Raw genomic sequence first — 57,671 nt, forward strand, 5'->3', positions numbered from 1 at the left:
ACGACGTGCATGCCTGTACGTTCGTGCGGCTGTTGTTGCCTGTGTGCATCACTCTGACGGAGCGACTTGCTCCGCGACAACTCGTGCAGTCTTGCGTGGGAGAAGAACGTGATGGATGTTCGTTCCTCGATGTCTCGCTGTCTGTTTTGCGTGGCTCTGTGTGTGCTTGCCGCAATGGCAATGGCGCAGCCGGCGCGGCCACTTGAGCGTGTGGATCTGCGCCTTGATCAAGGCCTGCGCGTGTCAGACAGCGCGCTGCAGCGCATACGCGGGCAGCTGACCCAGCGCGCCGCGTTCAGTTGCCCGCAATCGGCCGTGTTCGCCGATGTCGTGGCCATCGACCACCCCATGGTGTTCAACCGCCTGGGCGCGCAGAACGTCAATTGGGCGATGTACGCGTTGCGCCACGATCTGATTCACCGCAGCAACAGCCAGGTGCTCGACTATTCCACGCAGGGCCAGGCCTTGTTTGCACGCGTGGTTGCCAACAATCGAAGCCGCGATATCGCGCTGCGTCCTGACCTGCGTCCGCGTCCGTTGGTAGTGCGAGTGGCCGCCGGTGGCTATCTGCATGTGCGCTTGACCAATCTCCTTGAGACATCTGGAAATCCTTTCAACTCTTATCCCGATCCGCTCCCAGGTGTGGAGCACCCAATGGAACATGCGGTCAAGGACGCGCTTGGAACTGCCGATTCACAAACCCTCTATCGCATCGACGATCAAGTCGACAGCCGCGTCGTCGGCTTCCATCCACAAGGGTTGGAACTGGTCGGCTCGATCGATAGCGACAGTTCCAACACCGGTGCAAATGCAGACAGCCTGGCCGGGCCCGGACAGACCCGCGACTACTGCTTTCATGCGCCGCACGAAGGCGCTTATTTGGTCGGCAACGATGGTGCGGTGTTCGGCGGCGAAGGCAGTGCCGGCAACAGTGGCGTCGGCTTGTTTGCTGCGGTCGCCGTGCAGCCGCTCAATGCGCGTTTCTACCGCGCGCAATTGACCGAAGAAGAACTGCGCCTGGCCACGGTGGGTGCCACGCCCTCCGGGCAACCGATTCTCAACTACGAAGCCACCTACCCCAACGATTGCGCCAGCGCCGGAGTGTGGTGCCGCGAGGGCAAGGCGGGCCTGCCGATCCTCAACATGCTGCAAGGGCAACGCCTGGTGCACGGCGAGGTCAATGCGATTGTGGTGGGACCGGAAAAAGACGGCAGTTTTCCTGCGCGGACCTATCCGCTGGAAGGGCAGGGCAAGCGCAATCCCGCGCTACCGAATCGGCTGGAGCCGTTCCGCGAATTCGTCTCGGTCTTTCATGACGAAAACGCTGCCACCCAGGCATTTCCGTATTTCTTCGAACACCCCGAGCTCTCGCACACGCTGCATGGCGTGCGCGATGGCTTCATGATCAATTACGGCTCCGGCGGCGTGGGTGCGGAGATCATCGCCAACCGGCTCAAGGCGGGCCCGATGCAGGATTGCCTGGATTGCGCCTACGAAGAATTCTTTCTCTCTTCGTTTGCGGTTGGCGATGCCGCCACGCTGGTCGATAACCCGGCCAACCTGGTGATCAGTCAGTGCCAGCCGGAATATCTTACCGACCGGCGCTATGCGGCGCAGCGCGCCAAATATTGTGTGCAGCCCAAGGAGCAACGCGCCACTCAGGCGTACTACCCGCACGATCCAGCCAACGTGCACCACAGCTACATCGGCGACTTCGTCAAGTTTCGCAATCTGCATGCCGGCAAGGAACAGCACATCTTTCACCTGCACAACCATCAGTGGTTGTTCAATCCCAACGACGACAACGCCAACTACATCGATGCCCAGGGATTGGGGCCGGGGTCGGGCTATACCTACGAGATCGCGTACGGCGGCTCGGGCAATCGCAACAAGACCGTGGGCGATGCGATTTTCCACTGCCATTTCTACCCGCATTTCGCGCAAGGCATGTGGTACATGTGGCGCAATCACGATGTATTCGAAGCGGGCACGCGGCTGCAGGTCAGCCAGACCCGTTCTGGCTTCCACGAAACGCCGTTCGGCTTGCAGAACGGGCGCCCCGCCAGCCAGTCGCGTGCCTTGCCCGATGGCGAGATTGTCGCCGGTACGCCGATTCCAGCAGTCGTGCCGTTACCTGGCAAGGGCATGGCGGTGATGCCGGCGGCGGTGCAGGTGGAGCCGCGCATCGTCGATGGCGTGCAATACGGCTCGGTGGCGCGCGTGCAGCAGCGCGATCGCAATCCCGGCTATCCGTTCTGGGTGGCCGGTGCGGAAACCACGATGGGCTCGCGCCCGACCACCCCGCCGCTGGATATGTCCAGCATTCCCGGTGTGGTGGCAGGCCACGACGGCGGCATTCCACGGCATGCCTTGGCCGGCTATTCGGCCGGCGGCGTGACCGACTCCAAGCTCGATCGCATGACCGCAGAAAAGCACATCAAGCTGGCCAAGCCGGTGTATTACCCCGAGGCCGGCACCGATCTGGAACAGGTCGCGATGAAGTTCCATGCGGTGCGCGAGCATCCCACCCATGCGGTGGATATGGCTGGCACGGTCAGCACCTCGCGTTTCATCACCAACGGTGCGCCATCGGTGCCGGGCGCGCCGTACAACGAACCCTGCATCGACGATCAGGGCAGCTTGCTCAAGCGCGGCGGCGATGGGCGTTTTTTCGGTGGCAGCAACGGTGCCTGGATCACTGCCACGGCCGCATTGCCGGGCGGTATCGAATTTGGCGCCGACAGCCCACGCGTGTATCGCGGTGCCAATCTGCAACTGGACGTGGTGTTCAACAAGGTCGGTTATCACTATCCGCAGCAGCGCATCCTCACCCTGTGGGAAGACGTGTCGTCGCTGCTCGACAAGACCCGCCCGCCCGAGCCGCTGGTGCTGCGCATGAACACCTTCGATTGCGCGATGTACGCGCACACCAATCTGGTGCCGAAGGATTTCTATGCCGACGATTACCAGATCACCACGCCAACCGATGTCATCGGCCAGCATATTCACCTGCCCAAGTGGGACCTGACCTCGGCCGATGGCAGCGCCAACGGATGGAATTACGAAGACGGCACCTTTTCGCCCGGTGCGGTGCGCGAGCGCATCCACGCGGTCAACGCCTGGAACGAGGCGCAACGCGCGGCGGGGCGGCCGGACGTGGTCAACCCCTACGACGGCACGCAGGCGCCCCTGGTGCCGAGTTCGCATCCGTATTTCGGCACATTGACCGGGCATCAATATGCCGATTGCGAAGCGCGTTGGCGCGCACTTGGTGGCGATTTCGAAAAATTCGAACACAGCTATGGATTCCCTGGCGCCTGCGATTGGTTGGGCGCACGCACCACGTTGCAGCGTTGGTTCTCCGATCCGCTGGTCAATGCGCAGGGCGTGCATCGCGGCCTGGGCATCACCTTCACCCACGACCATCTCGGCCCGTCCACGCATCAACAGCTGGGGCTCTACGCCACCATGCTCACCGAGCCGCCCGGTGCGCTATGGCGGCACAACGAAACCGGCAAGGTGTTGTACGACGCGGCCACGCGCATGGACGGTGGCCCGACCTCCTGGCAGGCGGTGATCACCGACAAGGGCGGCAAGCCGCTGGACAGCGATGGCGATGGCCGCGACGACGCGCACCGCGAGTTCTTTCTGCAATTCGGCGATTTCCAGCACGCCTATCAAAAGGGCTATTTCTACGGCGTTACCAGCAAGGGCGTGCCGTCCACCATCGATGCATCGGCGCTGCCCACGGCCAACAGCTTCCGCCAGGCGATTCATCCATCGGTGCGCAAACCCGCTTCGCCCGTGTTGCCGGATATCGTCGCCTACGAGCCGCGCTGCCCCGGTGGCGAAACCGGTTTGCCGGGCGCGGTGTATGTGCCCGGCACCGCACCGCCGCGGCCGTGTCCTGAGGCGATCTCCGCCGACGACGTAGGCATGATGGTGGTGAACTATCGCAACGAGCCGCTCGGCTTGCGCGTGTACAACCCCAGCGCCACGGCGGCCGATGGCAAGTCCGGCGCGCAGGCCGACAGCTACCGTGGCGATCTGGCGTTCGCGCTGCAGACCCGCACTGATCGCGCGATCAGCGTGCTCAACGGCATCGGTGGTGAAGATCCGTCGCTGGCCGGCAGCAGCCCGCACTATCCCGCCGACGTCAACGCGCGTCGCCTGGCCGGCGATCCGTATACGCCGATCCTGCGTGCCTATTCCGGCGATCTGGTGCGGGTGAAGATCCAGGCCGGCGCGCACGAGCACGAACACAACGCCTCCATCAACGGCATGGCGTGGATGCAGGGCGGCTCCGGTTTCGGCCAGGCGCCGCATTCGGGCTGGCGCAACAGCCAGAACGCCGGATTGTCCGAGCAGTTCACCTTCTCGGCGCGGATCACCGATTACGAAAGCGCCACCCATCTCAACGACCGCATGTACACCATCGACAGCAGCCAGGACGGCCTGTGGAGCGGGGTGTGGGGCGTGTTGCGCAGCCACAACCGCCGCGATGTGCGTAGCGACCGGCTGGTCGCCTTGCCCAGCCAACCGCGCCCGGCCTTGCTGGCCCCGCAGCAGGGGCGCGGGCTGTTCAACGATTGCCCGGTCAATGCGCCGGTGCGGCGGTATCACGTGGCTGCGGTGCTGGCCAACACCGCGCTCGGCAACGCGTTGGGCGTGACGATTCCGGCAGGTCTCGCCGGCAGCCGGCTCAACCCGCGCGGCGGCACGCTGGTCTACAACCCGCGCGCCACCGAGATTACCTTGCAAACCACCGACGAGAAGGGCGGGGTCACCACGCAACGCTACGGCAGCGGCCCGCTGCACGATCCCTCCGCCATCCTGTTCGTGCGCAACGAGGATCTCGATGCCAAGGGCATGCTGCGGCCGGATCGCCCCGTCGAACCACTGGTGCTGCGCGCATCCGCCGGCGAGTGCCTGCAGGTGGTGCTGCACAACCGCCTGCCGCGCGCGCGTGCCGGCATGCCGGATCTGGAGGGCTATACCTCGATGTCCGGCACGGTGCGGCGCTCGGCCGGCAGCGGTAGCTCGAGCATGCAGTCGTTCAACAACAACCTTGTGCACGCCTCCAACCGCGTCGGCCTGCATCCGCAACTGGTGCATTACGACGTGCAGTCCTACGACGGCAACAACGTCGGCACCAACAAGATCAGCACCATTTCGCCGAACTGGAGCAAGGTCTATCAGTGGTATGCCGGGGTGATCGACACGCTGCCCTCGGCCGGGCTATGCCCGATCTACGCAGGCGACAAGGCGCCGTTTCTGGACCTGCTCAGCCAGTTCGCACGCGAACCGAACCTGCGCCCGTTGACCGAGCTGATGACCGCCGCCGCATTCGAGGACGTGGTGCTCAGCGCGCTCGAACCCGGGTACGCGCTGGAGGGCAGTGCCAACGAGCGCTCGCGTGCCCTTGCCAGCGATCTGCTGCGCCAGGCGCCCGTACAGGCCTGCCTGGAGAGCGTACCGGACGGCAAGCCGCTGGCCGGCGAGGCACTGCGCGCCTATGCCGCGCCACCGGCGTTGCGCGACCCCAAGGAAGGCGCCGATGCGCAGCTCGACGAAGCCGCACTGCTCGACGGCGACGCCTATCTGTATCGCGAACGCCTGGCCGACACGCGTGGCAAATGCGTCGCCGATCCTGCGCTGCGCCAGGTGGTGTTGGAGCGTTTGCTGCAGGAAAAAACCCGCGAAGAAGCCGACGTCTTGACCGCGCGCATCACCGCCAGCTTCCGCTACGAAGTCGAAGGCGTGGACAGCGCCGCCAACGATCCTTCCGGCGCCAAGCGCGCCTACGCCTGGCGCGAGCTGCGCTATCCGGATCTGACCCTGGACAGCACCGAGCTGGTCGCGTTGTCGGCCAAGGCCTGCCGCTATGTCGGCGTGGAGTTCGGCGGCAGCAACCTGACCCCGCCGGACCGGATCAAGCAGGGCCAGAAGGCGGCAGTGGGCGCGCTGGTGATCGAGCCCAAGGGCGCGCGCTGGCGCGAGTACAGCGACGACCGCATGCGCAATCGCCAGGACCCGGCATCGGCCAGCTTTCCGCAGACCCGCAGCCGCGCCACCGCCGATGTCAGCTACCGCATCGTCGATGCGGCGGGGGCCACCCAGAATCGCAGCTTCCGCGATCTGGCCCTGGTCCATCAGAAAGGATTGAACCTGCGCTACGCCGATGGCAAGGCGGTACAGAACATCGCTGCAGAACGCGTGGACGCCAACGAAGATCCACTGCGCACCGCACCGGAGGATGCGCACGACTCCGGGCATATGGCGATCAACTACGGCAGCGAACCGATGTGGTTCCGCTTCGGCATCGCACCGGATGCGCCGTTCGGCGGCGATGGACTGGGCGGTATCTCAGAGGCCTGGCAGGCATTCGACAATCAGTGCTGCAGCAATGGCGGCACTGCGACAACGGCGCAAGCCAACGTCGGCGAACCGTTTGTGCCCGTGCTGCTGGCCTATGCGGGGGAGGAAACCCGCTTGCGCAGTGTGATGCCGACCGGTGTGGGCCGCGCCTCGGTGGTGGAACTGCATGGTCACAGCTGGCCGCGCGACCCGTACCTGGCCGAGCGCGTCACCGCAGCGGGATTCCCGCAAGGCGGCAAACCGGCCGACTGGGGCGTGCCATCGCAGTGCATCGGCGACAACCCGACCCAGATGGCGATGGGCGGGCAGGAGAGCGTCACCCCGCTGTCGCACTTCGACATCGTGCTGCCCAAGGCCGGTGGGCAAGCCGGCGTCACCGGCGATTACCTGTGGCGCGACCACGGCGGCTTCGGCATCACCAACGGCCTGTGGGCGATCGTGCGGGTGCAGGCGGCGGCAGCGACGTATCCGGCCACACCGTTACGCCGCGATTGCCGCTGATGGCACCGCCGCGCCCGCGCCGGAGTCTGCGAACAGGCAGTGCACTCGCCGGGCTGCTGCTGTGCGCGCTGGCGTTGGCCGCGCCGCCGCCCAAACCGCCGCCGCCGGTCTATCTGGATAGGGCTCTGGAAGCGGAAGGCGTGGGCTTGCGTCTGCGCCTGGAAGCGCTGGAGCCGGGCGCATCGGGGCAGCCGGTCGCCGGGCAGCAACTGCGGCTGCGTATCGATGCCAGGCGGTTGGCCGATGGGCAGCCATTGAACAACTGGGCGCCGGGTGCCTGGCTGGATCGGGCCACCGATCCGCTGTCCGGCGCGGTGCCGGTCTGCCACCAGCGCATCGCCGGTTTTCTCAGCGCCAATCTGTTGCAGCGCCCCTTGCTCGATCTGACCGGCTACTACCTGCTCAGTCTGGATGCCGAACCCAGCGTCTCGGTGCTGGACCCGGCGGTCAGTTTCAGCGGACGCACCAGTCTGCTGGCCGCAATGCGGTTGGAAGGGCGCGGCTTCGATTGGGTCAAGACCAGCGACGATGCGCGGCTGTACGTGGCCTTGCCGGAGGCACGCAAACTCGCCGTGCTCGATGTCCAAGGCCTGAAGACACTCGCGCATGTCGCGTTGCAGGGCCGCCCGACCCGGTTGGCGTTGCAGCCGGGCGAACGCCTGTTGTGGATCGGCCGCGTCGGCGAGGCCGGCGATAGCGGCGTTGATGTATTCGACACCGTGGAGGCACGCATCGTGGCGCAGTTGCCACTGCCGGCCGGGCATCACGAAATCGCGTTTTCCGAAGATGGCCGCCTGGCCTATGTCAGCAGTCGCGAAGGGCGCGCGCTGGCGATCGTCGACACCGACAGCCTGGCGATCGTGCGCCGGCTGTCTTTGGACGACGAACCATCCGCGGTGCTGTTCGCCCCCGGCAATGGCTTGCTATGGGTGGTGAGCGCCCGCGCCGGGCGCATCTGGCGCTATAGCCGCGATGGCGAAGCGGTGGACACGCGCGTGGTGGAGCGGGGCAGCGGCCCGGCCCGGCTCACCCCGGATGCCCGCCACGTGCTGCTGGCCAACCCCGCGCAGCATCGCCTGCTCGCCCACGATGCAGGCAGCGGCGCGCTGCGGCATGCCATCACCATTTCCGGGCGGCCATACGACATCGCCTTCTCCGCGCAATACGCCTACGTGCGCGCTGGACAGCGAGCAGGTCGCATTGTTGTCGCTGGCCAGCCTGGACACTGCCGCGCCGTTTTTGAAATTCGTACCCGCCGGTGCCGCCGCGCCCTCGGCCAGTGCGGAGTTGCCGCGCGCCTCCAGCATGGCCGAAAGCTACGAGGGCAACGGCGCCTTCATCGCCACTCCTGCCGAGCGCACGCTGTATCACTACATGGAAGGCATGAACGCGCCGGATGCGGGCGTGCGCACCTACGGGCATACGCCGATGGCGGCACTGCTGGCGCGTCGCGGTCTGCGCCAGACCGGTGTGGGCGAATACACCGCCATCGTGCGCCTGCCCGCCGCCGGGCAGATGGTGATGGCCATCGCCAGCGCCCTGCCCAAGGTGCAGGAATGCATCGGCCTGCAGGTCGCCGCCGCCGCGCCTGCAGCGGGGCCTGCGCAGGTGGCGATGCGCTGGGAAGGCGATTCGACGCGCTCGCTGGCGCCGGGCGAACGTTTCGCATTGCGGGTTGCCGCGCGCGATGCGCAGGCGGCCGCCCGCATCGCCGGCCAGCCATTGCGGCTGCGCATCGTCATGGCCAACGGCAACGTCACCGCCACCTGGCCAATGCATCCGGACACCGCGCAGCCAGGAGTCTGGGTCGCGCACGGCGCGTTGCAGGCCAGCGGCGGTTACTACGCCTATCTGGACGCAGCCACGCCGGTGCAACTGGTTTTTGCCACCTTGTTCGTTCGTGAGCCCACCGTTTTGCAAGGAGCCAACTAAATGCGCATGTTCCTGCTCTCGGCCTGCGGCCTGATGCTGCTGTCTTCCACTGCCGTGGCGGCTGCGGCCCAGCACGGCCCGCACGCCGAGCATCACCGCATGGCACAGGCGCAGACCCTGGCCGCTAGTCCCACCGAGGTGCAGGTGCCGGAAGTGGCGTTGCTGGACGCCCACGGTCAGCCTCACGATCTGCAACCGCTGCTGCAGGAAGGCATCGTGGTGGTCGATTTCATGTACACCCGCTGCACCACCATCTGTCCGGCGCTCACTGCCGTGATGGGCAGCGTGCAGCGCGAGCTAGCGCTGCGGCCGCGCGGCAAGGTCACGCTGATTTCGATCACCCTGGACCCGCGCCACGACACCCCCGCGCAACTGCTCGACTTTAGTCGGCGCGTCCGCGCTGGCGAGCGCTGGTACTGGCTCACCGGCACGCCTTCCGATATCGACCGGGTCCTGCGCGGCTTCGGGCTGCCGGTCGGTGGCCGGCCGGAAGACCACGGCCCGGTGATGCTGGTCGGCGATGCGCGCCAGGGACGCTGGTGGCGATGGGTCGGCATGCCCGAGCCGGCGCGATTGCTGGCCGCCGTCGACGCGCTGGCGGCCGATGCCGGCGCGCGAGGTGCGCCATGAACCGGCGGCGCTTGTGTCTGGCGCTGGTACTGGCGTGGCCGGCATTGGCGGCTGCACGCGGCACCTCCACCGGCGCGCCCGAGACGCGCGCACGCGACTACTTCGGCGACGACACCCTGGTTGACCAAAACGGCGTCGGCCACCGCTTCTATACCGATCTGTTGAGCGAAGGCGTGGTGCTGGTCAACCTGGTGTTTACCAACTGCCCCAACGCCTGCCCGATGCAGACGCAGATGCTGCAGCAGGTGCGCCGGCAGCTGGGCGAGCGTTTCGGCAAGGACGTGCGCTTTCTGTCGCTGTCGATCGATCCCGAGCGCGATACCCCGCAATCGATGAAGGCCTTCGCTACCAAGTACGGTGCTGACGTGGACGGCTGGCGCTTTGTCGTCGCCGCCCCCGAGACGATGCAGCAGGTGCTCGGCAAGCTGGGCCAATGGAGTGGCGAGCCCGAGAGCCACAGCACGCTGCTGATCGCCGGGCGTGCCGGGCGCCAGCATTGGCTCAAGCTGCGTCCGGATGCGCCGGCGGAGCGGATCGCGCTGGATCTGCTGCGGCTTGCCGACGAAGCCTGAGCGCACGCCGATGCATCGCCGCCTGTGCGCCTGGTTGCTCGCCGCGTGCGCGTGCGCCTGTATAGCGGCCACTGCGCTCGCCCAAAGCGTGCCGCCCGCCGAGCTTGGCCGGTCGCTATATGCAACCGGCATCGGGCGCGACGGACGCAACGTCGCCGGCCTCGGCGTGCACGGCTGCGCCGGCTGTCATGGCGACGACGGCCGCGGTAAATCCGAGGGCTTCGTGCATGCGCCGGATATTCGGTGGTCGCAGCTATCGGCGCGGTTCCCCGCACGTCGCGCCGATGCGCCATTGACTCGCTACGACGTGCAAGCACTGACGCATGCGGTGTGCGCCGGCAGCGCGCCGGACGGTCGCCGTCTGGACCCGATCATGCCGCGCGTCGCACTGGCCGATGACGAAGTGCAGGCCTTGCTGGCCTATCTGCAGCAGCTGTCGCATCCGGTTGCGCAGCGCGATGCTTCGTTGCGCATCGCACTGCTGTTGCCGCGCCCGGGCCGTCAGCCGATTGCCGATGCATTGCACGATGCGCTGCGCAGCTGTCGTCCTGCAGAAACCGGGCGCCTGGCCGCCTTCGACGTGGTGTCTTTCGATACGCCCGAAGAGGCCGCCGAGCTATTGCAGTCGCAGCTGCATCCATCGCGCGACACCTTGTTGCTGGCACCGTTTATCGCCGGCTGGGAACAGACGTACGCCGATCTGATGCATGGTCGCAACATCGTCACTGCGCTGCCGTTCTCCATGCTGGACGCACCGCAGGGCGCGCGCTGGGATTACGCATTTCCCGGCGTACAGGCACAGCTGGCACGCCTACTCGACGTGGCGCAGGCGCGTGGCCATCGCAGCCTTGCGATCACCTACGATCCCGACGATCCACTCAGCGCGCAGCTGTATCGCCACGTGGTTGCACTGGCGCCGCGCACAGGTTTGACGCTGCGTCCCTGGCACTCCGATGAATCCGCCAGGCTGTGGCTGCGCCCTGCCCATGCCGATCACGACATCTCCGCACAGCCAACGTCCATGTTGCAGCTGGCACCCGCGATGTACGCACCAGATCCCACGGTCGTCACTGCACCCTCCGGCGCCGCGCGCTGGATCGTGGCCTATCCCTACAATCCGGTCGCTGCCGATGGTCGCTGGATCGGGCCGGCTGCCGCATGGGCGTCGGCGGCCTGCGATCTGCTGGCGCAACTCGATCCGCTGCGTCGTCTGCAACCGCAATTGCAGACGATCCGACTCACGCAAGGCGCAACAGTGCTGACTGCCGAATCGTCCGATGCCGCGCAGATCGCGCACGTCCATTTGCTGCAGCGCTGAGGCGTGTGCGCGTACCTCCATCCGCTGTCGGTGTATCGCAACTGCGCAATCGCGTCGCAGGCATTCAAGCACCCCGGCACGCCGCCGTTACCGACGGAGAAATGGATAAATCTGGTCCAGGATTTACGCGTATGCACCAAGGCTGGTACAACGAGGATTCAATCACGATGGAGCGCGGTCATGCAGTGGAAGCAACGCTTGGGCCTGGGGATTTTGTTGGCAATGGCGAGTATCAACGGCGTGCAGGCACGTCCCAGTGCCGCGCAGGTGCAGGCGCAGATGGAGGCCAGTATGAATGTCGCGGGCGAATTGACGCTGACTCCGGACGGCACTGTCACGGCGGTCAAGCTCACCGACGAAGCAAGCTTGCCGCCAGTGGTCCGCGACCGCGTCAAACAGTCGATCGCCTCCTGGCGCTTCGACCCTGTCAAAGACGATGGAAGCGCATTGCCCGCGCAACTACCGATGAATCTGCTGCTGGTCGCCAAGCCGGGTGACAACAACACGTATGCGGTGTCGATTCGCAGCGCGCATTTCGGCAGCCAGGAGCAAGGTGCCGCCAGCGTCGCTGCCAAGGACATGCCGCCACCGGCCTACCCTGAGCATGCGTTTCGAGAGGGTGCGACAGGGGTGGTGTATCTGCTGCTCAAGATCGGCCGCGATGGCAAGGTCGAGGATCTGGTCGCAGAGCAGGTCAACCTGACCACGCTGGCGCCGGAATCCAAGCGCGCGCGCTGGCGCAAGGCATTTGCCGATGCCGCAATCGCCAAGGCGCAGCGCTGGACATTTGTGCCACCCACGCAAGGCGCCGAGGCCGACGCGCCGTACTGGGTCATGCGGGTTCCGGTCACCTTCGACATCGAAACCTGGCCAGGCAATCTGACCGCTGCAAAGCAAGCCAAAAAGTGGCAATCCTATTTGCCGGGCCCGCGTCAGCCGGCGCCCTGGCACGAACAGCGCGGTGCGTCAGCATCGACCGACAGTCCGGATGCGCTACCTGGAAGTGGATTGTTCTCGGCACGCGGAGTAGGTGTGCGCTTGGTGACACCGCTGCAAGGAAGTTAGGCGCAACGCCAACATCAGAGCGGCTGGCAAACTACTTCATGCCGGTCTATTGCGGAGAAGACGATCTGGGCCTTCGCTGCGGGGCGGATTATCTGATGCTTGGCGGCAGGGCGGCTGATCTGCGATTTGGCTGCAGGGCCCTTGCCCACCCACCATCGCGGGACACGCCGCAAGTACGTCCATGTAGGCTCTTACGCGGCATCCATGCCGCGTAAGGTCCCGCGACGCTGGGCGGGCAAGGACCATCGAAGATGGTCGGTGTGCATAGTTTCAATAAACAGCCAGCAAACTGTCGGGTGCGGTGTCCTTGCCGCGACCTTGATGCTGTGAGTTTGCTGCAGGGTCCTTGCCCGCCCACCATCGCAGGACACGCCGCAAGTACGTCCGTGTAGGCTCTTACGCGGCATCCATGCCGCGTAAGGTCCCGCGACGGTGGGCGGGCAAGGACCAGTTGAGATGGTCGGTGCGCATGGTTTTCAACAAAGTAGTCAGCTAACTTTCTGGTGCGGTGTCCTTACCGATTGCGGGACCGTGTGGCGGCATGGATGCCGCCACCGAGCCTCCATGGACGGATTCACGGCGTGTCCCGCGAGCGGTGAGGGCACCGCGCACTCGGCCAACCAGGCTTGTGACTGCAAGCAATCGCGTACCCAAAAAAAAGCCCCGCAATGCGGGGCTTTTTCTTATCGAGAATGCCGATCGAAATCAGCGCTTCATCGAACTGAAGAACTCGTCGTTGGACTTGGTGGTCTTCATCTTGTCCAGCAGGAATTCCATCGCTGCGATTTCGTCCATCGGGTGCAGCAGCTTGCGCAGAATCCAGATCTTCTGCAGCAGCTCCGGCTCGATCAACAGATCTTCGCGACGCGTACCCGAACGGTTGATGTCGATCGCCGGGTAGACGCGCTTTTCGGTGATGCGACGATTCAAATGCACTTCGCTATTGCCGGTGCCCTTGAATTCTTCGTAGATCACCTCGTCCATCTTGCTGCCGGTCTCGACCAGCGCCGTGGCGATGATGGTCAGCGAGCCGCCTTCTTCCACATTACGGGCCGCACCGAAGAAGCGCTTCGGGCGATGCAATGCGTTGGCGTCCACACCACCGGTGAGCACCTTGCCGGAGCTGGGCACCACGTTGTTGTAGGCGCGCGCCAGACGGGTGATCGAGTCGAGCAGGATCACCACGTCCTTCTTGTGCTCGACCAGGCGCTTGGCGCGCTCGATCACCATCTCGGCAACCTGCACGTGACGCGCAGCCGGCTCATCGAACGTGGAAGAGATGACCTCGCCGCGCACGGTGCGCTGCATTTCGGTGACTTCTTCCGGGCGCTCGTCGATCAGCAACACGATCATGTGCACTTCGGGATGATTGCTGGTGATGGCCGTGGCCACCTGCTGCATCATCATTGTCTTACCGGCCTTGGGCGGGGAGACGATCAGCGCACGCTGACCCTTACCCTGCGGCGCCATCAGATCCAGGATGCGGCCGGTGATGTCCTCGGTGGACCCATCGCCACGCTCCAGACGGAAACGCCGGCGCGGAAACAGCGGGGTCAGGTTCTCGAACAGCACCTTGTTCTTGCTGGCTTCCAGCGGTTCGCCGTTGATGGTGTCGACGATCGACAGCGCGAAATAGCGTTCGCCGTCCTTCGGGAAGCGGATGCGGCCGGACAGATGGTCGCCGGTGCGCAGGTTGAAGCGGCGGATCTGGCTGGGCGAGATATAGGTATCGTCCGGGCCGGCCAGGTAGCTGGCTTCGGCGGCACGCAGGAAACCGAAGCCGTCGGGCAGGATTTCCAGCACGCCGTCGGCGGCAACGCCTTCGCCGTGGCGGGTCAGCACCTTGAGCAGGGCGAAGATCACGTCCTGCTTGCGCGCACGCGCCACGCCTTCCTGGATGTTGAGCTGGTCAGCGATATCCAGCAGCTTCTGCGCCGGCATCCGCTTGAGATCGCTCAGCGAATACACCGGGAAGCCTTCCGGCACGGCCGGGTGCGGACGAGCGATAAACGGCTCGTTGCTGCCATCGGACGACGGCATGCCGCCACCGGTTTCATTACCGAACCGATCGCGCGGCCCACGGTCGCGGCGGTTGCGGAACCGGTCACGGCGATTGCCCTGCTGGTTCTGCCCCTGGCCCTGACCTTGCTGATTCTGGCCGGCGTTCTGACCTTGGTCCTGACCCTGACCTTGCGGCTGGCCCTGGACCTGGGCCTGACCCTGGTTCTGGCCTTGACCCCGGCTTTGCGCCTGATTCTGGTTCTGCTGGTTCTGCGCCTGGTTGAAGCGCTGCTGCTGCGACTGGCCACCCTCGCGGGATTCGCCATGGGTGTCGCCGCCCTGGTTGCCCTGACTGGCGCTGGGGGCGTTACCGGCATATGCGCCATCGCTGGACGTCTGCGCCGGTGCCGAATCGGCAGCGTGCGACGGTGCCTGCGGCGCGCGCGGAACATCGGGCGCGGGGCTGGCGGGCAAGGGCAGGTTGGGCTGTTGTGCGCCACCGTCGTCATTGGCAACGGCGGTCTTGCTCACGCGCGGCTTGCGCACGCGTTTCTCGACAGGAGCGTCGACGCTCCCGGTATCGGAAGAAGGATGATCGGACAAGTGCTTGATTCCTCGCTAAGAGTGCGAGCGCCCGGCTGGGGGGCGAACTATGGTGATGGGAGTCTAGAGAGACGTTCTAGAGGGGTACGGCGGCGCACGAACGTGCTCCGGATCGACTGACACTATCACCGCTGCGCTCAACCGCGCAAGCGTCTGCCCGGGCAGGGTTTAACTGCTGGCGAAACATCGGGGGCGCCCATCGCTGGGACGCCCGCTCGCTCAGGCGGCCGCGCCGCCCAGGGTCTTGTCGATCATCTGGGTGAGTTGGCCCTTGCCAACCGCCCCGATCTGGGTTGCCTGCACCTGCCCGTCCTTGAACAGCAGCAGCATCGGGATCGACCGCACGTGGTACTTGATGGCCAGGGCGCGGTTCTGGTCCACATTGACCTTGGCAACCTTGAGTCTGCCCTGATATGTATCGGCCAGATCGTCCAGCACCGGGGCGATCATCTTGCACGGGCCACACCATTCGGCCCAGAAATCCACCAGGACCGGTTCGCCGGATTGCAGTACAGCTGTATCGAAGTCGGCATCGCCGACATGTTGAACCTTATCGCTCACGTTGGGTCTCCTGGAAACCAAAACGGCCCGCCCGAACGGGCAGGCCGCTACATTGCGTTAAACTGGGGCATTGCGCGACTGAATCAAGTGTCAGTCCTGAAGCCGCGCTGTCCGCCACAACAGCCGCAGTTTGCGACGCTGTCGGCATCGATGCAAGCCGCGCCCGGGCTGCCCAGGGCGCCTCACGAAGACGGAATAATGAGCGACAAACCGCTGACCGATTTGACTTTTTCCACGTTCGACCTGCATCCGGCGCTGATCGCCGGGCTGGAGAGCGCCGGGTTCACCCGCTGTACCCCGATCCAGGCGCTGACGCTGCCGGTCGCGCTGCCAGGCGGCGATGTCGCCGGCCAGGCCCAGACCGGCACCGGCAAGACCCTGGCATTCCTGGTGACGGTGGTGAACCGCCTGCTGAACCGCCCGGCGCTGGCCGACCGCAAGCCGGAAGACCCGCGCGCGCTGATCCTGGCCCCGACCCGCGAGCTGGCGATCCAGATCCACAAGGATGCGGTCAAGTTCGGCGCCGACCTGGGCCTGCGCTTTGCGCTGGTCTACGGCGGGGTGGACTACGACAAGCAGCGCGAGCTGCTGCAGCAGGGCGTGGACGTGATCATCGCGACCCCGGGCCGGCTGATCGACTACGTCAAACAGCACAAGGTGGTCTCGCTGCACGCCTGCGAAATCTGCGTGCTGGACGAAGCCGACCGCATGTTTGATCTGGGCTTCATCAAGGACATCCGCTTCCTGCTGCGGCGCATGCCCGAGCGCGGCACTCGCCAGACCCTGCTGTTCTCGGCCACGCTCAGCCACCGCGTGCTCGAGCTCGCCTACGAGCACATGAACGAGCCGGAAAAGCTGGTAGTCGAGACTGAGACCATCACCGCCGCACGGGTGCGCCAGCGCATCTATTTCCCCTCCGACGAGGAGAAGCAGACGCTGCTGCTCGGCCTGCTGTCGCGTAGCGAAGGCGCGCGCACCATGGTGTTCGTCAACACCAAGGCGTTCGTCGAGCGCGTGGCGCGCACGCTGGAGCGTCATGGTTACCGGGTCGGCGTGTTGTCCGGCGATGTGCCGCAGAAGAAGCGCGAATCGCTGCTCAACCGCTTCCAGAAGGGCCAGCTCGAGATCCTGGTCGCCACCGATGTGGCCGCGCGCGGCCTGCATATCGATGGCGTCAAGTACGTCTACAACTACGACCTGCCGTTCGATGCGGAAGATTACGTGCACCGTATCGGCCGTACTGCGCGTCTGGGCGAAGAAGGCGATGCGATCAGCTTCGCCTGCGAGCGCTATGCGATGAGTCTGCCGGACATCGAGGCCTACATCGCGCAGAAGATCCCGGTCGAGCCGGTGACCTCCGAACTGCTGATCCCGTTGCCGCGTACCGCACGCGTGCCGGTGGAAGGCGAAGAGGTCGACGCCGACGCTGGCGACAGCGTGGGCACGATCTTCCGCGAGGCGCGCGAACAGCGTGCTGCCGAAGAGCAGCGTCGTGGCGGTGGTCGCAGCGGCCCGGGTGGCGCCTCGCGCAGTGGCAGCAGCAGTGGTGGTCGCCGTGATGGAGGCAGTGCCGATGCCAAGCCGCGTCCGCGCCGCAAGCCGCGTGTCGAAGGCGACGTTGCCGCCGAGACCGCAACCGTTGCAGCAGCCTCGGAAGCGCCTGTGGTCCCAGTAGCGACGGCCGAAGCGCCGTCCACCAGCGTGGCCGATGCCGAGCGCGCACCGCGCAAGCGTCGTCGTCGCCGTAACGGCCGTCCGGTCGAAGGTGCCGAGCCAGCGGTGGCGTCCACACCAGTTGCTGCGCCGGCCGCACCGCGCAAGCCGACCCAGGTGGTCGCAAAGCCGGTGCGCAGTGCGACCAAGCCGTCGGGCAGCCCGTCGCTGCTGAGTCGTATCGGCCGCAGATTGCGTTCGCTGGTCTCCGGCAACTGATCTGTTGCCGCTGCAATCGCATCGCCGGGCTTCGGCGATGCGACGCAAGCGCTGGCGCTCCGGCATAATCGCTGGATGACCGTTCTGCGTTTCGACAACGTCAGCAAGCACTACGCCGGTGGCCACCAGGCGCTGACCGATGTCAGCTTCGAAGTGGCCGATGGCGAGATGCTGTTCGTGACCGGCCACTCCGGCGCCGGCAAAAGTACCTTGCTCAAATTGATCCACCTCAGCGAGCGCCCGAGCCAGGGCGCGGTGCTGTTGGGTGAGCGCAACCTGCTCAAGGTGCGCGGCCGGCAGATTCCGCTGCATCGTCGCCAGGTGGGGGCGGTCTACCAGGACCATCGCCTGCTCACCGACCGCAGCATCGCCGAGAACGTGGCATTGCCATTGATCCTGCGTGGCACCCGCCGCGCCGAGATCGGCAAGCGCGTGCGTTCGGCATTGGAGCGGATTGGGTTGGCCCATCGCGAGAAGGCCTTGCCGTCGCAGTTGTCGGCCGGCGAGCAGCAGCGCGTGGGCATCGCCCGTGCCATTGTTGGCGAGCCGCGTTTGCTGGTGGCCGATGAGCCCACCGGCAATCTCGACCCGGCGCTGGCCGCCGAAATCATGCAGTTGTTCGCCGAGCTGCCGGCGCGCGGCACCAGCGTGCTGGTGGTCAGCCACGATCTGGCCCTGCTCAAGCAGATGCGCAAGCGCGTGCTGATCCTGGATCACGGCCGGCTGGTCGACGACATCTCGCCGCAGGATCTGGCCGAATGAGCAAGCCCGCCAATACCGAAGCCGCCGCACCCTCGCGCTTCGGCGTGTGGATCGACCACCATCTGCACAGCATCGCCTTCAGCCTGGGCCGCGCGATGCGCAAGCCGTGGGCCACCTTGCTGACCATCGTGGTGATGGCGCTGGCACTGGCCTTGCCGCTGGGGCTGTCGATCGCGCTGGACAACGTCAAGCTGCTGGCCGGCAGCGTGCAGCAATCGCGCGAGATCAATCTGTTTCTGAAGGTCGATATCGGCGCCGATGCCGCACAGGCGCTGGCCGGCGAATTGCGTGCGCGCCCCGACGTCGCCCAGGTCACGCTGCGCACGCCCGCACAGGGACTGACCGAGCTGCGCGAAAGCGCCAAGCTCAATGAGGCGATCGATGCGCTCGGCGACAACCCGCTCCCCACGCTGTTGATCGTCACCCCGACCGATGCGGCCGACGATGCGCAACTGGCCGGCGCGCTGCAGGCCTTGCCGCAGACCGACCAGGTGCAGCACGACGCACTGTGGCGCAAACGCCTGGATGGCTGGCTGCGCTTCGGCGAGCGTCTGGTGCAGGTGCTCTCGGCGCTGCTGGGCGTCGGCGCGGTACTGGTGGTCGGCAACACCGTGCGGCTGGACATCCAGTCGCGGCGCGAAGAAATCGGCGTGCTGCAGTTGCTGGGCGCCAGCGATGGCTTCATCCGGCGCCCGTTTCTGTATCTGGGTGCGTGGTATGGGCTGGGTGCCGGCGCGGTGGCGCTCGCGCTGATCGCCGCCTCCGGGCTGGCCTTGCAGGCACCGTTGGCGACATTGGCCGACAGCTATGGCAGTTCTTTTACCCTGCACGGGCTCGATCTGCTGCATTCTGCGATGGTGCTGGTCGGCACCCTGGTCCTGGGTTGGCTGGGCGCCTGGCTGGTGACCGGCCATTTCCTTCGCCAGACCCGTCCCACCGAGACCTGAGGCCTGCCATGCATCCACCAGATCTCAAACATCTGATCAGCGACGCGCCGCGCGTGATGGTGGTCGATGGCTCGAAACTGGTGCGCAAGCTGATTGCCGATGTGCTGACCCGCGACCTGCCGAATGTGCAGGTGATCGGCTGCTCCAGCATTGCCGAGGCGCGTCAGGCGCTGGAAGCCGGCACGGTGGATCTGGTCACCACCTCGCTGTCGCTGCCCGACGGCGATGGCCTGACCCTGGCGCGCAGCGTGCGCGAAGCGGCCGGCCAGGCCTACGTGCCGGTGATCGTGGTCTCCGGCGATGCGCAGCAGCATCTGGTGGAGCGCCGCTTCACCGAATACGTCACCGATTATTTCGACAAGGCACTGGGCCACGAAGCCCTGGCGACCTTCATCCGCGGCTACGTGCAGCCCGAGCCGATCGTCGGCGCGACCGTGTTGTACATCGAAGACAGCCGCGTGGTGGCGGAGGCGACCAAGCGCATGCTCGAGCGCCAGAGCCTGAAGGTCATCCATGTGCTCACCGCCGAAGACGCCTTCGCGCTGCTCACCGCCGAATCGCTGGGCCGCACCGAGCGCCGCATCGACGTGGTGCTGACCGATGTGACCCTGAAAGGCGAGCTCAACGGCCGCGACGTGGTCGAGCGCATTCGCATCGACTTCGCCTACGGCAAACGTCGCCTGCCGGTGCTGGTGATGACCGGCGACACCAACCCGCGCAACCAGTCCGAGCTGCTGCGCGCCGGCGCCAACGATCTGGTGCAAAAACCCATCGAAGAGCGTCTGCTGGTGACCAAGGTGTTGTTCCAGCTGCGCCTGGCACGGCTTGAGGATCAGGCTGTCACGCTATGACTGAAATGTTAGATGTGGCCGAAGTAGAAGCACGTATCCAGCTGGAACCGTCGTGGAAGGCGCGCGTGGGCGAGTGGTTGCTGCGCCCGGAAATGCAGGAACTGTCCGCCTTCCTACGTCAGCGCAAGGCGGCTGGCGCGCGGGTATTTCCGCCGGGCCCGCAGATCTTTGCCGCTTTCGATGCCACGCCATTCGAGCAGGTCAAGGTGGTGATCCTGGGCCAGGATCCGTATCACGGCGAAGGCCAGGCGCACGGGCTGTGTTTTTCGGTGCTGCCCGGCGTGCCGGTGCCGCCGTCGCTGCTCAACATCTACAAAGAGATTCAGGACGACCTGGGCATCGCGCGGCCGGACCACGGCTATCTGATGCCGTGGGCGCGCCAGGGCGTGCTGCTGCTCAATGCGGTGCTGACGGTGGAGCAGGGCCGCGCCGGCGCGCACCAGAACAAAGGCTGGGAAGGCTTTACCGATCACGTTGTGGAAACGCTCAACCGCGAGCGCGAAGGCCTGGTGTTCCTGCTGTGGGGCAGTTATGCACAGTCCAAGGGCAAGGTCATCGACCAGGCACGCCATCGCGTGTTCAAGGCCCCGCATCCCTCGCCGTTGTCGGCGCACCGCGGCTTTTTGGGCTGCCAGCACTTCTCCAAGACCAACGACCATCTGCAACGGCGCGGGCTCGGCCCGATCGACTGGTCGCTACCACCGCGTAACGCGCTCGACACCACGCCCGCCCGCGGCTGAACGAGTCGAGCGGCACCGCATTTCGCATTGGTTTTGTCACGGTCTTCGCAGCGTGGCGGTGATAACTTACCTATCGATTCGTGAAGTTGGCCGCTGGAACGCCGGTATGGTCAAAAGCCCGAACGTCCTATAAATGGAACGCTGGGAACTCTTACTGTACCCGGCAGTCCAATAGTTCGACTGCTAAGATGGTGCCTATGAACCAGACTACCTCGACTGCCCTTGTGGCAAACAATCTCCCGATTCCCAGTGCGCTCGGTTCGCTGGACGCCTACATCGGTGCCGTGCACCAGATCCCGGTGCTGTCGGTCGATGAGGAACAGAATCTCGCCCGTCGTTTCCGCGACGAGCTGGATCTGGACGCCGCGCGCGAACTGGTCCATTCCCACCTGCGCTTCGTGGTCCACGTGGCCCGCGGCTACAACGGCTACGGCCTGCCGCTGGGCGACCTGATCCAGGAAGGCAACATCGGCCTGATGAAGGCGGTCAAGCGCTTCGACCCGGAAATGGGTGTGCGCCTGGTCAGCTTCGCGGTGCACTGGATCCGTGCCGAAATGCACGAGTTCATTTTGAAGAACTGGCGCATCGTCAAGGTCGCCACGACCAAGGCGCAGCGCAAGCTGTTCTTCAACCTGCGCAAGTCCAAGACCCGTCTGGGCTGGCTCAATGCCTCCGAAGTGACTGCGGTCGCCAAGGACCTGAACGTCTCCGAGCGCGAAGTGATGGAGATGGAGTCGCGTCTGTCCGGTCGCGATATCGGCTTCGATGCCTCGTCCGATGAGGACGACGATCATGGCCCGCCGTCGCCGGTGAGCTACCTGGTCGCCAACGAGGAAGACCCGTCGCAGGCCTACGAGCGTCACGACAGCGAAGACAACCAGCTGCAGCTGTTGCGCGAAGGGCTGTCCGGTCTGGATACGCGTTCGCGCGACATCGTCAAGCGCCGCTGGCTGGATTCCGATTCCAAGGTGACCTTGCAGGAGCTGGCCGACGAGTACGGTGTGTCGGCCGAGCGGATTCGCCAGATCGAGGCGAACGCGCTGAAAAAGATGAAGGCACTGTTCGTCGCCTGATCGGTTCGATCACGCGCGTCAGGTTGCAAAAAACGGCCCGGTTTTCCGGGCCGTTTGCGTTGCAGGTGTGCAGTTTTCATGTCCTACAAGAAGCTGACGAACCGTCCGGGTGATGCGCCCGGCATTGTCGCTTCGGCCGACGACAGCTATTCCGGCAGACGCGCCACCGGTAGATGCCAGCCATAACGGATGGCCATGAAGCGCAGGCCGAAACACACGCCTGCACCGGTCGCCAATGACCAGGCTTGCGGCACGTCGAGCACATGCCCGATCGCGACCAGGCCGCCGCCTGCGAGTGCGGCCACTGCATATAGCTCTGCTTGCAATACCACCGGCGTACGCGCTACCAGCAGATCGCGCGCGATGCCGCCGCCGATGCCGCTGAGCATGCCCAGCAAGGTGGCGCTCAGCGGGCTGAGGTTGTAGTCCAGCGCCTTGCTGGTGCCGTAGACCGCAAACAAGGCCAGCCCGGCTGCGTCGAACAGTTGCACCGGGTTGCGCAGCCGTTCCACTGCGGCATGCCAGCGAAAACCGGCCAGCCCGGCCAGGCAGGCGATGAGCAGATACTGCGGATGCACCAACGCAGCCGGCGGGGTGGCGCCAATCAGTACATCGCGCACGATGCCGCCGGAGACCGCGGCCGCGCACGACAGCACCAGCACGCCAAACAGATCCAGACGGTTGCGCACCGCCACGGTGGCGCCGCTGAGAGCGAACACGAAGGTGCCGAGCAGATCCAGCAGGAACAGGAGAGTGGTCACGGCGCCGCAGTGGGAACGGGCGGCACAGCATCGCGCACCGCCCGTCGCACTGTCATCCGTCTTTGCTGTTGGGCGGCGGGTCGTCGGTTGCGCCGCCGAAGATGATGCGTGCGGCGCGCTGGTAGCTCCAGTACGCCATTGCCCAGTTCACCAGCACCACGAAGCGGTTGCGGAAGCCGATCAGGAAGTACACGTGCGCGGCCAGCCAGAACCACCAGGCGACAATGCCGGAGAGCTTGAGCTTGCCGACATGCACGATGGCGGCCATGCGGCCGATGGTGGCCAGATTGCCGTAGTCCTGATAGCGGAACGCCGGCGTGGCCTGGCCGCGATGGCGCGCGCGGATCGCCTTGGCGATGTGCTTGCCCATCTGCTTGGCCGCCGGCGCCACGCCCGGCACCGGGCGGCCACCCTGCTGCACCGAGGCCAGGTCGCCACCGACGAAGATCTCCGGGTGGCCGGGCACGCTCAGGTCCGGCTGCACCAGCACGCGACCGGCGCGATCCAGCGGCACGCCCAGCGTGCGCGCCAGCGGCGAGGCAGCCACACCGGCCGCCCAGACGACGGTCCGCGCGGGCACGAAGGTATCGCCGAGTTGATAGCCGAGCGCGTCGATATGCGTCACCGGCGTACCGGTGTGCACTTCAACGCCCAGGCGTTCCAGCTGCTTGCGCGCCTTGTCGGTGAGATCTTCCGGGAACGAGGGCAGCACGCGCGGGCCGGCTTCGACCAGACGCACGCGCGCCTGCTGCGGATCGATGTGGCGGAACTCGTCCTTGAGCGTGTGGCGGGCGATTTCGGCCAGCGTGCCGGCCAGTTCCACGCCGGTCGGACCGCCGCCGACCACCGCAAAGCTGAGCCAGGCGGCGCGTGCGGCCGGGTCGGATTCGGCTTCGGCACGCTCGAAGGCCAGCAGCAATTTGCGCCGCAGCACCAGCGCGTCGTACAGCGTTTTCAGGCCTGGCGCATGCTCGGCCCAGTGATCGTTGCCGAAGTAGGCATGGGTGGCGCCGGTGGCCAGCAGCAGCATGTCGTAGCCGAGCGTGTTGCCATCGGCGAGCACCACTTCGCGACGGGTTGGAGCAATTTCGGCCACATCGCCAAGCAGCACTTCGACATTGCGCTGCTCGCGCAGGATGTGCCGCAGCGGCGCTGCGATATCCGGTGCCGACAGGCCGGCGGTGGCCACCTGGTACAGCAACGGCTGGAACAGGTGATGGTTCTGGCGGTCGATCAGGGTGATGCGGATGCCGGGATCGTCGAGCGCGCGGGTCGCCCATAAGCCGGCAAAACCGCCACCAACCACGACCAGATGCAGTGGAGCTTGGGAGGGAGGAGAAGTCATCGTAGAGTCCGATGGAATGCGACGCGGGCTCATCAGCATGCCGTATTTGCACTGAACATGACGCCTGAATTCGGCCTGCCTGCGGCATCATGTCGCATCCCGTCGATCCGGTCACCGCATGTCGTTGCTGCCACCGCCCTTGCCGCCGTTGTCACCTCCGCCGCAATCGCCGTTTCCCTCCTCCACGTCTGCCGCAGCGCCGTCCGCGCCGGCAGTGCGTCCCGTCCGAAAGCGGCTCAGCGGGGTCGCGATCGGCCTGATCGGCCTGGCAGCCTGCGCGATGCTGTTCGGCATGCTGGTGCTCGGGGCGCTTGGCTGGCTGATCGTCACCGGCTGGTCGCTGTTCGCCGATCAGGCGCGCACCGCGCTGCAGGACGATGCGGTGGTGCAGGAGCGGATCGGCCAGATCCACACGATGCGGGTGGATCTGTATCGCACCGGTCTTGCGCCGGGCGGCGATGATTTTGTCTTCAATGTGGAAGGCGATCGTGGCGCGGGGCGGGTGCATGCCACCTGGGTCAGTGCCGGGGCAGAAAGCGAGACGCTGACCAACGGGACGCTCACCATGCGCGATGGCAGCGAATACGCGTTGCCGGGCGCAACTGCTGAAAATACCGAAACCGACTCTGCCGATTCCTGGGAGCAATGAGCATGATCGACAACCCCGACAAACGCATCGCCTTGCTGATCGATGCCGACAACGCGCCGGCCGGCAAGATCGACGTGGTGCTGGCCGAAGTGGCGCGCTACGGTGTGGCCAATGTGCGCCGCGCCTACGGCAACTGGAAGAGCCCGCACCTGAAAAACTGGGAAGCGGCGCTGCACGATTATGCGATCCGGCCGATCCAGCAATTTGCCTATAGCTCGGGCAAAAACGCCTCGGACATGGCGATGGTGATCGATGCGATGGACCTGTTGTACGCGCGCAATCTGGACGGGTTTGCCATCGTCTCCAGCGATGCGGATTTCACCCCGCTGGTGATGCGTCTGCTCACCGATGGCATGAAGGTGTACGGCTTCGGCGAGAAGAAAACCCCGGCGCCGTTCGTCAATGCCTGCTCCAAGTTCACCTATGTCGAAGCGCTGGGCGAGCAGGCGGCAGCAGCCGGCGACACCGCTGCCGGGCGCAAGGACGCCACGGCGTTGCGCAGCGATACGCGTCTGGTGCAGATGCTGCGTAATGCGATCGACAGTGCCCGCGAAGACGATGGCTGGGCGTTGCTGAGTGCGGTGGGCAAGCAGGTGGCCAACCAGGCCTCGTTCGATCCGCGCAACTACGGCTACCGCAAGCTCAGCGACCTGGTGCGCGCGATCGGCTTGTTCGAGATCAAGCAGGACGAGCAGGCGCTGTGGCTACGCGATGCACCCAAGGGCGGGCGAGCGAAGGCTGCGCAGTCCGCTGCTGCTGGATCGGCGCAAGCCTCCGCTGCGAAGCCCGCGGCGCGCGCGACGTCCAAGCCGGCGGCAGGGAAATGACCCTGGCACCCGTTGCAACGCAGCCCGCTGCACAGACACCAACGATCACGTTATGGGGGCGTCGCAATTCCAGCAATGTGCGCAAGGTGCTGTGGTGCGCCGAAGAAGCCGCAGTGCCCTACACATCGATCGAAGTGGGCGGCGCCTTCGGTGGTAACGACACGCCCGCGTATCGCGCGTTGAATCCGAACGGGGTGGTGCCGACGCTGCAGGATGGCGAGTTGGTGCTGTGGGAGTCCAACGCGATCGTGCGTTATCTGGCCGCGCGTTATGCGCCTACCCTGTATCCGCAATCGCCGGCAGAACGCGCGCTGGGCGATCGCTGGATGGACTGGACCACCTCGACATTTGCCGGTGTGTTTCGCGATCTGTTCTGGGGCGTGCTGCGCACCCCCGAGGCCGAGCGCGATCACGCACGCATCGCCGCTGCGCTGACGCGCTCAGGCGAACTGCTTGCACGCGCCGATGCGGCATTGGCGCAACAGCCGTATCTGTCCGGCGAACAGTTCGCGATGGGCGATATTCCGCTCGGCAGCTTTATCTACGCCTGGTTCGAAATGCCGATCGACCGACCCGAGTTGCCGCACCTGCAGGCGTGGTATCAGCGCTTGCGCGCGCGGCCCGCGTACCAGCGTGGAGTGATGACGGCGCTGACGTGAGCTGCGAGTCTCAGCGCTGCAAAGGGGTGGGCCACATACACCGCGCGGCCTGCCGGCTCGCTTTTTTGTAGGAGCGCACTCGTGCGCGAGGGCATTACCGGTAACGCCCCATCGCGCGCAAGCGCGCTCCTACAAAACGTGAGCAGACCGCGCAAAACGTGAGTCTGGCTGCAGCCGCGTGTGCGACATGCCCTGCACTAATACAGATCGATCGGGTCCACATCCAGCGACCAGCGCACGCGACGTGCCTGTGGCAATGCGTAGATGGCAGGCAGTTGCGCATCGAGCAAACGGTGCAAGGCCGAGCGCTGTTGCGCAGACAACAACAGCTGCGTGCGCTGGAAACCGGCGCGGCGCGGCATCGGTGCGGGCATCGGGCCGTAGCATTCCACTGCGGCAAACGCGGGCGATTGCATCGTGGTGTCTGCCGTGGTCAGGCCACGCACTGCCATCAAAAACTGATTGGCTGCCGCTACATCCTTGGCCTCGGCGCGGAACAGCGCCAGATGCGCGAAGGGTGGAAATCCCGCCGCTTCGCGCTGTTGCAGTTCGGCATCGGCAAAGGCGTGATAACCGCCGTTGACCAGGGTCTGCAGCAAGGGATGTTCCGGGTGGTGGGTCTGTAACCAGACCTCGCCAGGGCGGTCGGCACGCCCGGCGCGTCCTGCCACCTGGATCAGCTGCTGGGAGAGTTTTTCGGCAGCGCGGAAGTCGGCAGAAAACAGGCCTTCGTCGATACCGACCACCACCACCATGGTCAGCCGTGGCAGGTCGTGGCCCTTGGCCAGGATCTGGGTGCCGACCAGAATGCCGGCTTCGGTACCGAGCCGGGCGAGTTGGGTTTCCAGCGCATCGCGGCGCTGGGTGGTGCTGCGATCGATACGCACCACCGGAAACTCCGGGAACGCCTCGGTCAGGCGTTCTTCCAGCCGCTCGGTGCCGATGCCTTGCGGCTGCAGCGCCAGACTGGCGCAGGCCGGGCAGGCCAGCGGTGCGGATTGGCGCGCGCCGCAGTGATGGCATTGCAGGCGCCGGCCGCCGGCGTGCACGGTCATCGGGGTCTGGTGCAGCGGCGTGCTGCAGCGCTGGCAGGCGGCGGTCCAGCCGCAGTCGTGGCACAGCAGCACCGGCGCGTAGCCGCGGCGGTTCTTGAACACCAGCACCTGCTCGCCGCGCGCCAGGGTGGCGCCGATGCCGGCCAGTACCTCCGGCGACAGGCCGTCTTTCAGCGGGCGCTTACGCACATCGAGCACGCGCACGCGCGGCGGCCGCGCCTCGCCGGCCCGACGCGACAGGCGCAGATGCTGGTAGCGGCCGCTGTAGGCGTTGTGCAGGCTTTCCAGCGATGGCGTGGCGCTGCCCAGAATCACCGGCACATCCAGCGCCTTGCCGCGCACCAGCGCGAAGTCGCGGGCGTGGTAGCGGATGCCGTCCTGCTGCTTGTAGCTGCCGTCGTGTTCTTCATCGACCACGATCAGGCCGGCCTTGGGCAGCGGAATGAAGATCGCCGAGCGGGTGCCGACGATCAGTTTGGCCTCGCCACGCCAGGCCGCCGCCCATACGCGTGCGCGTTCGCCATCGGACAGGCCCGAGTGCAGCGCATGTACGGGCACGCCGAGGCGGGCGCGGAAGCGTCCCAGCGTTTGCGGGGTCAGGCCGATTTCCGGCACCAGCACCAGCGCCTGGCGTCCGGCGGCAAGGCAGTCGGCGATCGCCTGCAGATAGACCTCGGTCTTGCCGCTGCCGGTGACGCCATCGAGTAGATAGGTGGCAAAGCCGGTGTGTGCGCGGACGGCGGCGGCGGCTGCCTGTTGCTCGTCGTTGAGCTGCGGGCCAGTGCCGGGGCGCGGCGGGATGGCGTCGGCGGGCACCGCCACGCGCTCGACATAGTCGCGCTTGGCCAGACTGCGCGCGGCCTCGCGCCATTGCGGCAGCAACGGGTCCAACTGTTCTTCGCCCACCGCACCGGTGAGCAGCAGGGCTGCGAGCAAGGCCGGGCGGCTGCCTGCGCGCAGACCGGCAGCGCCGGTGCGCCCGGTCTCGGTCAGCTGCCAGGCCCAGGCATGGGTATCGGCCAGCGGTTCGCCACGGCGCAACGGGCCGGGCAGCGCGCTGGCCTGGGTTTCGCCAAGCGGTGCGTGGGTGTAGCGCGCCAGCCAGTGCAGCGAGCGGGCCAGCTCCTCGACCAGCAGCGGGGCGTCGTCACACCAGGCCAATGCCGGGCGCAGCCCCTCGGCCGACGTCAGCTGCCCGATCTCCACCACCACCCCGACCAGCTCGCGTGGCCCGAACGGCACCCGCACCCGGCAGCCGACCCGCGCCGGGTCTGTCAGCGGCGCGTCGGCCGGAGGCAGATAGTCGAACAGTTGGGGCAGCGGCACCGGCAGGGCGACGCGCAGGGTGGCGACGGTCGAAGACATCCGGTCAGTCTACCGACCCTGTCCAGAGGTCGGCAGTCGGGTATCAGATCGCCCCAAATCGGCACCTTGGCTTACGGCGCGTTTCTGTGACGCAAGTGATAAATACGACGTAAACCTATGTGAGGGTTAAGGAAACCGGTTTATCCACACTGCCTGTGGATAAACCTGTGAATTAGTCTCGTGCTCCACGCGTTGAAGGCGGATTCACTAGCCTCTGCAACCTCTTGGACATTTTTTAGCCAATACGGATAAGTTTATAAATATCAGCAAGTTAGGCGTGAAACACGATTGCAACAAAGAAAAAACAACAGTTGACAGACGTCTGCGTATCGGTATGTCTGCCGCTGTGCACAACCCGCACGGGTGGCGGTCGCGGCCAAGGTGAGGGCGGAGCAAGGCCGTCTCGATCTGTCAAGCCATCGGCGGGGGCCAGTTGCGTCGGTATCATGCCGGCCGATGCTGGAGTTCTCATGACCGTAGTCCCCGACGCCCCTGTCACCCCTGCCGCGCTGTCAGCCTTCCTGCGCGGTGTCGAACGCCGGGGTCTGGTGCTCGCGCAACTGCAATGCGGCGATGTGGCGGCGGCCGAGCGGGCCCTGGCTGCCGCGCTACGTGCCTTCAGCAGCCAGGCGGCAGGACGCCCGATGGCCGGTTGGCCGATGCGCTTCTGGAGCCTGTTGGCAGCTGCCCCGCCGTTGCGGCGCGAGCCCATGCCGGGCACCTGGCTGCCCCCGTTCACCGCGCTGGGGCGGATGCAGACCACCGACCGGCTGGCGCTGCTGCTGCGCATCGTGGCCGGGCTGGAAGAAGAGCCCGCCAGCGAGGTACAGGGCATCGACGTGGCGGCGTATCGGCAGTCGCTGGCCCGCGCCTGCCCGCGCGATGCGGCCGGCAATCCGGACGCGCAGGCCTGGCGGGTGTTGGCCGAGGCGGCGCAGCAGGAGTTGCGCGAACTCACCCCGGCCCAGGTGAGTCGACTGGGGCAACTCCGCGATTCGGCCCTCGCCGGCATGCCGCTGCAACCGGCGGCGGCAGCGCCCGTGGTCGCCGCTGCCGAGCCGCGTCGTCCGGCGGCGCCACGTGCGCGCCCCGCCCGTCAGTGGCATTGGCCGCGGATCTCGCGCCGCCACGCCGGCATCGTGCTGGCGGTGCTGGCGTTGGCACTGCTGCTCGCGGTGCTGGGCTGGTGGTGGACCCATCGCCGGCCCGCACTGCCGCCCGAGCCGGTCTCGCAGGCGCCGGCTGGTGTGTTGCATGTCACCGACGCCGCACCGGTGCTGGTGGAAGAACTTCCCGCCGCCGACCTGCCGGACGCAGCGGCAACCCCCGGCATGGACCCGCGCGACCAGGCGATGCTGGCCGACCCGGATCTGGAACTGGCGCGCGAGGCCGATTTCTACGCCTGGTATGCGGCCGGCCATCCGGTGCCGGCCGACGAATCCGGCGCGCATGCCACCGCCGCCGAGCCGCCTGCCGCCCCGATGGAGACCGTCGATGACGAGAATTAAGTGGTGCGGCCTGCTGTTGTTCGCCGCCGCCGGTCTGGCCGGTGCGCAAGCCCTGCCGGCGCCCCTGGAAGAAGGCAACGCTGCCGCGCCGTCCGGCGCCCCAACGCCCGTCGCCGCGACGCCCGCGACTCCAACCTCCGCGACCCCGAGCGCCGCACAGCAACGCGCGCGCTGGGACGCCTTGACGCCTGCACAGCAGGCCGAGCTGCGCGCCCGCTATGGCGCGTGGAAAGGGCTCACCGCCACCGACCGGGTGGTGCTGCGGCAGGCACGCGAGCGTCTGCGTGCCTTGCCCGAAGACCAGCAGCGCGCACTGCGCACGCAGTTCACCGTGATGGATCGCCTGCATCGCGATGGCTGGCGCCTGGGCTCGCAGCTGGGCGCGTTCTATTCCCCGTTGCAGCCGTTGATCGGCTACGTACCGTCGGCACAGCGCGACGCGCTCTTGAGCGTGTTGCGCAGCCTGGATGCCGGGCAACTGGAGCAGTTGGCATTGCTGGCACAACGCACCCCGCCGCAGGAGCGCGATGCCCTGCGCGATGCCTTGCTGGCCGAGGCGCCTGCAACGCGCAATGCATGGTTGAAGCGGCAACTGGCGCGCTGATGTCGAAACCCTCGCTGTCGAAACGGTCAACGCACCGTCGCGCGTCCACGCGCCGCTGGCGCATGGGAGGCTGACTGACCCACGTCGCACAGTGCGGGTAAGATGTCGGCCCCGCGCGACCCGGTGCCAGCGCCTCCCGGCACGGCCGTAGTCCGCGCAGCGATCGGTTTGTCATGTCTGTTTCTTCTGCACCCACGTCCGCGACGCCAGGCTTCGCTGCGGAAGTGCGTACCACCGGCCTGCTCGCGCTGCCGCTGGTGCTCGGCCACGTCTCTACCGGCCTCATTGGCTTTGTCGACAACGTCATCGCCGGCCACCACGGCACCGCCACGTTGGCCGCAGTCACCATCGGCACCTCGCTGTTGTGGCTGCCGATGCTGGTGCCGATCGGCACGCTGATCTCGTTGACCGCTTCGGTCTCGCAACTGGTCGGTGCCGGCCGCGAGCGCGAGATCGGCCCGTTGTTCCGCCAGGCGTTGTGGTTATCGCTAGGCCTGGGCGCGGTGATGTTCGCCTTCCTGAGCGCGGTACCGCCGCTGCTGCCCACCTTCGGGATTGCGCCGGACATCGTGCCGGGGGCGACCGACTTCCTGCATGCGGTGCGCTGGGGCGGGCCGGCGCTGACGTTCTACTTCTGCATGCGCTATCTCAGCGAAGGCATGCACTGGACGCTGCCGACCATGTTGCTGGGCTTTGGTGGCCTGCTGGTGCTGGCGCCGCTGGGCTATGCGCTGACCTACGGCAAGTTCGGTTTTGCCGAGCACGGTGCGCAAGGCCTGGGCATGGCCTCGGCGATCACCATGTGGGTGCAGGCACTCGCGTTTGCGCTGTATCTGTGGCGCGCGCGCCGCTTCGCGCATCTGGAATTGTTCAATCACCTCGAAGGGCCGCGCTGGGGCGCCATCGGCGATCTGCTGCGCACCGGCCTGCCGATCGGCATCACTGTGTTGATGGAAGGCGGGCTGTTCATCGTCACCGCCTTGCTGATCGGCCGGCTCGGCTCCACCGAAGCGGCTGCGCACCAGATTGCGATCAACGTTGCGCAGCTGTGTTTCATGATCCCGATGGGCGTGGCCGAGGCCACCACCGTGCGGGTCGGGCATGCGGTGGGGCGCGGCGATCCGCTCGGCATGCGGCGTGCGGCCTGGGCCGGCTACGCCATCGTGCTGGGCACCCAGGCGTTGTCGGCCAGCGTGCTGTTGCTGGGCCACGACGCCATCGTGAGTGTCTATACCGACGATGTGGCGGTGGCGGCGCTGGCTTCGGTGTTGCTGCTGTACGCAGCTACTTTCCAGTTTCCCGACGGCATCCAGGTGCTCTCCAGCGGCGCGCTGCGTGGGCTCAAGGACACCCGTGTGCCGATGTTCCTGGCCATGTTCTCGTATTGGGGCGTGGGCATGCCGATCGGTGCCGGGCTCGGCCTGGGACTTGGCTGGGGCCCGCAAGGCATGTGGATTGGCCTGATTCTGGGCCTGACCGTGGCGTCGATCCTGATGGGCCTGCGTTTCCGCCAGACCAGCCGGCGGCTGACTGCCGACGCGACCCCCTGACTTCCAGCGCATGCCGTGCGTGCTGCGCAGCCGGTATGCTGGGCAGCATTACTTGCATGCAGCGTCATTTCGACGGAGTTTTCCATGAACCACCCCGTGCGTCGCAATCCCATCGCCAGTTTCTTCGTTGGCCTGTGGGATGTGATGAATTTCACCCGGCGCCTGATCTTCAACCTGGCGTTTTTCGGCTTTCTGTTCCTGATGCTGCTGCTGTTCGTGGTGGCGATCGCGCGTGGCGACGGCACCAAGCCGCTGGCCGAGCGCACCACGCTGGTGATCAACCCGGAAGGCACCCTGGTCGAGCAGTTCAGCGCCGACCCGGTGAGCCGTTCGCTGGCCAAGGCAGTCGGCGACAAGAGTGCCGAAGAGGTGCAGCTGCGCGACCTGGTGCGGGTGATCGAGGCGGCCGGCAAGGATCGCAAGATCGAACGGGTGCTGTTGAACCTGGACAAGTTTCAGCCCTCCGGTTTCGCTTCGCAGCGCGAAGTCGCCGCGGCCCTGCAGAAGCTGCGCGCCTCCGGCAAGCAGATCGTGGCCTTCAGCGAGAGCATGAGCCAGGGCCAGTACCTGCTGGCCGCGCAGGCCAACGAGGTCTATCTCGACCCGATGGGCAGCGTGCTGCTGGAAGGCCTTGGCCGCTATCGCCAGTATTTCCGCGAAGGCCTGCAGGACAAGCTGGGCGTGGACGTGCATCTGTTCCGCGTGGGCGAGTACAAGTCCGCGGCCGAGCCGTACATCCTCGACGCGGCCTCGGCCGACGCCAAGGAAGCGGATCTGTTCTGGATGAACGACGTGTGGCAGCGCTACCTGGCCGACGTCGGTACCGCGCGCAAGCTGAGCCCGGCGCAGCTGACCGCCGGCATCGATACGCTGCCCGAAGGCGTGACCGCCGCCGGTGGCGACCTGGCCAAGTTCGCGCTGCAGCAGAAGCTGGTCGACGGGCTCAAGACCCGCGAAGAGGTCGATGCCTTGCTGACCAAGCGCGGCGTGGCCGACAGCGATGCCGATGCCGGCTTCCGCAACATCGATTTCGCCAGCTATCTCACCCAGTTGCAGGCACGGCGGTCCATGGACAGCCGCCCGCAGGTGGCCGTGGTGGTGGCGGCCGGCGAGATCAGCGGCGGCGAGCAGCCGGCCGGCCGCATCGGTGGCGAATCGACCGCCGCGTTGCTGCGTCAGGCGCGCGACGATGAAGAGGTCAAGGCGGTGGTGCTGCGGGTGGATTCGCCCGGCGGCGAAGTGTTCGCCTCCGAGCAGATCCGTCGCGAAGTGGTCGCGCTCAAGCAGGCCGGCAAGCCGGTAGTGGTCTCGATGGGCGACCTGGCGGCCTCCGGCGGTTACTGGATCAGCATGAATGCCGATCGCATCTATGCCGACCCATCGACCATCAGCGGCTCGATCGGCATCTTCGGCATGGTGCCGAATCTGACCCGTGCGCTGGACAAGATCGGCGTGCATACCGATGGCGTGGGCACTACGCGCTTTGCCGGTGCCTTCGACATCACCCGTCCGCTGGACCCGGCCGCCGGCCAGGTCATCCAGGCGGTGATCAACAAGGGCTATGCCGACTTCACCGGCAAGGTGGCGCAGGCGCGTCACCAGTCGGTGGACGCCATCGACAAGGTTGCACGCGGCCGCGTGTGGAGCGGGGCGCAGGCCAAGCAGCACGGCCTGGTGGATGCATTCGGCGGCATGCAGGAGGCAGTGGCCGATGCGGCCGATCGGGCAAAGCTGAGCAAGGGCAAGTTCCGCGTGCGCTATGTCGAGAAGCCGGCCACGCCGTTCTCGCAGTTCATGAGCGGCTTTGCCGGCAGCCGCATGGGCGCCTGGATGCTGGGCGATTCGGCCATGGCACGCGCCATGCTGGCGCGCTCGCTGCCGGAAGTGGATACGCAACTACGCTTCGTCGAAGACGCCGTGCACGACAGCAAGGCCGGTGGCACGCCGGTCAAATCGTTGGCGTATTGCTTCTGCGGGTTCTAACCCAGCACGTTTGCAACGTGATGTATCTACAACGCCGGCTTTGCGCCGGCGTTGTCGTTTCTGCGCTCAGGCGATGCAGTGATGCGGGCACGCGCAGTCGCGGCTTCGACACAAAACGCGCGTGCTTCAGACAGCAGATTTCGGTTACTGCGTAGCCGCGTCGATCACCTTGCGTTGGTCGTCTGCGGCCTGATCGGTGGCCGCCTGCACTGCATGCGCCTTGTTCAACGGTTCCTGGATGTGGTCGCGCAAGGCGGTGGCCTGCGGCTCGGGCTTCTGATCGGTGGGCGCAGGTTGCGGTCGCTGACAGGCACCAAGCAACAACGCCAGGCTGGCTGCAGGAATCCAATGCAGTTTCATCGTCGTGACCTCGCTTGGGGTGGCGGTATCCTAACGCTCGGGCCGCACGCAGGCGTCAATCACGCTGCAGCGGCCGTTTCCTGCGTCTTGAAAGAGGATCACCCACGTGACAACCCATCGTTGGCGGCTGGATGGACAGACCGCGCTCATCACCGGCGCCAGCGCCGGCATTGGCTTTGCCATCGCGCGCGAACTGCTCGGCTTCGGCGCGGATCTGCTGATGGTGGCGCGCGATGCCGATGCACTGGCGCAGGCACGCGACGAGCTCGCCGAAGAATTCCCCGAGCGCGAATTGCATGGCCTGGCCGCCGATGTGGCCGACGATGAAGAACGTCGCGCGATTCTCGATTGGGTGGAAGACCACGCCGATGGCCTGCATCTGCTGATCAACAACGCCGGCGGCAACATCACCCGCGCGGCGATCGATTACACCGAAGACCAGTGGCGCGGCATCTTCGAAACCAACGTGTTCGCGGCCTTCGAATTGTCGCGTTATGCGCACCCGTTGCTTGCCCGCCACGCGGCTTCGGCAATCGTCAACGTGGGCAGCGTCTCGGGCATCACCCATGTGCGCAGCGGCGCGCCGTATGGCATGACCAAGGCTGCGCTGCAGCAGATGACGCGCAATCTGGCGGTGGAATGGGCCGAGGACGGCATCCGCGTCAACGCGGTGGCGCCGTGGTACATCCGTACCCGTCGCACCTCCGGGCCGTTGTCGGATCCGGATTACTACGAACAGGTGATCGAACGCACCCCGATGCGTCGCATCGGCGAACCGGAAGAAGTTGCCGCGGCGGTCGGGTTTCTATGTCTGCCGGCAGCCAGTTACATCACTGGCGAATGCATCGCGGTGGATGGCGGATTCTTGCGTTACGGGTTTTAACCCGCCTGCGCGCGAGTCAGGGGCGCGCGAAGTTGCTCGCTTGCGCTGCTGGTCGGTGCATCGCACATGCCATCTGGTGATCGCTGTAGGTTGCCAGTGGCTTTAAAACATCGGCCCAGCAAACGCAGCGCCGTCGAACTGACTGACCTGCGCTGGACCGCTGGTTGCAGCATCAAGGCGTGGTGGACGGATTCGCGCAGCGGCTTTCGTCCAGCACCCGGCGCATTTGATCGAAGCGCTGTTTGCGTTCGGCCGATTGCGCCTCGTCGGAGAAGCGCCAGGTCGCCTCGGCCTGCTCGGCGCGTTTGCGCCAGGCCTCGCACAGGCTCTGATCCGGTACCGGCGCGCAGCGATCGGTGACCACCTCGCAGGCGCTGCCGCCGCCGGTGGCCGGCCCGCCCGCCAAGTTGGTGGTCTGCATCGGTAGGCAGCGTGTGGCCGGTTCGCGGTCTTCGGTGAAATAGCGTCCGTTGTCGTGCGCGGTGCATTCGAACAACGGCGGCGGTGGCAGTGTGGAGGTCGAGGTCGTGGCAGGTGGCGTCGGCGCAACCGGCGCTGGTGCGGCAACGGGTGCAGCAGCGGGTGCCTCGGTTTTCGGGATGGCGCGCGGTTGTGCAGAGGGCGCTGTGCGCGCAGGCGATGCTGCGCTCGAGCCGCCGGGCGCAAACGGCACGGCGGCCGGCGCAGTCATCACTTTCTTTTGCTGCTGCACGCCTTTCGGGCACGGCATGTTCTGAACCGTAAGCGCGCCGGTCGGATCGGTGCAGCGGTAGATGGTCACGTCCTGGGCGCTGGCAACCGACATCCATCCCATCAACAACAACAGCCAGCGCCTCATGCGCCGCCGCAATCGCGCTGCAGGCGTGCGTCGATGCCGCGTTGTTCGCGGCTGAGGTCCTCGCGCTCGCTCTGCAAGGCGCTGTTATAGCGCCGGATCAGCTCCCAGCGGCGGTCGGCCAGCCGCCCGCAGACTTCCTGCTCCGGCAGGGCATGGCATTCGTCGCGGATCTGCACATTGCCGTAGGGCACGATCACCGTGCCGCCGCCGTAGCCACCGCCGTTGTAACCGCCCTGATAGCTGCCCTGATAGCCGCCGCCTCCGAAGCTTGCGCTTCCGCGCAGGCTTCCACCCCGTCCGGAGCCACCTTGCACCGATACCGCCGGGCGTGGGCTCACCGAGATCGGTGGACGCTGGATGCCGCCGCCGTTGATTGGCCGGGCAATGCCGTTGCCCACATAGGCGGGGCCCCAGGTCGGCACCCAGCGCGGATTGCCTTCCGGGCTGTCGCTTGTGTAGCGGTTGCCGTCTTCGGTGGTGCACTCGTACATCGGCTGTGGCGGCTGCACGGTGATGATGCGCACCTCGCGCGGCGGCTGCGTCGCAACGGCGGCAGGGGCGACGACGGCGCGTTCCGGTCGCGGCGGCGGATCCTGCGGGCGTTGCAGGTCCAGCACCTGCTGGCGCCCGCTGCTGCATGGCGCATCCTGCAGCGCCACGGTGCCGGTGCTGCTGACGCAGCGGTAGATCCGCACATTCGGATCGGGTTTGCTGGCGGTACTGGCCGCCGACGCAGGCAGCGCGGTGGCCAGCAACAGAAGGGTCAGGACGGTACGCATGACCGCAGTGTGCGCGTCTGTCCGGCTGTGTCAAAGGGGGAGCGGCTGAACTGGTTTGGGTCATGCAGGCGGGCGGATCAGCGACGCGGCAACCGCATAGGGCTTCGCGCCCCGCCGCACGCGCCATCTGGCCTGGGTCTACAACGCGCCCACTAGTTCACTCAGTCGCGCAGGATCTGCCCGCTGCGCGCATCGCGGATCTGGGTCGGCTGCGCCAGTGCGCCCACCTCGCCATCCACCACGCCATCGATGCTGACCAGCAGCGCCGGATCCAGTGATTGACGGCTGCGTGCGGGTGGCTCACCGGCCAGGTTGGCGCTGGTGGACACCAACGGGGCGCCCCAGGCTGCGCAGAGCGCGGCGACGACCGGATGCGCGCTGATGCGCACCGCCAGCCCGTCATGCGCGCCAGTGACCCAGCGCGGCGCCTGTGCGGTGATTGGCAAGATCCAGGTGTGCGGGCCCGGCCAGCTGGCCAGCACCTCCTGCTTGCGCGCAGGCTCCAGCGCGTCGAAATCGACCCAGTCTTGCAAGATGTCCACGCTGGCGGCCACCACGATCACGCCCTTGTCGACAGGGCGCCGCTTGATCGCCAGCAGCCGCAGCACGGCCGCTTCCTGGCGCGGGTCGCAACCCAGTCCCCACACCGCTTCGGTGGGATAGGCGATCACGCCGCCCCGGGTCAGGGCAGCGACGGCGTTATCCAAGCTGAGCGCGGGGCTGGGTGCCGATTGCATCGTGCGATTCAGCCTGCCGCCTTACTCGCCACTTTCTTGACCACACGCTTGGCGGCCTTCTTGGCGGCGGTTTTCTTGGCCGGGGCCTTTTTGGCAGCAGTCTTGGTCGCAGCAGTCTTGGTGGCGGTCTTCTTGACCGCCGTCTTCTTCGGCGACGAATCCTTGACCGTATTCTTCTTCAGCGTGGCCTTCTTTGCACCGAAGCCCTTGCGCACCGGCTTGCCGGTGTCAGTTAGCAACTGCTGCACTTCTTCGAAACTCAACGACGCCGGTTCGCGATCCTTGGGGATCTTGCCGTTGAGCTTGCCGTCGCTGATGTACGGGCCGAAGCGACCGTTGAGCACCTGGATGTCGCTTCCGTCGAATTCCTTGATCACCCGATTGCGCGCGATCTCTTCCTTCTCTTCGATCAGGAACACCGCGCGTTCCAGATCGATGGTGTACGGGTCGTCTTCTTTCTTCAGCGAGGCATACACGCTGCCACGGCGCGCAAACGGCCCGAACCGGCCGATGCCGACGCTGACGTCCTGGTCCTTGTCCTGGCCCAGCGCGCGCGGCATCTTGAACAGTTCCAGCGCGTCTTCGATGGAGATCGAAAAGATGCTCTGGCCCGGGCGCAACGAGGCGAACGTGGGCTTCTCTTCGTCTTCGACCGTGCCGATCTGCACCATCGGGCCAAAGCGGCCGATGCGCGCGCTCACTTCCTTGCCGCTGACTGGGTCGGCGCCCAGCACACGCACGCTGCCGGCGTCGGTCTTGTCCAGCGAATCCTTTTTGTCCTCGACCAGTTCCTTGAACGGGCCCCAGAACTTCTCCATCAACGGAATCCATTCCGCTTCGCCACGCGAGACCGCATCCAGATCGTCTTCGAGCTTGGCGGTGAAGTCGTAATCCACGTAACGGGTGAAATGCCCGGACAGGAACTTGGACACCGCACGGCCCACGTCGGTGGGACGGAAGCTGCGGCCTTCCATTTCCACGTACTTGCGGAACTGCAGGGTCTGGATGATCGAGGCGTAGGTGGACGGACGGCCGATACCGTATTCCTCCAGCGTCTTGACCAGCGCCGCTTCGGTGAAGCGCGGCGGCGGCTGGGTGAAATGCTGATCGGTGACGATGCGGTCCAGCGGGATGTTGTCGCCGGCCTTCATCGGAGGAAGCTTGCGGCCCTCGTCCTCGTCTTCGCTGCTCTTGGTGTCCTTGCCTTCTTCGTACACGGCCAAAAAGCCCGCAACCACGACGGTGGTGCCGCTGGCACGGAACACATGTTCGCTGCCGGCCGACAGATCGACGCTGACGGTGTTGAGCGTGGCCGGAATCATCTGGCAGGCGACTGCGCGCTTCCAGATCAATTCGTACAGACGGCGCTCGTCGTCGGACAGAAAGCGCGCCACCTGTGCGGGTGTGTGCAATGCCGAGGTCGGGCGGATCGCCTCATGCGCTTCCTGCGCATTCTTGGATTTGGTGGTGTAGGTGTTGGGCTGATCCGGCAACGAGGCGGTGCCGAAGTCGCGCGCGATCACGTCGCGGATTTCCGCCAACGCGTCCTGCGACAGGTTCACCGAGTCGGTACGCATATAGCTGATCAGGCCGACCGAGCCCTCGTCGCCCAGTGCCACACCTTCGTACAACTTCTGCGCCACCTGCATGGTCTTGCGGGTGGTGAAACCGAGCTTGCGCGAGGCTTCCTGCTGCAACGTGGAGGTGGTGAACGGCGGGGCGGGGCGGCGCTTGCGCTCCTTGCTGGCCACGTCGGTGACATGCAGCACGCCTTGCGCGGCCTTCTGGATGCGCAGACGCGCCGCTTCAGCGGTGTCGCCGTCGGTGACGGTGAACTGCTCGAATTTCTGCCCGTCCAGCTTGATCAGGCGCGCATTGAACGGCTGCGACGGATGCCGGCATTGCGCATCGATGGACCAGTATTCGCGCGCGATGAAGGCTTCGATCTCTTCTTCGCGCTCGACGATCATGCGCAGCGCCGGCGACTGCACGCGGCCGGCTGACAGGCCGCGCTGCACCTTGCGCCACAACACCGGCGACAGGTTGAAGCCGACCAGATAGTCGAGCGCGCGACGTGCCTGCTGCGCATCGACGAGGTCGGCGGCGATCGCGCGCGGCTTGAGCATCGCTTCCTTGATCGCACGCGGGGTGATCTCGGTGAACACCACCCGCTGCATCGGCTTGTCCTTGAGCAGACCGCGCTCTTTCAGGATCTCGGCGATGTGCCAGCTGATCGCCTCACCCTCGCGGTCCGGGTCGGTCGCCAGAAAGATGTCGTCGGCGGTCTTGGCCGCACGCGCAATGGCTTCGACATGCTTTTCGTTCTTTTCGATCAGGTCGTAACGCATCGCGAACCCATTGTCCGGATCGACCGCGCCTTCCTTGGGGACCAGGTCGCGCACGTGCCCATACGAGGCCAGGACGGTGAAGTCCTTGCCGAGGTATTTATTGATCGTCTTGGCCTTGGCGGGCGATTCGACGATGAGCAGGTGCTTGGGCATGGTGGTTAATTCTTTGGGCAGGGCCCGGGGGGCAGGTAGCGTGGCCTAATTGGCCGGTGGAGGGAAGCAGATCGCCTGTTTCCCACACGTCAACGCCCGGGATGGTAGCCCGGGCGTTCAGTTCTCTTATTAGAAAGATCACGGCAGACGCCGCCGTGTCAAGCGGCTTCGGCTACGAACCCTCAGTTCTGGCTCATTCCGATCGCTGCAATCATGATTGCGGCGAAGATCACGCCAATCACTACTATCACCGCATAAATGGCCAGCACCACAATCGTGACTGTGTCCAGCCCCGTGGATTGCCGCTCCGGGTGATCAGTGAAGGCCCAGCGATCCACCACCAGGGTCTCGCACACTTTGTCGTGCGGGGCCTGCTTGCGCTGGGTCATGCCGGCCATAAACGCCGCCACGATCGCGCCGATGCCCAGGGTGAGCACGCTGATCAGCATGTAGGCCAGATAGCGCAACACGTTGCGCCAGAAACCGACCCGGCCGCCATTGGTGTCGGCGCGCACCAGCTTGATCCCGCAGGCGAGCTTGCCCAGGCTGGCCTGGTGCCGGCTGGACTGCATCCAGGCGAAATACAGCGTCGGGATGGCCAGACCGATGCCATACGACACCACCATGATCGCGATGCCGAGCGCGCTGCCGTCGTCCAGCGCCGAACCGGAATCGCCGCGGGTGGTTGCCAGCGCCACGACGAACACCAACGGGATCACGATCAGATACACCGCGAAGGTGGTCACGAAGCTGTCCAGAATGCTGGCCGCCACGCGCCTCCACAGGCCGGCGTAGACAACCGGGGCATCCTGCAAAGAAACGCTTGCGGTGGGTGCGGCGGCGGCTACGGAGTCCCAGGCGCTGGGAATTGGCACGCCAGCGGGTGTCTGCGACGAGGCATCGGCGGGCGTGGCAGGCGCGTCCGAGGCCTCGGTCAGGATGGGGCTTGAGGCCGCTGGGGGTGTCGCTGCCTCTGCCGGCGTGGTGGACCACGCTACCGGATCTGCCGATGCAGCGTGCTCGCTTGGCGGAATCTGCTGCTGATCGACTGCTGCAGGGTGATCGGCAAGGCCAGATTCGGTCCGCGCGAGCGAAGCGTCTTGAGCGGAGCCGGCAAACGGCACCACTGCGGTAGGCGCGTTATCCACCGGGGCGCTGGTCGGGTAAACCGTCGCCTGCGGTTCACTGCCGGGAACGTCCACTGATGTATATCCGGTCGGCTCGGGTGGCGCCGGCACTGCCGTGTCGACGCCCAGTTCGGCCGCGACCTCGCGCAGCGCCACCCACTGCGGCAGACCTTCGCGCCAGACCAGGCTGGAGCGGTCGATGATGCCTTGCGACAGGCGTGCAACCAGCGTGTCGGTGTCGATCGGCCCCTGGCGTTCGCGCCGGGCGTCGGCGTAATACCACTGCGTCATTGATATCCCCTTGGGTGAAACGATTGGCTAGAGCGTGAGATGCATTTGAGCTAACGCGCTCTAACCGCGGCAGTCCGGCGGAAGTTGGTTGTCGTCGATCTCGGAACTGCACTGCCAACTGCTGGCATCAGCGTCGAAATCCAGCCACAACGCCTTGCCATCGAGCTTGGCCGATTTTGGTGCATGCATCACCGCTTCGATGCCGCACTGGGTGGTGTCGAAACGGCCGACCCGCACGCTGGTCAGCACGTCGTTTGCATAATGCTCGGGCGCCTGGAACCCGCTGTCGCCATTGACTGGACAACGGCCTTCCTGCGCGAGAAATTCGGCGATCTGCGGCTTTAATGGCGCCAATGCGGCCACCGCCTTGGCGACCTTGGTGCGTCCCACATAGTCCTGATAAGCCGGCAGCGTGATTGCAGCCAGAATGCCGATCACCGCCACCAGGACAAACATCCCCACCACCGCGCCCAGCACCACCGCCAGCGACCATCCCGGCCCGTGGTTCGGCAGGCGATGCGCTGGCAGTACAGACACGTGGCCAGGCGACATGTGTGCCGCCGCCGATGGCAGTGGCGGAGGCCGCGCTGCAGCGCCCAACTCGGTGGAAATCGGCGGCCCGAGCTCTTCGGCGCAGGCAGACAATGGCACCCATTGGGCCAGGCCTTCGCGCCAGACCAGGGTATCCAAGGCAATCGCGCGATCACGATACAGGCCCAGCAAGGCCTCGCCGGCCACCGGGCCACGCCGATGGCGGTTGCCCTCGGCGTAATACCAACTGCTCATTCCCGTCCCCACGCACGCGCTTCCATCGCGGCTTCGACCCTCAGTGTACGGGTTCAGGCTCGTCGAGGAACATCTGCGTTTCCATCCATGCATAGGCCGCTTCGGCGCCCGGCTGGTTGAACAGCACCATCAGCACCACCCACTTGAGGTCGTCCAGATCAAGCTCGTCCTGGTCCAGCGCCATGGCGCGGTCCAGCACCAACTCGCGCTGATCGGCATCGAGAATGCGGTGTTGCTCCAGGAACATCAGAAACCCACGGCAATCCACATCGAGCTTGTCCAGCTCCGGGCCGTGGTAGATACGCACCGGTCCGTCGACGTGCGGGCGCGCAACGCTAGGTCGCTGCTCGGAGAGCGCGTCCAGCCAATCGAAGGCTTTACTGATTTCTGCAGGGCTGAAGCCAGCCTGGATCAGGCCATTCTGAAGCGAGTCACGGTCACGGACCAGGTCCGCGTCTTCGCTGAAATAATGTTCGAACAGGTACAGCAGTACATCAAGAATGCTCTCTTTCATTGCCCCTCGGCCTGCGTCGCGCGACGCTGTGGAGGTGAAGAAACTAGGGATTGCGGGTATAGCGACCGTGCTCGGTGACCACGTCTCCCTCCAGTTCCATGATGAGCAGCATGGAGGACAGCGTGGCGGCCGTCAATCCGGTGCGTTCGACCAATGCATCCATAGGGGTTGGGTCGTGGCCAAGTGCCTGCCACAAGCGCTGGTAGTCCGGATCCGGGCGCGCGGTAGAGGCCTTGGGCGCCGTCCTGGCCTGATCAGTGGGGGCGGCCAGGCGCTGGCGCAAGGCATCGGCTAACTCGCCCGAGAGCAGGCGCAGCCCGTCGATGATCTGGGCCGGCTCCTGGGCCAGGGTGGCACCCTGACGGATCAGGTGATGGCAGCCGCGCGCGAGCGGATTGTGCAGCGAGCCGGGCAGGGCGAATACCTCACGCCCGGCCTCGGCTGCCAGCCGCGCGGTGATCAGCGCGCCCGAGCGCATGGCCGCTTCGACCACCAGCGTGCCCAATGCCAGCCCGGCGATGATCCGGTTGCGGGCCGGGAAGTGCCCCGCGGCCGCCGCTGTGCCGGGCAGGTACTCGCTGACGACCGCACCACGCGCGGCGATGCGATCGCGCAAGCCGTGATGGTGTGCGGGGTAGGCCACATCGGTGCCGGTGCCGACCACCGCTACGGTGATGCCGTCGGCGCGGGCCAGCGCGGCCTCGTGGGCGATCGCATCCACGCCTGCCGCCATGCCGCTGACGATGCCCAGCCCGGCGCCCGCCAGGCTGGAAGCAAATGCGTGCGTGTGCTCCCTCCCTCCGGCGGTGGCTGCGCGGCTGCCGACCACCGCCACCGCTGGATGCCACAACGCATTGGGGTCGCCGTCCACGAACAAGGCCAGCGGCGGATTGACCAGATGCCGCAACAGGGCGGGATAGTCCGGATCCTGCCAACCGATGAGGTGATGCCCGGGCTGCGCGCACCAGTGCAGCGCAGCGTCCAGCGCCTGCGTGTCGGGGACACGCAGCAGGGCCGATTGCAGCGCGTCGCAGCCGGCAGCGCGCCATGCATCGGAGCCGGCGGCAAGGATCTCGGCCGGCGAGGCGAACGTCGTCAGCAGCGTACGGCGCGGCGGGCTGCGGCCGCCGGCCAGCAGCAGGATCAACAACGCACGCAGGTCTGGAGCAATCAGGGTCATGCAGTCAGCGTAGGCCGCAAACGACGACGGCGCCCTCAGGCGCCGTCGCGTTACAGCATCGGATTTTGTCGCGCTTACTGCGCGTCTGGATGCTTGACGATGTAGCCCAGGCCGGTCGGCTTGACGCTTTCCATCACCAGCGCATAGCTGACCTTGTCGAAGGTGCGGAACACCATCGCGTGCGAGACGTATTCGTCGGGCAGGCCGACGGTGGAACCAGCCGGGCCGCTGAAATCGTCATCGGTCCGCGAAAAACGCGAGTGCTTGACGCGGTCGCTGACCGTGCGGCCCTTGCGCCAGATCGAGAACACGGTGCCGTTGTTGATGCCCTCGCGCGCGCCACCGGAGATGGCGATCACGTCGCGGGTGCCGCCGACGATGAAGGCATCGGAGATGGCCAGCACGCGCAACTCGGTCTGCGTGGCCTGTTCCGAGGGCGGATGCGGAATGAACTGCAGATCGTACGGCTGGGCTTCGACCGCGATGATGCGATCGCCCGCCCGCACTTCACGGCCGCTGTCCTGCAGCAGCAAAGTCGCCGCCTTGGAATTGCCGCCTGCCGCGCTGCGGGTAATGGTGCCGACGTTGACCTGGGCCAGTTCATACCCCAGGAACTCGCGGCGACTGCTCGGCGCGATGTAGTTCTTCCAGATGTTGCCGGAGCCGGCGACGCTATTGCCGGCCATATCCAGATCATCGTTGGGCTTGGGCAAACTGAATTTCACCGTTGGGCGAACCACCGCAAAGCGCTGACCCGGCTGTGCGTCGTCCAGGCCGACCACATACGCCAACTGGCCAGTGGTGGCACGCGAACGACCACCCTCCAGACCCACGACATACGGCAGGCCGTCGAAGTCGTCGGTGACGCGCAGGTTTTTGAGAAACGGCTCGACGTCCGATAGCGGAATCGCATTGATCGGCGCTTCCTGACGCGGGCCGGGCTGCACAGTGCCCTTGGCGACGCGATCCAGGTAGGCCAGGCTGATCACATCGCCCGGGTAGATCAGGTGCGGATTCTGAATTTGCGGATTGGCCTGCCAGATTTCCGGCCACAGCCACGGCTTTTGCAGAAAACGCCCAGCGATGTCCCAAAGGGTATCCCCCTTGCGCACCACGTAAGTCTCTGGATGTTCGCCCACCGCTTGCGCGGCAGCGTAGGTCGCGACGGTCAGCATCGCCGCAGCGACGACCGTACGAAGTCGGTTCAACATGAGTGCCTTCTTGCCTGATTCCCCAACAGGTCCGCGCACTATAGTCCAGAAACCCCGGCGCTACGCAAGCAGTGCGCTAGAATAGGAGCGTCTTGCCGGCGCCGCGCCGGTGTTCCCAGCACGGGTAACCCCATGGCTTTGCTCCCCATTCTCGAATTTCCCGACCCGCGGCTGCGCACCAAGGCCGTGCCGGTCGATGCTGCCGAGGTCACCAGCCCGGCATTTCAACGCTTGCTCGACGACATGTTCCAGACCATGTACGAGGCGCCCGGCATCGGCCTGGCCGCCAGTCAGGTGGATGTGCACAAGCGTTTCATGGTGATCGACGTCAGCGACGAGAAGAACCTGCCGCAGGTATTCATCAACCCGCAAATCGTCAGCAAACAGGGCGAGCAGCTGTATCAGGAAGGCTGCCTGTCGGTGCCGGGCATCTATGCCGATGTCAGCCGTGCCGATGCGATCACGGTGCGCTATGTCGACCGCCACGGGCAGGCGCAGGAACTGAGCACCGAAGGCCTGCTGGCGGTGTGCATCCAGCATGAGATGGATCACCTGGACGGCAAGTTGTTTGTCGATTATCTGTCGCCGCTCAAGCGCGAAATGGTACGCAAGAAACTGGCCAAGCAGCGCAAACACGTTGCCTGACGGCCGGGATTTCGGAGTCGGGATTCGGAAAGCCGGTTCTCTCACCGATTGCCGAATCCGCCCCTGCGACTCCCCAATTTCCACTCCCGAATCCCCCGCCCAATGAAAATCATCTTCGCCGGTACGCCGGATTTTGCCGTCGCCTCGTTGCGCGCTGCCGCGCAGCGACATGAAGTGGTGGCGGTCTATACCCAGCCGGATCGGCCTGCCGGCCGCGGCCGTGGGCTGACCGCCTCGCCGGTCAAGCTGGAAGCGATTGCGCGCGGCATCCCGGTGTTTCAGCCGCAGACGCTGCGCTCGCCCGAGGCCCTGGCGACGCTGCGCGCGCTCGATGCCGACCTAATGGTGGTGGTGGCTTACGGCTTGGTCCTGCCCAAGGCAGTGCTGGCCGCGCCGACCTACGGCTGCTGGAATGTGCATGCCTCGTTGCTGCCGCGCTGGCGTGGCGCCGCGCCGATCCAGCGTGCGATCGAGGCCGGCGATACCGAAACCGGCGTGTGCCTGATGCAGATGGAAGCGGGCCTGGATACCGGCCCGGTGCTGCTGTCGCAACGTCTGGAGATCGGCGAGCAGGAGACCGGCGGGCAGCTGCATGACCGCCTCGCCGTGCTGGGTGCGCAGGTGCTGTCCGATGGGCTGGGGTTGCTGCGTGCCGGCGTTCGCCCGGTGGCGCAACCGCAGCCGGCCGAGGGTGTGACCTACGCGCACAAGCTGGACAAGGCGCAGGCGCGGCTGGACTGGGCGCAGCCGGCGCAGGAGCTGGCGCGGCGCGTGCGTGCGTTCAACCCGTGGCCGGTGGCCGAGGCGATGCTGGCCGGTGAGCGTGTGCGCCTGCATGGCGCAGTGGCGCTGGAGCTGGCACATCGGCAGGCGCCGGGCACCTTGCTCGCTGCCAGCAAGCAGGGCATCGATATCGCCTGCGGTGCGGGTGCGTTGCGGGTCCGCGTCTTGCAGCGCGAGGGCGGCAAGGCGATCACCGCCGCCGACTACCTCAACGCGCGCCGCGATCTGCCGGCGCTGACCTGATGTCGACGGAAGCCGCCACTGCCGGCGTTGCCTCGCGTCTGGCCGCAGCGCGGGTGCTGACGGCGGTGTTCGACCAGGGCCGCTCGCTCAAGGCCGAGCTGGCTGCGAGCTTGCCCGGCCTGAGCGATCCGCGTGACCGCGCGCTGGTGGAGGCGATCTGTTTTGCGGTGTTGCGCCGCCGCCCGGCCTACGACGTAGCGCTGCGGCAGTGGCTGGAGCGCCCGTTGCCGCCGCGCGATGCCGAACTGAAAGCGTTGCTGATGACCGGCTTCGCCCAGCTCGACGTGCTGCAACTGCCCGCGCATGCGGCATTGTCGGCCACCGTTGATGCGTGCCGTGCGCTGGGCCGGCCGCGTCAGGCCGGCATGGTCAACGCGATCCTGCGGCGCGCGCAGCGCGAGGGTTTCCCGGCAGTGTCTGCCGATGCCGGTTGGCCGTCCTGGTTGCGCAAGCAGCTGCGCGCCGATTGGGGCGATCACGCTGAAGATATCTTCGTTGCAAGCGCGCTGATGGCGCCGATGTGGCTGCGGGTGCATCGCGGGCGCACCGATCCGGCCGCGTATGTCGCGCGCCTGGCCGAACTGGGCATCGCTGCCGAAATCGATGCGGTGTTGCCGGATGCGGTGCGCTTGCACAGTGCGCTGCCGGTGAGTCAATTGCCGGGCTTTGCCGAAGGCGAGGTCTCGGTGCAGGACGGCTCTGCGCAGCAGGTGGCCGATGCATTGCAGTTGGCCGCGTCCGCGCGTGTGCTCGATGCCTGCGCCGCGCCTGGTGGCAAGGCGGCGCACCTGCTGGAACGTCATCCCGGCCTGCAGCTCACTGCACTGGATGTGGATGCGCGCCGGCTGGAACGCGTGCAGCAGACCCTGCAGCGCACCGTGCCGGGCGCGCAGGTTGCGCTGCATGCGGCCGACGCCGCCGATCCCGCCGCGTGGTGGGACGGGCAGCCGTTCGATGCGGTGCTGCTGGATGCGCCGTGTTCGGCCACCGGCGTGGTGCGCCGTCAACCGGATGTGCTGCTGCATCGCCGCGCCGACGATATCGATGCGGTGTGCGCCTTGCAGGCACGCTTGCTCGATGCGACCTGGCGCACGCTGCGTCCGGGCGGGCAGTTGCTTTACACCACCTGCTCCTTGCTCGCGCGTGAGAACCAGGCCCAGGTGGAGGCGCTTTTGCAACGCACCCCTGATGCCCAGGCACAGCCGTTGGGTGCGCAGTTTGGTCATGCGGCAGGGCCGGGGCGCCAGCGGTTTCCAGGCGAGCAGCACTGCGACGGATTTTTCTACGCGCTTTTGCTAAAAACCTCCTGATCGCGCGCCGAGTCGGCGTTCCCTCCTGTTTCCCACTGCCGCCGGCCATGCTCAAGACCCGTGCTTCCACCGATTTCTGGCTGCTGGCCATCACCGCTGTATTGGTCATCGGTGCCGGGCTGGGATTGCGTGACCCTTGGCCGGCGGACGAGCCGCGTTTTGCGCTGGTCGCCAAGCAGATGGTGCTGAGCGGCGACTGGCTGTTCCCGCATCGCGGCAACGAGCTGTACTCGGACAAGCCGCCGATGCTGATGTGGCTGCAGGCGCTGTTCTACACGCTGCTGGGCAATTGGCGGGTGGCGTTCCTGCTGCCGTCGCTGCTGGCAGCCCTGGGCACGCTGGCCTGCGTGTACGACCTGGGGCGGCGGCTGTGGACCCGGCGCGTCGGCCTGTATGCGGCCTGGATGCTGCTGTTCACGTTGCACTTCACCTTCCAGGCCAAGAAGGCGCAGATCGACCCGCTGGTGGTGTTCTGGATCACCCTGGCCAATTACGGGCTGTTGCGCCATCTGCTGATGGGCCCGGCCTGGCGCTGGTGGACGCTGGGCTGGTTCGCCGCCGGGCTGGGCGTGATCACCAAAGGCGTTGGCGTGATCGCCTTGCTGATGCTGATCCCGGCCGGCATTGCGTCGGCGCGCGGTTGGCCTGGCGTACGCGTGCATGTGCGCGATCGGCGCTTCTGGCTGGGGCCGCTGTTCTTCTTTGTCGCGATCCTGCTGTGGTTCGTGCCGATGATGGTGACCGCGCTGACCGCCGGCCAGCCCGAATACCGCGTGTATCTCAACGACATCCTGCTGCGCCAGACCGCAAAGCGCTACGCCAGTTCCTGGGACCACGCGCAACCGGTCTGGTACCACTTGAAGGGCATGGCCACGATGTGGCTGCCGACCATCCTGCTGCTGCCATGGGCGATCCCGGCCTGGCGGCGCCGGCTCAAGCGCCGCGATCCGCGCTATCTGCTGCCGCTGGCGTGGTGGCTGTTGGTGCTGGTGTTCTTCACCATTCCCAGCGGCAAGCGCGATGTCTACATCCTGCCGGCGCTGCCGATGTTCTGCCTGGCGCTGGCGCCGTTGGCGGCGGGGCTGTTGCGCCGGGCCGGGGTGCAACGCATGTTGTTCGGATTCGCGCTGCTGCTGACGCTGGTCTTCAGTGTTGGCGGGGTGGCGATGCTGATCGGGCATCCGGGCTTCGAGCAGAAGATCATGGACAGCCGCGGAGTCGGTAGCGAGGCGACCGACCCGCTCGGCTGGCTGTTGCTGGCGGTGGGGGTGTGGGGCGTGGCCAGCCTGCTGTTGCTGCGGATGCGTCGCTCCGCGCTTGCGGTCGCCTCGCTGCTGGGGGCGTGGTGGGTGGCGTTCGGGCTGGTCTGCTACCCCATCTTCAACGATTCCAGCTCGTCGGGCGCGGTGATGCGCGAAGCCGGGCGCCGGATCGGGGTAGATGCGCAGCTCGGGCTGGTGGCCTGGAAAGAGCAGAACCTGCTGATGGCCGACCGCCCCGCGCAGACCTTCGGCTTCAAGGTGCCGTGGGAACAACAGCTGCAACGCGGGGTGACCTGGCAGGCAGAGCAGCCTGCGCAACGCTGGCTGTTGGTACAGGAGACGGCGTTGCTGGCCTGCGTGGATCGCAGTCGCAGCCAATTGGTGGGGGTTGCCAACCGTCGTCGCTGGTGGCTGGTGCCGGCCGATGCGGTGCGCGGCAGCTGCGTGGCGAGCTCCAACGAGCGGGCGGTGGAAGCGCAGGAGCAGGGCAACCTGGAGACCGAATGAGGGCGCCGAGCACACCTTCCTGGCGCGATTTGCGCCGCGTCAATGCCGCCGCTGGCCGCTGTCTAGCGACGATTCATGCGGGGCATCGTTAGCTTGGCCGGCGTTGCCGCTGCGTGTTGCCCGCTTTAGCCTCCCTTTTGCCACCGATGCTCGATGAATTCCTTGCCCACTCAACCCGCTTCGCTGTCGCAGACTGCCCCCATCGCATCGCGGGCAGGCGTGCGCATCGCCGAACTGGGCGTGTTCCTGATGACCGCGCTGGTGGTCAGCATGCCGAGCGGCCTGCTGCCGTTCGGCGTGTGCCTGCTGCTCGGTTCGCTGGTGGGTTGGCGCAACCTGCGTGCGGGCATCGTCACGCGCGATGGGTCGCTACGTGCGCTGGGCTGGCTGACGGCGGCAGTCATCGCGATGTCGCTGCTGTCGATCGCCCTGTTCGAACATGGGCTGCGCGACGTCGATAACCGCTCGCGCTTTCTGGTGCTGCCGTGGGCTGCGTTGTGGGCGTACGCGCTGCAACCGCGCCAGGTCTGGTTGTGGCGCGGTGCACTGGCCGGCGTGTTCGCAGCCATGTTGATCGCCTTGTTGCAGGTGATGAACGGTGCCGACCGCGCGGAAGGCTTTACCAACGCGATTGTGTTCGCCGATATCACGTTGATGCTGCTGGTGGTGGCGGTGTTCTGTCGCCCGGTCGGCAACGTGCGCTGGCTGGTTGGCGCGGCCATCGCTGCGGTGGTGGTCATCGTGCTCAGTGGCAGCCGTGGTGTGTACCTGTCGTTGCTGGTGACCCTGGGTGTGCTGATCTGGGGCGCGGCCTGGCATAGCCCGCGCATGCGTTTGCTGGCTTTCATCGGTAGCGGCGTGCTGGCAGTGGGCGTGATCGTCAGCGTGCCGGCCTTGACCGATCAAATGCGTCTGGGTGAATTGCAGCGAGATTTGCAACGCTACGAGGTCGGTGACAGCGATTCGTCTGCCGGCGCCCGTATCGAGCGGCTGCATGTGGCCTGGGATACCTTGCGCGCGCATCCGCTCACCGGCGTGGGCGTCGGGCGTTTCGACGATGCGATGCGCGAGTTGCCGGTGTGTGCCGGCGATACCTGGTTGCTGCGTTGTCATCTGGGTCACGCGCATAACGATCTGGCCGAATGGGGCGCCACGCAGGGCGTTCCGGGCCTGTTGTTGTTGATCGCGGTGTATGGCGTGCCGCTGTGGATCTTCGTGCGACTGCATCGGCGCAGCGGGCAGCGCCAGTTTCGCGGGCCGGCAGCGGCCGGCGTGATGATCGTGATCAGCTACGCGCTATGTGGATTGACCCAATCGATGTTCGCGCATCAGGTCTCGGCGAGTTTCTACACGGCGATGGTCGGTGTGCTGGCTGGCCTGGCAGCGCGTCAGGCGCAGCAGGCTACATCTCAGTCGCTGCGTTGATCGTCCGCGCGCGGCGGGTCCTGCACCGGTTGGTTGTGCTGTAGCAGCCACAACATGATGGTCTTCTGGCGCACGTAGTTGGCACGCACATAGGCGTAGATCAGCCCGTGCCAGCCATCGCGAAAACCGCCACGCAGCAGATAGCCGCGCCAGAAACGCCAGGCCGGCGCCAGCACCAGCTTGCTCCAGGTCGCGCGTTTGCCGCGTGCGTACTCGTGCTCGGCCATCATCTGCGCATAGCGCTGGGTCTTGGCCAGCTGCTGCGCCAGTGAGCGATACGGGTAATGAATCAGATCGCCGGGCAGGGTGACGACGGTTCCATCCACACTCGCCGCTTCGTGGATCTCGCGCTTGCCGCGCCAGCCGCCACGCCGGCGATCGAACAGGCGCAGCACACGATCCGGATAGGCATTGCCATGGCGCAGAAAGCGGCCGAAGTAATCCGACAGCCGCGCGAAGCGATAGCCGGCCGCCTCGGTGAAGCCCGCATCGCGCGCGGCGATGATCGAGCTGCGCAAGGCATCGCTGATGCGTTCGTCGGCATCCAGGCACAGCACCCAGTCGTGGCTGGCCTGTTCGACGCAATACGCCTTCTGGCTGCGATAGCCGTCGAAGTCGCGTTGCAACACGCGTGCGCCAAGCGCAGTGGCCAGCGCCACGGTGGCGTCGGTGGAGCCGGAGTCCACCACCACGATCTCGTCGCAGAACGCCAGCGAGCTCAGACAGTCGCGTAGGCGATCGGCCTCGTTGAACGCGATAATGCAGGCGCTGATGCGCGGCCGTTCGTCGGGTGCGGTCAAAGAGGACATGTGATGGCCGAGTACCTGCTGTTCGCAACGGAGCGTTACGCGTTGCCTATTCTGGCGCCATTGGCGCAGGCATTACAGACCCGCGGCCACTCCGTGTCGGCCTGGTTCGAGGGCGGTGCGCGTGGGCTGGCCTTGCCGGGTGTGCGCGAGGTCGGCCTGCGCGAGGCGCTGGCGCTGCGTCCGCGTGCGGTGTTCAGCGCAGCCAACTGGGTGCCGCCGTTTATCTCCGGCGCCAAGGTGCAGCTCTTCCATGGCTTCAACGTGCAAAAGCGCGAAGACAATCGCGGCCATTTCCGCGTGCGCGGTCTGTTCGATCTGTACTGCACGCAAGGTCCGGCCACCACGGCACCGTTTCGTGCATTGGCCACGCGCGAAGGGCATTTTGCAGTGGTCGAAACCGGCTGGCCGAAGCTCGACCCGGTGTTCCGCGACGATGGCGGACGCAGCGCCGCGTTGCGCGCGCCAGCCAACGGGCGGCCTGTGATCCTGTTCGGCTCCACGTTTACCGAGCGCTTGAGCGCTGCGCCTGCGCTCTATGCTGAGATCGCCGCCGATATCGCGCGCGGTACGCATTATTGGCTGCTGACCTTGCATCCCAAGTGCGCGCCAGAACTGTTTGATCGCTATCGCGCGCTGGCCGGGCCGAATGCCCGCTTCGTCGAACCCGAAGAGGTCATGGCCGCGCAGCGTGCGGCCGATGTGCTGGTGTCGGACACCTCATCGATCGTGTCCGAATTCGTGGTGCAGCACAAACCGGTGGTGACTTTTCGTAACCGCGTGCCGCAGCCGCATATGCTCGACTTTCAGCAGCCCGATCAACTGCCGCAGCAACTGGCGCGCGCGCTGGCGCCGGATGCGGCGCTGCGTAGCGCGCTGGCCAGGTATGCCGACGCGATCCATCCATATCGCGATGGGCAGTCGTCGGCGCGGGTGATTGCCGCGACCGAGGACTTCATCGCCGGCAAGCTCGGCCCGTTGCGACGCAAGCCGTTGGGTGCGCTATGGCGCGGGCTGCAGATTCGGCGCGAACTCGGGTATTGGGGTCCGGCGCAGCGTTGATTGCTGGTGTGGTTGCCCGGTGACGCGATGTTGCCGCCGATCAGCGGTGTTGATCCGACCTGCCAATCCCCAATCCCCAATCACCAGCGCAACTTGCGCCGCGTCAACGCCGCACCGAGTTGTGCCTGCAGCTGCTGCGCCTGCGCCAACGGCACAAAGCGCAGGCGTAACGCCGGGCCGGTTGCGCTGGCGCCGGCGGTGTCCAGCCAGAGCGTGGCGGTGCCGGACAACCGATCCAGCGGCGAGCGTTGCAGTTGCAGCGCCTGCAGCTTGTCTAGTTCGGCCAGCCGCCACCAACGCTTCCACCAGCCACCGCGCACGGCCACATACCGCGCATCCAGCGCATAGCCCATGCGTTGCACCTGGCGATACGCCTTGAACGCACTCCAGGGCAACCACAGCAACACCCACGCCGCCTGATTGCCGAATTGCCAGGCCAGGCCGGCCATCAGCGGCAGCAGCAACAGCAACGTGGGCAGGCTCAGCCGCCACCAGCAATGCGTGGCGATCGACTGCCACTGCGCAGGCGGCCAGGCAGCACCGGGCAGCAGGCGCTGCAATAAGGCATCGCAGCGCTGCGGGTCGGCGATCGGCGCGAGTTCCTTCAACGCGCTGCCTTCGTTATCGCCAGTGCCTGCCACGGCAGTGTCCACGCGCAACTGGCGCCGGCCGAACAGGCGATGCAGGCGGCTTTCGTACAGCGTCCACGACTGGATCCGCCGCAACGCCACGCTGCTGCGGACGCGCGTCAGCAGGCCGCGCTCCACGGTGAGACGGCGCTCGGATTCACTGAGATGAAAGCCATGGTATTGCGCCACCGCCAAGGCCACAGAGAGCGCGCGCATTGCGAGTAAGACCGCTAAAAAGCCGATCAGCACCAGCGCAGCGGTGACTGCCGTGCCCGGATGGATCTGGCTGACATAGCGATACGCCAGCTCGCCATTGTGTTCGACGAAGTTGGACACCGTGCGGCGCGGAATCATCTGGTAGATCACACCGAAACTGGCTGCCACCACCACCATGCCGCGATTGGAAATCAGCCCCAGCCGGATCACTTCGCCCATCGGCAGGCGCAGTAGCGTGTTGCTGTTGTTGTCGAGCTGCGGCGCGGCGGCATCGGTGTGGTGCGCGCGGCGACGGATCAGGTCTTCCAGCGCCAGTGCCTGATCCAGCCGCAGCACGCGCATTTCCGCTTCGGGTTTGTGGCCACCGGCCGATTCCAGCCGCACTTCGGCCACGCCGGCCAGCCGGTGCAGCAGCGATTGATGCACCACCACGTTGTGGATACGCGCGAACGGGATGTCGCGCCGGCTGCGTTCCAGCAGGCCGCTGCGAATGGCCACGCCGTCGGTGCCGATGCGGTAGCGGTAGGTGAAGTAGCGCAGCACCGAAATCGCCACCAGCACCGCGATCACCACGCCGGTGGCGATGTGGTCGGCAAAATCGCGGCTGCCGTCGCGGCTGCCGAACAACACGAGCGCGGCCAGCGGAATCAGGAACTGGCGGATCTGCTGCAGCAGCACGAACATCCACGACAGCGGATGCAGGCGCTGTTCGGCGTCGCCGGGATGTTCGATCGCGCTCACAGCGCGTCGTCGTCGTGATCGAGCTGGCGCGCGAGGCGGTCGCGCAACCGCTCGGCATCGTCCTGATCCAGGCCGGACAACGCCACTGCATTGAGCCGGCTGCCGGCGGTGTGCACCACCAGTGTGGTCAGGCGCGTGGCGCGCTCGATCGGGCCGCGGCGCAGATCCACATGCTGCACGCGCGAGATCGGAATCCGTGTGTCGCTCTGCCACAGGTGGCCGCGTTGCAGCGCCAGGCCGTGCTGGTCGAGCTTCCAATGGGTGAGCCGATGCCGTTTGACTGCAAACCAGGCACTCAGTGCAGCGGCTATCAACGTCACGCCCAGCACCACCGGCCAGTAACCCCAGGCGTGCAGCGCGGTGGCCATCACGCCAGCGGCAATCAGCCCGGCGAATCCGCCGCCCAGTGCGCCATTCACCCCGGCCACATAGGCGCCACGCTGCGGTAGCGCCTGCCACTGTGCGTGGTCCACGGCCTGAGTCTCTGCTGGAGCAGGCTGGACGATGACATCGGGGTGCGGCGGTGGAACGTCGTGCACTAGGCTGGCCTGCAGAAGCGGTGCGCAAGCATAGCCGGGCGCCGAGGGCGGGCGCATCCGGCGCAGGCCGTGCTTACTGAGCGGCCAGAATCAGCGCATCCACATCCAGCGCGTGGCCGGCACGGGCGGCCTTGGTGCGCAGGTATTGCTCGTTTTCGGGGGTGATGTCGCCGGTGACCGGGATGCGGTCTTCGACGCTGATGCCGGCCGCGCGCAGGCGTTCGGCCTTGGCGGGGTTGTTGGTCAACAGCCGGATCCGGCCGATGCCCAGGCCGCGCAGCATTGCCACCGCGCTGCCGTAGCGACGCTCGTCCGGGCCGAAGCCCAGTTGCGCGTCGGCATCGATGGTATCCAGGCCGGCATGTTGATAGCCGTAAGCGCGCATCTTGGCAGCGATGCCGGTGCCGCGGCCTTCCTGGTCCAGATACAGCAGCACGCCGCCGCCGAGGTCTTTCAGCTTGGCCAGGCCGTGCCGCAGCTGGTCGCCGCAATCGCATTTGAGCGAGCCGAACAGATCGCCGGTCAGGCACGAGGAATGCACGCGTACTGGCACCGCAGCCGAGAGGTCGGGCTGGCCGACCACGATCGCCACCTGGTCGCGCTGCGCCACCCCGCCTCGAAACACCACGAATTCGCTCATGCCCAGGCCGCGCAACGGCACCGGCGTACGCGTGACCAGCTCGTAGCCGGCGGCGGCGGATTTGGCGCAGCCGGCGCCCAGGTCGTCCAACGCCAGTGACTGGCAGCCGGCGAAGGCAGCCAGGTCGTCCGCGTCGCGCAGGTCTACCGCCAGCATCGCCGGCAGCAATAGCCCCAGACGCGCGATCTCCACTGCGCCTGCGTCAAGCGCATCGCCGGGTGTCCACTGCGTCGGTACCGGCGTGTCGCGCAGATAAGCCAGCGCGGCAAGCTGGTCGTAGCTGTGTTCGATCAGCGCCACGCGCGCGCCCTGCGGCGCGCTCAAGCCCAGTACCTGGGCGCGGGTCGGGGTGACGAACAGATAGTGACGCCCCTGCGCCGCACGCGCGAAGGCCGCATACGACTGCGCGGTGCTGCTGTCCAACGCCAGCACCGCGCGCGCCTGCCCGTTGGCAGCCGTCAGCAGCACCGGGCGGCCGGATCGCAGTTCGGAGGCGGCGCGCTCACAGCGGATCGCCGCCGGATCACCGAAGGCGTGTGCGCTGGGGGAGAGGACGGGGCTGCTCATGCACGACTCCAGATGGGGATTGCCACGGCCGCTTCAAGGCGGACGCCGCCGCAGCCACTGGGTGGTCGCGTGACGCCATTGTCGCGTGGTTCGCAACGCCCGGTCGCCACGGCGCTGTGGAACGCTGCATCCAGCGGATGCAGATTGGGTGGCGCAGCAGGCGCCGATTGGTTGCATGCCGGTCGCGTTGTTCATCGCCCGGCAATGCTTTTTAATCCCAAGACCCTCTGCCCGCCTAGGACCCCATGTCTCTTATCGACTGCAGCGAAGCCCGCCACGCCAGCGCCATCCTGGACATCTTCAACGATGCCATCGCCAACTCGACCGCGCTGTACGACTACAAGCCACGGCCACCGGAGAGCATGGTCGGCTGGTTTGCGACCAAGCTGGCGGGCGGCTTTCCGGTGATTGGTGTGGAAGACACCGACGGCACCTTGATGGGCTTTGCCAGCTACGGCACGTTCCGCGCCTGGCCGGCGTTCAAGTACAGCGTGGAGCATTCGATCTACGTGCATCGCGACCATCGCGGCAAAGGGCTGGGGCGCACGCTGCTGCAGGCCTTGATCGCCGCGGCGCAGGAGCGCGGTGTGCATGTACTGGTCGGCGGCATCGATGCCAGCAATCAGGCCAGCATCGCCTTGCACGAACAATTCGGCTTCACCCACGCCGGCACGGTGCGCGAGGCCGGTTTCAAGTTCGGGCGTTGGCTGGATCTGGCGTTCTATCAGCGCATTCTGGCCACACCGGCCGATCCACACGACGATTGAATAGTGCTGCCTGGCGCCGACACGGCGTGCCGCGCTCTGTTCGCACCCTTGTTTGAGCCGGGCTGAGCGGTCGGGCGATGTAGCGAGTTACTGCGACGCGGCCTCACCCAGTGCCTGTCTGCGATGGAGGCGATCGGAATGCGCTGCGTG

47 protein-coding genes are annotated in these 57,671 nt (G+C 66.2%); 27 read left to right on the top strand and 20 right to left on the bottom strand.

The features are described from left to right. Window positions 1-174 precede the first annotated feature (174 nt). The gene (locus AC1KVG_RS16465; protein WP_481095100.1) at window positions 175-6,879 is read left to right on the top strand and encodes a hypothetical protein; all 6,705 of its coding nucleotides are present in this window, start codon (window positions 175-177) and stop codon (window positions 6,877-6,879) included. Here the strand turns inward: AC1KVG_RS16465 and AC1KVG_RS16470 are convergent. After that, complete coding sequence (locus tag AC1KVG_RS16470; protein WP_481095101.1) at window positions 6,762-7,643, bottom strand: hypothetical protein; 882 nt, start codon at window positions 7,641-7,643, stop codon at window positions 6,762-6,764. The two genes, AC1KVG_RS16465 and AC1KVG_RS16470, sit on opposite strands and share 118 nt — an antisense overlap. 349 nt (window positions 7,644-7,992) lie before the next feature. On the opposite strand from AC1KVG_RS16470, the gene AC1KVG_RS16475 reads away from it, so the two are divergent. From AC1KVG_RS16475 to AC1KVG_RS16495, 5 genes are all read left to right on the top strand, one after another. After that, complete coding sequence (locus AC1KVG_RS16475; RefSeq protein ID WP_481095102.1) at window positions 7,993-8,811, top strand: hypothetical protein; 819 nt, start codon at window positions 7,993-7,995, stop codon at window positions 8,809-8,811. Further along, window positions 8,812-9,441 carry an SCO family protein gene (locus AC1KVG_RS16480; RefSeq protein ID WP_481095103.1) on the top strand — a complete coding sequence of 210 codons (630 nt, stop codon included), beginning with the start codon at window positions 8,812-8,814 and terminating at the stop codon, window positions 9,439-9,441. It abuts the gene before it with no gap. Beyond that, window positions 9,438-10,013, top strand: coding sequence for an SCO family protein (locus AC1KVG_RS16485; protein WP_481095104.1), 576 nt, complete (start codon window positions 9,438-9,440; stop codon window positions 10,011-10,013). Before AC1KVG_RS16480 ends, AC1KVG_RS16485 begins: the two co-directional genes overlap by 4 nt. Beyond that, entirely contained in the window at window positions 9,997-11,331 is a 1,335-nt protein-coding gene (locus AC1KVG_RS16490; RefSeq protein ID WP_481095105.1) for a c-type cytochrome, read from the top strand. Before AC1KVG_RS16485 ends, AC1KVG_RS16490 begins: the two co-directional genes overlap by 17 nt. Window positions 11,332-11,511: 180 nt before the next feature. Next, the gene (locus AC1KVG_RS16495; RefSeq protein ID WP_481095106.1) at window positions 11,512-12,396 is read left to right on the top strand and encodes an energy transducer TonB; all 885 of its coding nucleotides are present in this window, start codon (window positions 11,512-11,514) and stop codon (window positions 12,394-12,396) included. Between the two features lie 705 nt (window positions 12,397-13,101). Here the strand turns inward: AC1KVG_RS16495 and rho are convergent. Then, window positions 13,102-15,000: a transcription termination factor Rho gene (gene rho, locus AC1KVG_RS16500; protein ID WP_481095107.1), complete on the bottom strand. Its 1,899-nt coding sequence runs from the start codon at window positions 14,998-15,000 to the stop codon at window positions 13,102-13,104. 219 nt (window positions 15,001-15,219) lie between these two features. Next, a complete protein-coding gene (gene trxA, locus AC1KVG_RS16505) occupies window positions 15,220-15,561 on the bottom strand; it encodes a thioredoxin TrxA (RefSeq protein WP_005923050.1) in 342 nt (113 codons plus the stop codon). Window positions 15,562-15,759: 198 nt separating this feature from the next. On the opposite strand from trxA, the gene rhlB reads away from it, so the two are divergent. The 6 genes from rhlB (at window position 15,760) to rpoH (ending at window position 21,866) form a co-directional block, all read left to right on the top strand. Next, window positions 15,760-17,493 (top strand): ATP-dependent RNA helicase RhlB, encoded by a 1,734-nt coding sequence (rhlB, locus tag AC1KVG_RS16510; protein WP_481095108.1) that lies wholly within the window; start codon window positions 15,760-15,762, stop codon window positions 17,491-17,493. Between the two features lie 75 nt (window positions 17,494-17,568). Then, window positions 17,569-18,255, top strand: coding sequence for a cell division ATP-binding protein FtsE (gene ftsE / locus AC1KVG_RS16515; protein WP_006453137.1), 687 nt, complete (start codon window positions 17,569-17,571; stop codon window positions 18,253-18,255). Further along, window positions 18,252-19,202, top strand: coding sequence for a permease-like cell division protein FtsX (gene ftsX / locus AC1KVG_RS16520; RefSeq protein ID WP_006453138.1), 951 nt, complete (start codon window positions 18,252-18,254; stop codon window positions 19,200-19,202). Before ftsE ends, ftsX begins: the two co-directional genes overlap by 4 nt. Before the next feature lie 8 nt (window positions 19,203-19,210). After that, on the top strand, window positions 19,211-20,053 hold the full coding sequence (locus tag AC1KVG_RS16525; RefSeq protein WP_006453139.1) for a response regulator: 843 nt from the start codon (window positions 19,211-19,213) through the stop codon (window positions 20,051-20,053). Window positions 20,054-20,067: 14 nt separating this feature from the next. Next, window positions 20,068-20,793: a uracil-DNA glycosylase gene (gene ung / locus AC1KVG_RS16530; protein WP_481095140.1), complete on the top strand. Its 726-nt coding sequence runs from the start codon at window positions 20,068-20,070 to the stop codon at window positions 20,791-20,793. Window positions 20,794-20,990: 197 nt separating this feature from the next. Beyond that, entirely contained in the window at window positions 20,991-21,866 is an 876-nt protein-coding gene (rpoH, locus tag AC1KVG_RS16535) for an RNA polymerase sigma factor RpoH (protein ID WP_006453141.1), read from the top strand. A gap of 146 nt (window positions 21,867-22,012) precedes the next feature. On the opposite strand, the gene AC1KVG_RS16540 is transcribed toward rpoH, so the two are convergent. Then, window positions 22,013-22,627 carry a trimeric intracellular cation channel family protein gene (locus AC1KVG_RS16540; protein ID WP_481095109.1) on the bottom strand — a complete coding sequence of 205 codons (615 nt, stop codon included), beginning with the start codon at window positions 22,625-22,627 and terminating at the stop codon, window positions 22,013-22,015. 52 nt (window positions 22,628-22,679) lie between these two features. After that, on the bottom strand, window positions 22,680-23,972 hold the full coding sequence (locus AC1KVG_RS16545; RefSeq protein WP_481095110.1) for an NAD(P)/FAD-dependent oxidoreductase: 1,293 nt from the start codon (window positions 23,970-23,972) through the stop codon (window positions 22,680-22,682). 118 nt (window positions 23,973-24,090) lie between these two features. Between AC1KVG_RS16545 and AC1KVG_RS16550 the strand changes: the two genes are divergently transcribed. From AC1KVG_RS16550 to AC1KVG_RS16560, 3 genes are read left to right on the top strand one after another with little or no spacing between them, the layout of a single operon-like run. Then, complete coding sequence (locus tag AC1KVG_RS16550; protein ID WP_481095111.1) at window positions 24,091-24,621, top strand: hypothetical protein; 531 nt, start codon at window positions 24,091-24,093, stop codon at window positions 24,619-24,621. Then, the gene (locus AC1KVG_RS16555) at window positions 24,618-25,448 is read left to right on the top strand and encodes an NYN domain-containing protein (protein ID WP_481095112.1); all 831 of its coding nucleotides are present in this window, start codon (window positions 24,618-24,620) and stop codon (window positions 25,446-25,448) included. Before AC1KVG_RS16550 ends, AC1KVG_RS16555 begins: the two co-directional genes overlap by 4 nt. Then, window positions 25,445-26,107: a glutathione S-transferase family protein gene (locus tag AC1KVG_RS16560; RefSeq protein ID WP_481095113.1), complete on the top strand. Its 663-nt coding sequence runs from the start codon at window positions 25,445-25,447 to the stop codon at window positions 26,105-26,107. Before AC1KVG_RS16555 ends, AC1KVG_RS16560 begins: the two co-directional genes overlap by 4 nt. A gap of 197 nt (window positions 26,108-26,304) precedes the next feature. Here the strand turns inward: AC1KVG_RS16560 and AC1KVG_RS16565 are convergent, their stop codons facing one another. Beyond that, window positions 26,305-28,527 carry a primosomal protein N' gene (locus AC1KVG_RS16565; RefSeq protein WP_481095114.1) on the bottom strand — a complete coding sequence of 741 codons (2,223 nt, stop codon included), beginning with the start codon at window positions 28,525-28,527 and terminating at the stop codon, window positions 26,305-26,307. Window positions 28,528-28,997: 470 nt separating this feature from the next. On the opposite strand from AC1KVG_RS16565, the gene AC1KVG_RS16570 reads away from it, so the two are divergent. The 4 genes from AC1KVG_RS16570 to sppA all read left to right on the top strand — a co-directional run bounded on the left by AC1KVG_RS16570 (window position 28,998) and on the right by sppA (window position 34,172). Beyond that, window positions 28,998-30,035, top strand: a complete 1,038-nt coding sequence (locus tag AC1KVG_RS16570) for a hypothetical protein (RefSeq protein WP_481095115.1) — start codon at window positions 28,998-29,000, stop codon at window positions 30,033-30,035. After that, the gene (locus AC1KVG_RS16575) at window positions 30,022-30,639 is read left to right on the top strand and encodes a DUF3106 domain-containing protein (protein WP_481095116.1); all 618 of its coding nucleotides are present in this window, start codon (window positions 30,022-30,024) and stop codon (window positions 30,637-30,639) included. The genes AC1KVG_RS16570 and AC1KVG_RS16575 overlap by 14 nt, the downstream gene beginning before the upstream one ends. 173 nt (window positions 30,640-30,812) lie before the next feature. Beyond that, complete coding sequence (locus AC1KVG_RS16580; protein ID WP_481095117.1) at window positions 30,813-32,189, top strand: MATE family efflux transporter; 1,377 nt, start codon at window positions 30,813-30,815, stop codon at window positions 32,187-32,189. An 84-nt stretch (window positions 32,190-32,273) separates the two neighbouring features. After that, complete coding sequence (gene sppA, locus AC1KVG_RS16585) at window positions 32,274-34,172, top strand: signal peptide peptidase SppA (protein WP_023905393.1); 1,899 nt, start codon at window positions 32,274-32,276, stop codon at window positions 34,170-34,172. Between the two features lie 144 nt (window positions 34,173-34,316). Here sppA and AC1KVG_RS16590 read toward each other — a convergent pair whose 3' ends face one another. Then, the gene (locus AC1KVG_RS16590) at window positions 34,317-34,532 is read right to left on the bottom strand and encodes a hypothetical protein (protein WP_023905392.1); all 216 of its coding nucleotides are present in this window, start codon (window positions 34,530-34,532) and stop codon (window positions 34,317-34,319) included. Window positions 34,533-34,638: 106 nt separating this feature from the next. On the opposite strand from AC1KVG_RS16590, the gene AC1KVG_RS16595 reads away from it, so the two are divergent. After that, complete coding sequence (locus AC1KVG_RS16595) at window positions 34,639-35,415, top strand: SDR family oxidoreductase (protein ID WP_006453153.1); 777 nt, start codon at window positions 34,639-34,641, stop codon at window positions 35,413-35,415. Between the two features lie 172 nt (window positions 35,416-35,587). Here AC1KVG_RS16595 and AC1KVG_RS16600 read toward each other — a convergent pair whose 3' ends face one another. The 9 genes from AC1KVG_RS16600 to AC1KVG_RS16640 all read right to left on the bottom strand — a co-directional run bounded on the left by AC1KVG_RS16600 (window position 35,588) and on the right by AC1KVG_RS16640 (window position 45,379). Next, window positions 35,588-36,253 (bottom strand): DUF4124 domain-containing protein, encoded by a 666-nt coding sequence (locus AC1KVG_RS16600; RefSeq protein WP_481095118.1) that lies wholly within the window; start codon window positions 36,251-36,253, stop codon window positions 35,588-35,590. After that, window positions 36,250-37,032, bottom strand: a complete 783-nt coding sequence (locus AC1KVG_RS16605; protein ID WP_481095119.1) for a DUF4124 domain-containing protein — start codon at window positions 37,030-37,032, stop codon at window positions 36,250-36,252. The genes AC1KVG_RS16600 and AC1KVG_RS16605 overlap by 4 nt, the downstream gene beginning before the upstream one ends. 161 nt (window positions 37,033-37,193) lie before the next feature. Continuing rightward, window positions 37,194-37,769 carry an L-threonylcarbamoyladenylate synthase type 1 TsaC gene (tsaC, locus tag AC1KVG_RS16610; protein ID WP_481095120.1) on the bottom strand — a complete coding sequence of 192 codons (576 nt, stop codon included), beginning with the start codon at window positions 37,767-37,769 and terminating at the stop codon, window positions 37,194-37,196. Between the two features lie 8 nt (window positions 37,770-37,777). Further along, window positions 37,778-40,270 carry a DNA topoisomerase I gene (locus tag AC1KVG_RS16615; protein ID WP_176339340.1) on the bottom strand — a complete coding sequence of 831 codons (2,493 nt, stop codon included), beginning with the start codon at window positions 40,268-40,270 and terminating at the stop codon, window positions 37,778-37,780. 182 nt (window positions 40,271-40,452) lie between these two features. Beyond that, entirely contained in the window at window positions 40,453-41,688 is a 1,236-nt protein-coding gene (locus tag AC1KVG_RS16620) for an RDD family protein (RefSeq protein ID WP_481095121.1), read from the bottom strand. A 60-nt stretch (window positions 41,689-41,748) separates the two neighbouring features. Beyond that, window positions 41,749-42,474 (bottom strand): pilin, encoded by a 726-nt coding sequence (locus tag AC1KVG_RS16625; protein ID WP_481095122.1) that lies wholly within the window; start codon window positions 42,472-42,474, stop codon window positions 41,749-41,751. Between the two features lie 40 nt (window positions 42,475-42,514). Then, window positions 42,515-42,988, bottom strand: coding sequence for a DUF494 family protein (locus AC1KVG_RS16630; RefSeq protein WP_006453160.1), 474 nt, complete (start codon window positions 42,986-42,988; stop codon window positions 42,515-42,517). A 43-nt stretch (window positions 42,989-43,031) separates the two neighbouring features. Then, entirely contained in the window at window positions 43,032-44,168 is a 1,137-nt protein-coding gene (dprA, locus tag AC1KVG_RS16635) for a DNA-processing protein DprA (RefSeq protein ID WP_481095123.1), read from the bottom strand. 74 nt (window positions 44,169-44,242) lie between these two features. Beyond that, complete coding sequence (locus AC1KVG_RS16640; RefSeq protein ID WP_006453162.1) at window positions 44,243-45,379, bottom strand: LysM peptidoglycan-binding domain-containing protein; 1,137 nt, start codon at window positions 45,377-45,379, stop codon at window positions 44,243-44,245. Window positions 45,380-45,511: 132 nt separating this feature from the next. Here AC1KVG_RS16640 and def point away from each other — a divergent pair, with 132 nt between their 5' ends. The 5 genes from def to AC1KVG_RS16665 all read left to right on the top strand — a co-directional run bounded on the left by def (window position 45,512) and on the right by AC1KVG_RS16665 (window position 51,554). After that, a complete protein-coding gene (def, locus tag AC1KVG_RS16645; protein ID WP_006453163.1) occupies window positions 45,512-46,024 on the top strand; it encodes a peptide deformylase in 513 nt (170 codons plus the stop codon). 102 nt (window positions 46,025-46,126) lie between these two features. After that, window positions 46,127-47,050, top strand: coding sequence for a methionyl-tRNA formyltransferase (fmt, locus tag AC1KVG_RS16650; RefSeq protein ID WP_481095124.1), 924 nt, complete (start codon window positions 46,127-46,129; stop codon window positions 47,048-47,050). Further along, window positions 47,050-48,360, top strand: a complete 1,311-nt coding sequence (rsmB, locus tag AC1KVG_RS16655) for a 16S rRNA (cytosine(967)-C(5))-methyltransferase RsmB (RefSeq protein WP_481095125.1) — start codon at window positions 47,050-47,052, stop codon at window positions 48,358-48,360. Before fmt ends, rsmB begins: the two co-directional genes overlap by 1 nt. A gap of 47 nt (window positions 48,361-48,407) precedes the next feature. Then, complete coding sequence (locus AC1KVG_RS16660) at window positions 48,408-50,129, top strand: ArnT family glycosyltransferase (protein ID WP_481095126.1); 1,722 nt, start codon at window positions 48,408-48,410, stop codon at window positions 50,127-50,129. Between the two features lie 153 nt (window positions 50,130-50,282). Continuing rightward, window positions 50,283-51,554, top strand: coding sequence for an O-antigen ligase family protein (locus AC1KVG_RS16665; RefSeq protein ID WP_481095127.1), 1,272 nt, complete (start codon window positions 50,283-50,285; stop codon window positions 51,552-51,554). On the opposite strand, the gene AC1KVG_RS16670 is transcribed toward AC1KVG_RS16665, so the two are convergent. Continuing rightward, window positions 51,539-52,363 (bottom strand): glycosyltransferase family 2 protein, encoded by an 825-nt coding sequence (locus AC1KVG_RS16670; protein ID WP_023905378.1) that lies wholly within the window; start codon window positions 52,361-52,363, stop codon window positions 51,539-51,541. The genes AC1KVG_RS16665 and AC1KVG_RS16670 overlap by 16 nt on opposite strands. On the opposite strand from AC1KVG_RS16670, the gene AC1KVG_RS16675 reads away from it, so the two are divergent. After that, complete coding sequence (locus AC1KVG_RS16675; protein ID WP_481095128.1) at window positions 52,364-53,422, top strand: CDP-glycerol glycerophosphotransferase family protein; 1,059 nt, start codon at window positions 52,364-52,366, stop codon at window positions 53,420-53,422. An 80-nt stretch (window positions 53,423-53,502) separates the two neighbouring features. On the opposite strand, the gene AC1KVG_RS16680 is transcribed toward AC1KVG_RS16675, so the two are convergent. From AC1KVG_RS16680 to ribA, 3 genes are read right to left on the bottom strand one after another with little or no spacing between them, the layout of a single operon-like run. Next, on the bottom strand, window positions 53,503-55,008 hold the full coding sequence (locus tag AC1KVG_RS16680; RefSeq protein WP_481095129.1) for a PH domain-containing protein: 1,506 nt from the start codon (window positions 55,006-55,008) through the stop codon (window positions 53,503-53,505). Continuing rightward, window positions 55,005-55,604 (bottom strand): PH domain-containing protein, encoded by a 600-nt coding sequence (locus AC1KVG_RS16685; protein WP_481095130.1) that lies wholly within the window; start codon window positions 55,602-55,604, stop codon window positions 55,005-55,007. The genes AC1KVG_RS16680 and AC1KVG_RS16685 overlap by 4 nt, the downstream gene beginning before the upstream one ends. Window positions 55,605-55,620: 16 nt before the next feature. After that, window positions 55,621-56,754, bottom strand: a complete 1,134-nt coding sequence (ribA, locus tag AC1KVG_RS16690; RefSeq protein WP_481095131.1) for a GTP cyclohydrolase II RibA — start codon at window positions 56,752-56,754, stop codon at window positions 55,621-55,623. Window positions 56,755-56,999: 245 nt separating this feature from the next. Here ribA and AC1KVG_RS16695 point away from each other — a divergent pair, with 245 nt between their 5' ends. Then, window positions 57,000-57,521, top strand: a complete 522-nt coding sequence (locus AC1KVG_RS16695; protein WP_481095132.1) for an N-acetyltransferase family protein — start codon at window positions 57,000-57,002, stop codon at window positions 57,519-57,521. Window positions 57,522-57,671: the final 150 nt, after the last annotated feature.

The organism is Xanthomonas sp. NCPPB 3959 (assembly GCF_056675575.1).

Coding starts and splice junctions, on each gene's coding strand:
- AC1KVG_RS16465 (WP_481095100.1), top strand. CDS start 175: ATGGCAATGGCGCAGCCGGCGCGGCCACTTGAGCGTGTGGATCTGCGC.
- AC1KVG_RS16470 (WP_481095101.1), bottom strand. CDS start 7,643: ATGCCCGGCCGGCAGTGGCAACTGCGCCACGATGCGTGCCTCCACGGT.
- AC1KVG_RS16475 (WP_481095102.1), top strand. CDS start 7,993: ATGCCATCACCATTTCCGGGCGGCCATACGACATCGCCTTCTCCGCGC.
- AC1KVG_RS16480 (WP_481095103.1), top strand. CDS start 8,812: ATGCGCATGTTCCTGCTCTCGGCCTGCGGCCTGATGCTGCTGTCTTCC.
- AC1KVG_RS16485 (WP_481095104.1), top strand. CDS start 9,438: ATGAACCGGCGGCGCTTGTGTCTGGCGCTGGTACTGGCGTGGCCGGCA.
- AC1KVG_RS16495 (WP_481095106.1), top strand. CDS start 11,512: ATGCAGTGGAAGCAACGCTTGGGCCTGGGGATTTTGTTGGCAATGGCG.
- rhlB (WP_481095108.1), top strand. CDS start 15,760: ATGAGCGACAAACCGCTGACCGATTTGACTTTTTCCACGTTCGACCTG.
- ftsE (WP_006453137.1), top strand. CDS start 17,569: ATGACCGTTCTGCGTTTCGACAACGTCAGCAAGCACTACGCCGGTGGC.
- ftsX (WP_006453138.1), top strand. CDS start 18,252: ATGAGCAAGCCCGCCAATACCGAAGCCGCCGCACCCTCGCGCTTCGGC.
- AC1KVG_RS16525 (WP_006453139.1), top strand. CDS start 19,211: ATGCATCCACCAGATCTCAAACATCTGATCAGCGACGCGCCGCGCGTG.
- rpoH (WP_006453141.1), top strand. CDS start 20,991: ATGAACCAGACTACCTCGACTGCCCTTGTGGCAAACAATCTCCCGATT.
- AC1KVG_RS16545 (WP_481095110.1), bottom strand. CDS start 23,972: ATGACTTCTCCTCCCTCCCAAGCTCCACTGCATCTGGTCGTGGTTGGT.
- AC1KVG_RS16550 (WP_481095111.1), top strand. CDS start 24,091: ATGTCGTTGCTGCCACCGCCCTTGCCGCCGTTGTCACCTCCGCCGCAA.
- AC1KVG_RS16555 (WP_481095112.1), top strand. CDS start 24,618: ATGAGCATGATCGACAACCCCGACAAACGCATCGCCTTGCTGATCGAT.
- AC1KVG_RS16560 (WP_481095113.1), top strand. CDS start 25,445: ATGACCCTGGCACCCGTTGCAACGCAGCCCGCTGCACAGACACCAACG.
- AC1KVG_RS16565 (WP_481095114.1), bottom strand. CDS start 28,527: ATGTCTTCGACCGTCGCCACCCTGCGCGTCGCCCTGCCGGTGCCGCTG.
- AC1KVG_RS16570 (WP_481095115.1), top strand. CDS start 28,998: ATGACCGTAGTCCCCGACGCCCCTGTCACCCCTGCCGCGCTGTCAGCC.
- AC1KVG_RS16575 (WP_481095116.1), top strand. CDS start 30,022: ATGACGAGAATTAAGTGGTGCGGCCTGCTGTTGTTCGCCGCCGCCGGT.
- AC1KVG_RS16580 (WP_481095117.1), top strand. CDS start 30,813: ATGTCTGTTTCTTCTGCACCCACGTCCGCGACGCCAGGCTTCGCTGCG.
- sppA (WP_023905393.1), top strand. CDS start 32,274: ATGAACCACCCCGTGCGTCGCAATCCCATCGCCAGTTTCTTCGTTGGC.
- AC1KVG_RS16590 (WP_023905392.1), bottom strand. CDS start 34,532: ATGAAACTGCATTGGATTCCTGCAGCCAGCCTGGCGTTGTTGCTTGGT.
- AC1KVG_RS16600 (WP_481095118.1), bottom strand. CDS start 36,253: ATGAGGCGCTGGCTGTTGTTGTTGATGGGATGGATGTCGGTTGCCAGC.
- AC1KVG_RS16605 (WP_481095119.1), bottom strand. CDS start 37,032: ATGCGTACCGTCCTGACCCTTCTGTTGCTGGCCACCGCGCTGCCTGCG.
- tsaC (WP_481095120.1), bottom strand. CDS start 37,769: ATGCAATCGGCACCCAGCCCCGCGCTCAGCTTGGATAACGCCGTCGCT.
- AC1KVG_RS16615 (WP_176339340.1), bottom strand. CDS start 40,270: ATGCCCAAGCACCTGCTCATCGTCGAATCGCCCGCCAAGGCCAAGACG.
- AC1KVG_RS16620 (WP_481095121.1), bottom strand. CDS start 41,688: ATGACGCAGTGGTATTACGCCGACGCCCGGCGCGAACGCCAGGGGCCG.
- AC1KVG_RS16625 (WP_481095122.1), bottom strand. CDS start 42,474: ATGAGCAGTTGGTATTACGCCGAGGGCAACCGCCATCGGCGTGGCCCG.
- AC1KVG_RS16630 (WP_006453160.1), bottom strand. CDS start 42,988: ATGAAAGAGAGCATTCTTGATGTACTGCTGTACCTGTTCGAACATTAT.
- dprA (WP_481095123.1), bottom strand. CDS start 44,168: ATGACCCTGATTGCTCCAGACCTGCGTGCGTTGTTGATCCTGCTGCTG.
- AC1KVG_RS16640 (WP_006453162.1), bottom strand. CDS start 45,379: ATGTTGAACCGACTTCGTACGGTCGTCGCTGCGGCGATGCTGACCGTC.
- def (WP_006453163.1), top strand. CDS start 45,512: ATGGCTTTGCTCCCCATTCTCGAATTTCCCGACCCGCGGCTGCGCACC.
- fmt (WP_481095124.1), top strand. CDS start 46,127: ATGAAAATCATCTTCGCCGGTACGCCGGATTTTGCCGTCGCCTCGTTG.
- rsmB (WP_481095125.1), top strand. CDS start 47,050: ATGTCGACGGAAGCCGCCACTGCCGGCGTTGCCTCGCGTCTGGCCGCA.
- AC1KVG_RS16660 (WP_481095126.1), top strand. CDS start 48,408: ATGCTCAAGACCCGTGCTTCCACCGATTTCTGGCTGCTGGCCATCACC.
- AC1KVG_RS16665 (WP_481095127.1), top strand. CDS start 50,283: ATGAATTCCTTGCCCACTCAACCCGCTTCGCTGTCGCAGACTGCCCCC.
- AC1KVG_RS16670 (WP_023905378.1), bottom strand. CDS start 52,363: ATGTCCTCTTTGACCGCACCCGACGAACGGCCGCGCATCAGCGCCTGC.
- AC1KVG_RS16685 (WP_481095130.1), bottom strand. CDS start 55,604: ATGCGCCCGCCCTCGGCGCCCGGCTATGCTTGCGCACCGCTTCTGCAG.
- ribA (WP_481095131.1), bottom strand. CDS start 56,754: ATGAGCAGCCCCGTCCTCTCCCCCAGCGCACACGCCTTCGGTGATCCG.
- AC1KVG_RS16695 (WP_481095132.1), top strand. CDS start 57,000: ATGTCTCTTATCGACTGCAGCGAAGCCCGCCACGCCAGCGCCATCCTG.